The organism is Pararcticibacter amylolyticus, from assembly GCF_003130405.1.
Taxonomy (GTDB): domain Bacteria; phylum Bacteroidota; class Bacteroidia; order Sphingobacteriales; family Sphingobacteriaceae; genus Arcticibacter; species Arcticibacter amylolyticus.
Genome location: NZ_QEAS01000015.1, coordinates 67,420 through 109,888, shown reverse-complemented (window position 1 = coordinate 109,888; position 42,469 = coordinate 67,420). Strand labels below are relative to the sequence as shown.

The following is a 42,469-nucleotide window of genomic DNA, read 5'->3' as shown; positions in this document are numbered from 1 at the left end:
CTCTGCCGTTCTCCTTACTCCTAATCACCAGTTTATATACATCATACAGGGGCTGACAGCCAATTGCTGACAGCTGAAAGCTAAAAAACCTGCCCGAAGGCAGGTTTTTCTTAAAATGCATACATGCTCTCTGCATCCTTACTTTCGAGTGCAGTGCTTCCGTTCAGGAATTGATCCACACGCCGTGCAGCCTCGCGGCCTTCTGATATCGCCCATACCACGAGCGACTGACCACGGCGCATATCGCCGGCAGCAAATACCTTATGTACATTGGTTTGATATGCACCTTCAGCAGCTTTAACATTGCCTCGGGCATCAAACTCTGTCCCCAGTTGTTCAAGAAGACCCTCTCTTTGAGGGTGGACAAATCCCATCGCCAGTAAAACCAGCTGTGCCGGTAATTCGCGTTCAGATCCTTCCACTTCTTTGAACTTTACAGGACGGCCAAACACATCTGTTTCCCACTCTACGTCCACTACTTTCAACGCTCTGAGATTACCTTCGGCGTCACCAAGAAACTCTTTTGTGTTGATGCCCCAGTTTCTTTCACAACCCTCTTCATGGGAAGTGCTGGTTTTTAACAGCATTGGGTAAGTAGGCCATGGCATACTTTCGGTCCTGGATGCGGGAGGTTTTGGCATGAGCTCAAACTGTGTTACTGATTTTGCTCCGTGACGGTTTGATGTACCTACACAGTCTGACCCTGTATCACCTCCACCTATCACAATCACATCTTTATCTGTGGCCCAGATTGGCTCTTCTTTAAATTCAATATTACTTACACGCTTATTCTGCTGCTTCAGAAACTCCATTGCAAAATAAACACCTTTCAGCTCTCTTCCGGGAGCAGGAAGATTTCTCGGAATTGTTGATCCTCCGGCTAAAACCACTGCATCAAAATTACGGAGGATCTCATCAGCATGGATATCCTTGCCTACTTCGGTATTGCATTTGAACTGAATACCTTCTTCTTCCATCAATGTTACACGGCGTTCTATTACCCACTTTTCAAGTTTGAAATCAGGGATACCGAATCTCAGCAAGCCTCCGGGTTTGTCATCACGTTCAAAAACTGTTACCAGGTGGCCTGCTTTGTTAAGCTGAGCCGCAGCTGCCAGACCTGCAGGTCCTGAGCCGATTACTGCTACCGTTTTCCCGGAGCGGATCAGCGGAGCTTTGGCATTCACCAGTCCTTTTGAAAAGGCTATTTCAATAATATGCTTTTCGATTTCCTCAATAGTTACAGGGGGTTTATTAATCCCCAGGACACACGCCGCCTCACATGGAGCCGGGCAAATGCGTCCGGTAAACTCCGGAAAATTGTTAGTAGAGGTCAGGATACTGTAAGCCTCTTCCCAGTTCTCCTTATAAACCGCATCATTAAATTCAGGGATGACATTTCCCAGCGGGCAGCCCGAATGGCAGAACGGAATTCCGCAATTCATACAGCGGGCTGCCTGGTGATTCAGTTTGTCTTCAGTAAAACATCCTGTAAATTCTTTATAATCATTAATACGTTCCTGGGGAGCTCTTTTTGGAGGTAACTCCCGGCCGTATTCTTTAAAGCCTGTCACTTTTCCCATTTTCTAATTAGCTGGTTGATATTGTGCGTGTTGTAATACTTTTTTATACTCTTTAGGGAATACCTTGATAAACCTGCGGCATTCTTCGCTCCAGTTACTCAAGAGATACAAAGCAAGGTGGCTTTGCGTTAGCTGAAGATGTTTCTTCAGTAACGTAATGATCTGCTCCTCATCTTCACCTGTAAGCGGATCAAGGTCGATCATTTCAGGATTGCAGTTATCTGCAAAGTTTCCGTCCACATCGTATACCCAGGCGATACCGCCGCTCATTCCCGCTGCAAAATTTCTTCCTGTACGGCCCAGAATGAGAGCCCTTCCGCCTGTCATATACTCACATCCGTGATCTCCTACCCCTTCTACTACAGCAGTGGCGCCGGAGTTGCGGACAGCAAAACGTTCACCCGCTTGTCCTCTTACAAACAGCTCACCTGAGGTGGCTCCGTAAAGGGCTACGTTTCCTATAATGATATTCTCTTCTGGTACCAGGGTACTCTCAGCAGACGGGTAAATTGCCAGCCTTGCCCCGGAAAGTCCCTTACCAACATAGTCATTAGCCTCGCCTTCCAGTTCAAAAGAAAGCCCTTTGGCACTGAATGCTCCAAAGCTCTGCCCGGCAGATCCGGTGAACTTAAAATTGATCGTATTATCAGGCAGTCCAGCAGCCTGGTACCTTTTCGAAACCTCGTTAGAGAGAACAGTGCCGATGGTCCTGTCCGTATTCCTCACCGTAAACGTTCCGAATACAGGGGTTTTACTTTCCAGCGCCTGCTGAGCATGCTCCAGCAATTTCCAATCGAGGATATTATCCATTCCATGATCCTGAGCTTCACTGTTGTACAGTGTCTGTTTCGAAGAATTAGTGACAGGATGAAGAATAGCTGAAAGATCAAGAGTACTTGCTTTCCAATGCTTGTTACCTTCTCTTACCTTGAGGAATTGTGAGCGTCCTACCATTTCGTTTATGGTCCGGAATCCGAGGTCGGCCATAATCTCACGGAGTTCTTCTGCAATAAAGCGGAACAGATTTACAATGTGTTCAGGTTTTCCGCTGAACAGCTTACGTAAGTCGGGATCCTGCGTAGCTACGCCGACAGGGCAGGTATTCAAGTGGCATTTACGCATCATAATACAACCTCCGGCGACGAGAGCAGCGGTAGCAACACCCCACTCTTCAGCACCGAGCAAAGCTGCGATCGCAATGTCACGCCCTGTCTTTAACTGGCCGTCTGTCTGCAAGACCACACGGCTTCTTAATTTATTTCTCACCAGCGTCTGGTGCGCTTCAGCAAGGCCAAGTTCCCATGGCAAACCAGCGTGTTTTATTGAACTGATAGGAGACGCTCCAGTTCCACCATCGTATCCGGCAACCAGGATCACATCGGCGTGAGCCTTGGCAACACCTGCTGCAATAGTTCCAACACCAGCTTTCGACACCAGTTTCACATTGATTCGCGCATGACGGTTGGCGTTCTTCAGGTCGAATATCAGCTGCGCCAGATCTTCAATCGAATAAATATCGTGGTGAGGAGGAGGAGATATAAGCCCAACTCCCGGAGTAGAGTGACGCACCTTTGCAATCCATTCATCTACTTTATGTCCAGGCAACTGTCCGCCTTCACCTGGTTTAGCTCCCTGCGCCATCTTAATCTGCAATTCGTCGGCATTTGTCAGGTAGTAAGAAGTGACACCAAAACGGCCTGAAGCAACCTGCTTGATAGAGGAACGCATAGAATCGCCGTTCGGAAGCGGAGTATAACGCATTTCATCTTCCCCACCTTCTCCTGTATTGCTTCTGCCACCTATACGGTTCATCGCAATGGCAAGAGTGCTGTGCGCTTCATGTGAAATAGAGCCAAAAGACATAGCCCCGGTAGCAAAACGCTTCATGATCGCCTCAATCGGCTCCACTTCCTCCAGTGGTACCGGCTCCCGGTGATGAGCAAAGTCAAACAGCCCCCGGAGCGTATACATCTTCTCAGACTGATCATTGATCAGCTTCGCATATTGTTTATAAACCGAATAGTCACCGGTACGGGTGGAATGCTGAAGCAGATGCACAGTCTGCGGATTAAAGAGGTGAGCTTCGCCGCGTCTCTTCCATTGGTATATTCCTCCTTCCGGTAATAGCTGGAACTCTGATTTCGAATGGATAAAGCCCTGATTGTGCTTGAACAGGCTTTCCCGGGCTATTTCATTCAGCCCAAGCCCTCCGATACGCGTGACTGCACCTGTAAAATATTTATCAACGACTTCTTTATTAATGCCGAGGATCTCGAAGATCTGGGCACCATGATAAGATTGCAGCGTCGAAATCCCCATTTTAGAGAAGATCTTCAGCAATCCGTCGCATATAGCTTTTATATAATTTTTTGACAGGTAATTGAAGTCAAGAGAACTTTCCAGCTTACCTTCCTCCTTCAGGGTACGGATAGTTCCTAATGCCAGATATGGGTTAATAGCCGTAGCCCCGAATGACAACAGACATGCAAAGTGATGCACTTCCCAAACGTCTCCTGCTTCTACTACCAGACCTACCTGGCCACGGAAACCTTTCTTGATCAGATGGTGGTGAACAGCCGACACTGCAAGCAGTGAAGGGATCGGCGCATGCTCGGAATCTACCGCCCTGTCCGACAGGATCAACACCTCAAATCCATCTTCTACGGCATCTTCCGCATAGCGGCAAAGCCTTGCTATCCCTTTTTCAAGAGAGCCGGGCTGACCGTCGGCCTTAAAATATGTATAAAGAGTTTTGGCATGAAACAAGCCGGTATCGATACTCCTTAACTTCTCTAATTCGTAATTACTCAATATCGGATGACGCAAAGCCACACAGTGACAATGCATCTTATCTTCATCAAAAAGATTCCCGTTATTTCCGATGAAAGTGGACAGGCTCATCACCATTCTCTCACGGATCGGGTCGATCGGCGGATTGGTCACCTGCGCAAAGAATTGCTTAAAGTAGCTTGAAATATGCTGCGGGCGGTCGGATAATACAGCCAGTGGCACATCGGTCCCCATTGATCCTATTGGCTCTTTTCCATCAACAGCCATCGGCTTAATAATGGTTTCGATATCTTCACGTGTATAGCCAAACACCTGCTGGTATTTCAGTACAGATTCTTTTGACAGATTGGTAAAAGCTATCCTGGGTTCAGGAAGCTCTTCCATCCGGATCTTATAGTTTTCCAGCCACTCACCGTAAGGTTGTGCAGAAGCTACTTTATGTTTAATCTCCTGATCGGTAATAATTTCACCCTCTTCGAGATCAACGAGGAACATTTTACCAGGCTGAAGACGGCCTTTCTTTACAATGATCTTTTCGGGAACAGGCAACGCACCGGCTTCAGAGGCAACAATCACTCTCTGATCGTTGGTGACCGCAAATCTTAACGGACGGAGGCCATTTCTGTCGAGCAAAGCTCCGATCTGCCTGCCATCTGTAAATGTAAGCGCCGCAGGGCCGTCCCATGGCTCCATTAATGTTGCATGAAATTCATAGAAAGCTTTTTTCAATGAATCCATTTGTTCATTGCCGTCCCATGCTTCAGGCACCAGCATCATCATGACGTGGGGAAGTGAACGGCCAGTATGTACAAGCACTTCAACCACGTTATCCAGGCATGCCGAATCTGACTGATTGGCATCGATCACCGGAAGGATAATATCCATTTCTTCTTTAGAGAAGAAAGAAGAAGCATACGACCTTAGACCTGAATAAAACCAGTTGAGATTGCCGGTAAGAGTGTTAATCTCACCGTTATGCGCCATAAATCTGAAAGGCTGCGCAAGCTTCCATGAAGGAAATGTATTAGTAGAGAAGCGGCTGTGAACCATCCCGAACCCGGAGGTGAGGCGCGCATCTGCCAGATCAGAATAGTAAGTCCTCAGCTGGTAGGTAGTTAATTGCCCTTTATAAACAATAACTTTACACGAAAGGGATGCTATATAAAAGTCGCTTCCCTGGTTAACAGTTTCAGAGACAGCCTTGCTTATAAGTCGTCTCAGTACATATAACTTGCGTTCGAATTCTTCTGTGTTGGTAATGCCGGAAGGTCTTTCTATAAACACCTGCTCAACTGATGGTTCAACGGCGAGAGCTGTCTCCCCCACTACCGAAGGGTCTACCGGAAGTTTCCTGAAACCCAGCACAGACAAACCAAGTTTTTCAGCAGAATTAACAATAACAGTCCGGCAGGATTCCTTAATAGCAATCTCTTTAGGAAAGAAGATCATACCGACACCGTAGTGGCCTGGTTCCCCAATGTGAATATCAAGAGAAATACACTCTTCAATAAAGAATTCATGAGGAATCTGCAATAAAATACCTGCACCATCGCCCGTTTCCGGATCGCACCCACATGCGCCCCTGTGCTCCATATTTTCCAGAATGGTTAAAGCATCTGAGACGATCTGGTGCGACTTGTGGCCTTCGATATGGGTAATAAAACCTACCCCACAAGAGTCATGTTCGAACTCAGGGCGATACAATCCCTGCTGGTCATTTTCGATTTGTTTCATCAGATTTATAAATGCAAATTACTAAGTTAAGGATTAACCCTTAAAATTAGGACAATTCAATAATTTTTGTTTATTCTTTAATTCTGCAATAGCAAATATAATTTATTTTACCAATTTACTAAAGCTAAATCTAAAATTTTATTAAAATACTAATTCACTCTTTCGCCAAAACAATTTCGCAGATTCTTTGCAGTGAAATCAATCAACAAGGTACTTAATAAATATAAAAATTCAAATTCTTTTCACCGTTTATGTTATTTTGCTATCTTTGCCCCGGGTTAGTCTTCTACGACCAGCTCCTCTTGAACTCCCCCAGGGTGGGAACGCAGCAAGGGTAGAGAGTCGTAGCGGTGCGATAGAAGGTGCTAGCCCATTTTTTTTCTTCTTTTTCATTTCCAATCCATTTTATTCTTTTTCTTAAGCCGAACGACCAGTGCCATAACGGTGCTATTTATTATTACGTGTTACTTTTACACTAAATATTAAATAAACTATCAGTAACAGTTTAGTATATTAGCACCATATTTTTCAACCGGCGTTGAACAACACATAAATAAAATTGACATGAAATTTTTTATCGACACTGCTAACCTTGCACAGATTAAAGAAGCCCATGAAATGGGAGTACTTGATGGTGTAACAACCAACCCAAGCCTGATGGCGAAGGAGGGAATAACTGGCCAGGATAATGTTATCAACCATTATAAAACAATCTGTGGCATTACTGACGGCGATGTAAGCGCAGAAGTAATAGCTACTACTTACGAGGAGATTATTGCAGAGGGTGAAGCTCTTGCGAAACTTCATGAAAGAATTGTAGTAAAGGTCCCAATGATAAAAGATGGTATAAAGGCGATCAAATACTTCACATCAAAGGGGATCAAAACTAACTGTACCCTGGTATTTTCTGCCGGACAGGCTTTGCTCGCTGCCAAAGCTGGCGCCACTTATGTGTCTCCTTTCATTGGCCGTCTTGATGATGTTTCAACTGATGGCTTAGGCTTAATTGAAGACATCCGGACAATTTATGATAATTACGGATATACCACACAGATCCTTGCCGCGTCCGTCCGTCACCCTATGCATATTGTAGATTGTGCAAAAATAGGTGCCGATGTGATCACAGCACCTCTTTCGGCTATCGCTGCATTGCTGAAGCACCCGCTAACAGACAACGGCCTTGCCCAGTTCCTTGCAGACCACGCAAAAGCTGCGGGCAAATAATATAAAAAGAAGAGTTGCCCGGCGGGCCGGCAACTCTTCTTTTCTCTACATCTCTTTGCTTTTGCCACCTGCTTCTTATATCTGTTCAACATGCAAATGATAGACGTCCTTATTATAGGCGCCGGGCCCATAGGGCTTACCTGTGGAATTGAGGCCGCCAAAGCCGGGCTTTCTTATGTCATAATCGACAAGGGGTGCCTCGTAAACTCCCTTTATAACTATCCGGCCAACATGACATTCTTCTCTACATCAGACAAGCTTGAAATAGGCGGAATACCATTTGTTTCTGTGAATGTAAAACCAACGCGGGCTGAAGCACTTGAATATTACCGGAGGGCAGCATTACATTACCGGCTTAATATCAAGCTTTTCGAACCGGTAATACAGGTGGCAGGGTCCCACGGTAACTTTACGGTCATAACAGGCAAAACAGAATACAGGGCTTCAAACGTAATTGTAGCAACCGGATTTTACGATATACCGGTAAAACTGAACATTCCGGGAGAGGACCTGACAAAAGTGAGTCATTATTACAAAGACCCTCATTATTACGCAATGCAAAAGGTTGCTGTTATCGGAGCCGGAAACTCAGCAGTTGATGCTGCGCTCGAAACGTACCGTAAATCAGCAGAGGTGACGATGATTATTAAAGGTTCCGAAATCGATCCACGGGTAAAATATTGGGTGCGGCCAGATATTGTGAACAGGATAAAAGAAGGAAGTATTAAAGCTTATTTTAACTCCAGTGTTACTGACATCAGGGAAAATGAGATTGATATTGAAAGTCCCGATGGCAATATTACCATCGTAAACGACTTTGTGCTGGCGATGACAGGCTACCGGCCTAACTTCAGCTTTTTGAAAGAAATAGGCATTAATTGCTCCGTAGACGACCGCAAATTGCCGTCTCATGATCCGCTAACCATGGAAACAAATGTTCGCGGTATTTATATGGCCGGGGTTGTGTGCGGCGGGATGGATACCCACACCTACTTTATAGAAAACTCACGAGAACATGCCTTACGGATCGCCCGGCACATTGCAGATCACAGCATTAAACAATAGCATGTTCCAGCTTTACAGGTTTGCTCATTGTCATATTCCTGAATAAAAAGACCGGCTCTCAGAGCAGAGAACCTGCCGGAACGCTGTAATAGCCGCGTTTCAAACCTATAATCATTACCATAAGCCCGGGACACTACTTCTAACACATAACGGTCATTTGTCCGATTCCCTTTCGCTCCGTATCTTTGCATCAATGAATACACGGGATTTGCTGCAGCGCGCTCTGAATTTTGATTTTCTGTCGATTGAAGAAGGTGTATATCTCTTTAAAAACGCTTCCACTCCGGAGCTGATTTATATCGCGAATGAATTACGTAAGATCCAAGTTCCGCATGGGAAAGTGACATGGCAGATAGACAGGAATTTAAATACAACCAACGTCTGCATTGCGAATTGTAAGTTTTGTAATTTCTTTAGACGCCCGGGTCATACTGACAGCTATATTACGGACATCGAAACGTATAAGGTTAAAATAGAAGAAACCTTCAGATACGGAGGAGACCAGTTGCTTTTACAGGGTGGCCACCACCCCGATCTGGGACTTTCGTTTTATACGACACTGTTCAAACAACTGAAAGAACTCTACCCCACCCTCAAACTTCATTCACTCGGACCTCCGGAAATTGCACATGTTGCCAAATTAGAGGGTATGAGCCATACAGAAGTGCTGCAAGCGCTTATGGAGGCCGGCCTGGATTCTCTTCCCGGTGCGGGCGCGGAAATACTCAATGACCGTGTGAGGCGACTGATCTCAAAAGGCAAATGCGGAGGGCAGGAATGGCTTGATGTTATGAGGGCCGCACACAAACTTGGGCTTACCACTTCGGCTACGATGATGTTCGGGCACGTAGAAACCATAGAGGAACGGTTCGAACATCTTGCATGGATCAGGCAGGTTCAATCGGAGAAGCCCGAAGGGGCCAAAGGCTTTATTGCGTTCATCCCCTGGCCTTTCCAGGACGACGGCACTCTCCTTAAGCGTGTAAGAGGCATCAGCAATCAGGTCACAGCAGATGAGTATATCCGGATGATCGCCCTAAGCAGGATTATGCTTCCCAATATCAAAAACATCCAGGCATCCTGGCTGACCGTTGGTAAAAACGTCGCACAGATATGCCTTCATGCTGGTGCAAATGATTTCGGCTCGATTATGATCGAAGAAAATGTTGTCAGCGCTGCGGGCGCCCCCCACCGCTTCACCTCGGCTGGGATCCAGAAAGCTATCCGTGAAGCAGGATTTCAACCGCAGCTTCGTAACCAGCAATATGGATTCAGGGAACTACCGCCGCAGCTGGAGCAGCAACAGATAACTTATTAAGTTGCCGCGGGAAAGTTATAAGGTGAATACAGAAAGCTAAAGGGAATACCCCCTCCAGCGATGGATGCCGGTTGCCAATAGCTTATAGCTAATAACCGATAGCTATAATATCTCCGGATATTTTATTACTTTCACCAAAATTACCATATGCTCCTGAATGCCCTTATTGTCGACGACGAAGAATACAGCAGAAAATCCCTGTATTACCTGATTCAGGAACACTGTCCTGAAGTGAGGGTTGAAGGGATTGCAAAATCAGTTGCTGAAGCGAGAGAGCTGATCAGAGAAACTCATTTTGATCTCACCTTTCTTGATATCGCAATGCCAAAGGAGAGCGGTTTCGAACTGCTTCCGGATCTCCAGGAAAGAGGTATAATGGTGATTTTCACCACTGCGTATGACCAATACGCACTTAAAGCTTTAAAAGCAAGCGCTGTCGATTATCTGCTCAAACCTACAGATATTGAAGAACTGCAACAAGCGGTAAAAAAGGCTCATGACTGGGTAAAATTGAGATCGGAAAGCCAACCGGCGGAACCGGGCTTTGAAGACGAGAGCAAAATTACCCTTTCCCATACAAATGGCTTTGATGTTGTGGATACAAGTGACATTGTTTATATTGAAGCAGACAGCAATTATTCTATATTTCATCTGAGTAACAACGAGAATATCGTCATATCCAAACCCCTGAAAGAATTCGAAGAAATGCTTACAGCCCGGAATTTCCTGAGGATACACAAGTCGGTGATCATAAATTTCAGATATGTAAAGGCATATTCACACAAAAACGGACTTCAGGTTATTTTAAATAACGATATAACCCTTCCTGTATCAAGAAGAAGGTCTAACGAATTTCAGGAACGGGCAAAATCGTATTTTAAGAGCTAGGCAAACTACACAAAGTAAGGATACAGCATGGCACCCGTTAAAAATCAAGGGAAACAGCGAACACCGAAATACCTCTGTATTATTCTGTTCTTCGCAATGCTAACCGGTTATGCTGCCGCACGTGCTGAAACCCTTAATTTTCGTAACTACACTGTAAAGGATGGACTTGCCAACTCGACAGTCTATTACATCTTCCAGGACTCAAAAGGGTTCGTCTGGTTTGCAACTGAAAGCGGGGTTAACAGGTTCGACGGTCATAAATTTGAACTGTTCACGATGGACAACGGGCTTTCAGATAACGAAGTCCTTCAGATAGAGGAAGATTCACAGGGAAGGATCTGGTTTCTAACCCTTAACGGGCGGCTCTGTTTCTTTCATAATAATCGCTTTTCCAACCCATCCAACAACAGTCTCCTGAAGAAAGCGGTTTCTCCCGGCAGTTTCATTTCTTTTTACGAAGATAACGACCATAATTTATGGTTTGGCACTAATCAGAACAGGCTGCTGAGAATAGACAGATCCAACAATGTGAATTTCTATTCGTCGGATAAATATTCATTTTCTAATTGCCGTGCTTTTCATTCGGGAAATCAGAATATACTGGTACTTAACAAGCTCTTCGCTTTTCTCTTTAAAGGTAAAACCTACTCGCCCTTCACCTCCCGGTATCTGCCCGTCTCCCCCAAATCATTCTTTTTTGACAAGGAGAGGCAATCAACGCTCTTTTTATCTCCGGAAGGACTGGTAGAGTATCAGGACAACAGTTTCCGGCTTAAGTCACGGCTAAAAGATCTTAGCCCTTCTTCTGCAGGCAGCATTCTGCTCACAGATCGCCAGTCACTGTGGATTGGTACGATGGGCGAAGGCATTTCCATATACAAACGCCTGGATCAATCTCCGGAGCAACACCTGAAGGGCGAGAATATCACACATCTTACAAAGGATAAAGAAGGAAATATCTGGGTGGGAACAATTGGCAGCGGAGTATACATGCTTCCATTCTATACGGCCAACACTCATCATCTTACGAATAGAGACGGACTCAGCAGTAATGCAATAACAAAAGTGATAAAGGCCGGCCAGCGGCTGGTACTGGGACTCAGGTCGGGAAACCTTGATATCATTAGCCGGGATGGTATCACCCATAAAACTTTCAACGGAACCAATACCTACAACCCTGTAAAGCACCTGTACTACGACAAAAACAGGAACTCAATATGGTACGCTTCAGACAACCGACTACTGGAGCTTCACCCTAAACTAGGCGATATCAACATACTGGATACACATATAGCCTATGCAATTAAGTCGTTTAGCTTCAGCCGGACCGGAGATCTTGCTGTCGCCCATGCTTCGGGGGTATATGTCAGGGGCAAAAACGGGCCTGTACTGCCAGATTCATCTCTGAAGCGCCCATGCTTCCTGCGGCGGGCGTTTGAGGTTTACTATGATTCGCAAAACCGGCTATGGTTTTCCAACATTCTTGGATTACAATACTACAGGGACGGTCGTATCACTGAATTATATAAAAAGTTTCCTGTTCTTAAACAGAGGGTCACAGACATCGGAGAACTCCCTGATAAAACCATCGTCTGCAGTATCTACGGATTCGGGGTAGCTGTCATTCAGAATGATAAACTAACAGCCAGATTCACGACAGCAAACGGGCTTCCCAGCAATATCTGCAAGAAAATTTTCATTGAAAAGAACAAAGCATGGATAGTGACCGGCAAAGGTTTGAGCCTGATTGATTTCAGTAAGAAAAACGTGGTTAATTACACCACAGAGGATGGGCTCATCTCCAATGAAATCAACGATATCTATGCTGAAAATGATACGGCGTACATCGCCACCAACAACGGACTGTCCATATTCACTCCTGTTCGCTACCAGCAAAGGGAACCTCCTCCTCTATACATGAAGGCTATTGAAATCAATAAAAAGCATTTCAGATATACCGGAGATTTCTCTTTATCCCATAAGCAAAACAATATAACGGTCAACTTTGTCGCTTTAGACTATGCTCATCCGGCGGCTGTACATTACAGATACCGTTTGCGCCATAGCTCCCGCTGGAACGAAACACAATCGGGCACTCTGGAATTCGGATCGCTTGAGCCCGGCGACTATCACCTGGAGATCAAAGGAAAAAGCTTAAACACTCCCTGGAGCGAACCAATTAAAATGAACTTCACAATCAGACCTCCGTTCTGGAGAACATGGTGGTTCATCTTAATCACAATAGGAATATCCGTGATTGGCTTATTCTTTGTGATCAAGAATTATTTTAAGGCCAAACAGGCCGAAGAAAAGAAAAGACTAATTACCAAAACGAAAATCATATCGCTCGAACAGCAGGCATTACAAGCGATGATGAATCCTCATTTTATCTTTAATGTAATGAACTCCATTCAGTATTTCATCAACACGAAAGACCGCACGATGGCGAATCAGGCTCTTACCGGCTTTGCGAGATTAATCAGGAAAAACCTTGAAATATGCAACAAAAGCTATATCAGTATTGAAGAAGAGCTAAATTACCTCAACCTCTATCTCTCGCTTGAGAAATTAAGGTTTGGAGATAAGATGAAATATACCGTCAGTGTGGATGAAGAAATAGACCTCCAGTCGACTTATCTTCCCTCTATGCTCCTGCAACCCTATGTTGAAAATGCAATCTGGCATGGCATTATGCCGAAAGATGATGACGGAAATATTCTTATTGAAATACGAAAATCTAACGAATACCTGCGCGTTATCATCACAGATGATGGCATTGGCATTGATAATTCCAGGCTGTTTAAAAAGGGCGACCACATCAGCAGGGGCATGCAGCTTACCATGCAACGGGTTGAACTGATCAACAAGTTTAAGAAGCGCTTGATTAAAATCGAGGTAAAACAATTACTCTCCGGCGGGACAGAAGTGAGTATTTCACTCCCACTTCAACCGTTTACTAACTGAGACCAACCGGACACTCAAAACTTTCTTATATTAATCCACATAAACTTAATATTGCATATATATTCTGAATTTTTAAGGATCAAAAATATTTTTATCTAAGTGTGTGTTTAGCGGCTGGAGCTTCCCAAAAGTTTCACCGCTTTTTTGTTTACAGGCCTTTCCCGGCAATGATTTTTCCATTAGATTTGCCGCCCTAAGTGGAAAATATCAGATTAAATATCGAAGCCCTCATTTTTGCATCAGAGCAAAGCGTATCTGTAAAGGAAATACAGGCGGTCATAATGGCTGTATCGGGAGAGGAATTCAGCGAAGAGGAAATTAAAGAACATGTAACGGCCATTCAGGCCAAGTACGAAGACGGCGGATTTGCGATAGGGCTGCTGGAGATTAACGGAGGATATCAGTTCCTTACCAGAGCTGACTATTATCAGTTAGTACACCAGTTGCAGATACAGCGCTCGAAGAAAAAATTAAGCCAGGCGGCGCTTGAAACACTTGCTATTATTGCCTACAGACAGCCGGTAACAAAGCTTGAAATCGAACAGATAAGGGGCGTAAGCTGCGACTATACTATTCAGAAATTACTCGAAAAGGAGTTGATTGCCATCACCGGTAAATCCGATGGCATCGGCAAGCCACTCTTATATGGCACCAGCTCCTTGTTCATGGATTATTTCGGAATCAGGAACAATTCAGAATTACCTCAGTTGAAAGACTTTACAAATGACGAAAATGAAATTGGCGAAAAGACGGAATAATTTTCAACAGGTCGCTTCAGGCATATCTATTTTCTTTTATTTTTGAAACAACAAAAAATAAAATAACACTGAATATTAATTTCTTATTATTTTTAGAACGCTTAACCGAATACTTTATTTAACAATGAAAACGCCAAAAAAGAAGTCTGGAACGAGTAAGAGCACAGTAAGCGGCGCTAAAAGTTCAAACATTAAGCCTGCGGATTCAAAAACGAAAAGCCGCTTTAATGAAGAAGATGATGATTTTGATGAACCGCTGGAAGATTTTCAGGGGTTTAATGATTTTAATGAGTATGACGAAGACGACGATTATTAGATCTTAAAATAAGTCCTGAAGCATTCAATTAACTGAATGCTTTTTTATTACAATTATCATACAGAGGGGAGTACATTATACAGGATGCCGTCAATTAATATATTACGTGCATCTTTAGTGTTATTTTATGGCGATTACAGAAGTAAGGGGCAAGAAATCTATTAAAGAGTTTTTAGATGTTGCGAGAGAAATATATAGAAACGATACAGTATGGGTTTGCCCGCTTGATAGTGATATAGAAGCTATCTTCGATCCGGAAAAGAACAATTTTCATCATCATGGCATCATAACCAGATGGGTTTCAAAAGATTCTTCGGGAAAATTGACCGGTCGCATTGCAGCCTTCGTTAACTATGAAAAAACAACATCTGCTCAGGCTCCTGTGGGGGGAATTGGTTTCTTTGAATGCATAAACGATCAGGATACCGCAAATGCCCTTTTTGATACTGCAAAAGTATGGCTGCAGTCGCATGGTATGACCGGTATGGATGGTCCCATTAATTTTGGGGAAAATGATGCATTCTGGGGACTCCTGGTGGAAGGATTTACCCATCCTTCTTATGGCATGAATTATCATCCTCCCTATTACAAGTTACTCTTTGGAAACTACGGATTTGCTCCCTTGTATGAACAGATCACGAACCACCTCGATGTCAATAAGCCCTTTCCCGCGCGGTTCACTAAAATTGCAGAATGGGTAATTAAGAAACCGGGCTATACGTTCGAACACCTCCGCGTAAAAGAGATTGATAAGTTTGCCGCAGACTTTATGGAAATCTATAATGACGCCTGGAGTAACTTCGAAAACTTCGCTCCCATAAATAAAACAACCATAACGGAATCTTTCCACAAGATGAAGGCAATAATGGACGAAAACTTAATCTGGTTCTCGTATGTAAACGGCGAACCAGCGTCTTTCGTCATTATCCTTCCCGATGCCAACCAGATCATCAAAAAATTTAACGGAAAACTTGGCTTGGTAGAGAAGCTCAAATTCGTTTACTACAGGTGGAAAGGAGTCTCCAGAATGAGAGCAATTGTAATGGGAACAAAAAAGGCATATCAGAAACACGGTCTTGAATCGGCAATGTTCATCAAACTCAAAGAATATGTCCTTCCCTTAAATCAGTACAAAGAACTGGAACTTTCCTGGGTTGGCGACTTTAATGATAAGATGCTGGCTATACATGAAGCTACCGGAGCCGTATTCGGGAAAAAGCATGTTACTCTGAGGAAGATGTTCAACCAATAAAGAGATGCTCCGGAAAAGGCCCGGCGGCATCTTTAAGCGAGCAGCTTCGAACGTCTGATTTCTTCGAAAAGATCTATAATCTTTTTCTGCAACTGAATCACTTCCGATTCTCTTTCCTGCAATCGCTTGGATATAGTCTCCAGTTCGGTGATATACTTCTCTTGCTGCTCAGTATCGTTATAAGTTAGTAATTGTACTACTGTCATATCAAAAAGCTTAGAGATCTGTTCTAAACGCGAAAGGTTAATATCTGTAATTCCGGTTTCAATCTTTGAGAATGCAGGGATAGAAATATCTAACCTTTTTGCTACATCCTCCTGGCTCCAACCCTTTTGGTGCCGCAAAAGCCTTATCTTTTTGCCTAAAGTTTTCATTCCTTGTTTATCCTCCTTTACCCAGGGCAGTATCTGCCATCACAGTCAGGTCCATCCCACCGAAATTTCCCGAACTCATGAGAAGCAAATTTTTCCCTTTATAATTAATAGAACTCAAAAATTTGACCAATATTTCATTATTGTTGAAAAAATTTAACTGGCTGTTACCAAATGCTTCTTTAACTTCATGTTCGCCATAAGCATTCATCTTTTTTTGTTCAAAAGTTTCCTTACTGATAAAAACCACAGGCACATCAGCAGGATCCATACTTCCCTTATATTCCTTCAGAAAGTCGCGGTTTAAGCTGCTGAAAGTATGAAGCTCTATCACAGCAACCAGCTCTCTTTCAGGAAATTGCTCTTTAACAGCCTCAATCGTTGCCTTAAGCTTGGAAGGAGAATGAGCAAAATCCTTATATACCACCGTATCCGCATTTTTTCCTAACAGCTCCAGGCGCTTTGAAGCTCCTTTAAAAGATGAAATAGCAGAATAGAACTGCCCGTCGCTGATTCCCAACTTAGAACAAACGCCATGAGCGGCCTCAATATTGTACAGATTATGCTTACCAAACACAAGAATCGGAATATTCTTTTCTCCCACGTGAAGAATGGTAATGCCATCAGAAACTGAATATTCGGTAGCTGAGTATCCTATTTTTGATACACTTGCACCTGATTCCTGTACAATTTTGTTCACAATCCTGTCCTCCTGATTGTAAATGATCGTTCCTCCCGGAATAATCGTCTGAAGAAAAATTTTAAACTGCTCAACGTAGTTGTCAAATGTCGGGAAGACATTAATATGGTCCCATGCAATACCGCTTATTACACCAATGTTTGCCTGGTAAACATGAAACTTCGGCCTTCGGTCGATCGGAGAAGTCAGATACTCGTCTCCTTCTATAATAATGACGCCTGCGTCAGACAGCTTCACCATTGTCTCAAATCCCTCAAGCTGCGCTCCCACCAGATAGTCAAAATCTTGACCGCTTTCCTTCAGCACATGAAGAATCATCGACGTAATAGTGGTCTTGCCATGGCTCCCTCCTACCACTACACGGATTTTGTCCTTCGACTGCTCATATATATATTCAGGATAAGAGTAGATCTTCAGTCCGGCCTCCCGGGCTCTTAAAAGCTCAGGATTGTCATCTCTGGCATGCATACCAAGTATAACAGCTTCTATATCCGCTGTAATATTCTCAGGATACCAGCCCATCTTTTCGGGCAGAATATCATATTTTGCCAGGCGGGACCTGGAAGGCTCATAAATAGCATCATCTGATCCCGAGACATCGTGACCTTTTTGCTTCAGGGCTATCGCCAAATTGTGCATGGCACTTCCACCGATAGCAATAAAATGTATCCGCATTTGAGGTTAAATCAAAAAGAATTTTTTTCCTAATTATTAAACAACCTGTTTCTTTAAAAGTTTCAGTGCAACCCAGTTATCAAGTTTCTTTTGCGATGTATACTCCAGGGAATATTTCGCAGCTTCTTCCAGGAGCAGGGGACAGTCGACCTCGTAAAAACCACTTAAATATAAAGAGCCTCCTGTATCCAGGATTTCAGCATACCTGTAAATCTGCTCCAGGAGGATGTTCCGGTTTATATTGGCAAAAATTATATCTGTCCTTATATCCGGAATAGCTTCAGCTGATCCGCAGAAAACCTGTATTTCCGATGTATGATTCAGCACAGAATTTTCTTTTGTACTTTCATAGCACACCGGATCAAAATCAATCGCTGTTACTCCTGAAGCACCAAGTTTTGCAGCCAGGATCGCAAGAATGCCTGTTCCGCAGCCCATATCAAGAACCGTTTTGCCCCTCAGGTTTTCTTCCAGCATAAATTCCATCATCATAGAAGTTGTCTGATGGTGTCCTGTTCCGAAAGACATCTTTGGGTCAATGACAATCTCATAAGGATATTCAGGATGGGGGGCGTGAAAGGTAGCACGGATATAACACCGGTCGCTGATGACGATCGGTTCAAAATTACTCTCCCATACCTCATTCCAGTTTTTCTGGGGAATAAATGTAAAATGATAACTAAAAGCGAACATCTCTTCAAACGGCTTCAGATGCTGCCGAAGAGTCAGTTCGTCATAGCTTTCCGACGAAATATAAGCATTAAAGCCATCAGCAGTATCTTCAAAGGTATCAAAGCCTGCTTCTGAAACAGCATTCAGAAGCAGGTCCTTGTAAAAATCCTCCTGAGCGTCTACCCTGAAACTAAATTCAAAATAATCCAACTCTATTTATTAAATACTTTTACTATTTCTGTAAAATCGCGGGATTTAAGAGATGCACCTCCAATCAGGCCTCCGTCAATATCCTTCTGAGAGAAAAGTTCAGGAGCATTTCCCGGATTACAGCTTCCTCCGTAAAGGATAGTGGTATTATCTGCAATGGCATCCCCGTAACGGCTTTCTATTTCCTTACGAATAAACGCATGAACTTCCTGAGCCTGCTCTGGTGAAGCAGTAACGCCTGTTCCGATCGCCCAAACAGGTTCATAAGCTAACACCACATTTGCAAAATCCTCTGCTGTAAGATGAAATACACCTTCAGCAAGCTGTGTCTTTATCACATCGAAATGAATGTTGCTGTTACGCTCCTCTAGTGTTTCACCGATACAAAAAATCGGCTTCAAACCATTTTTAAGCACCATATCCGTTTTCTTTGCAAGCAATTCATTGCTTTCAGCAAAGTACTGGCGGCGTTCTGAATGCCCAAGAATAACATATTCGCTGCCGATGGACTTAATCATCGCGGCCGAAATCTCGCCTGTATAAGCACCGGCATCTGCCTGATGACAGTTTTGCGCACCGATGCTGATCTTAGGATGTTGGTTTGCAAGCTGGACAAGACTGTGAAGATGAACAAAGGGCGGACATACAATTACTTCCTGATCTCCTCTTACTTCATCTTTTATCATATTAATGATCTCTGAAAACAGACTTACCCCTGAGGTATAGTCCATATTCATTTTCCAGTTACCGGCTACTATTTTTTTTCTCATCGTTTAATTGTTAAAATTTCTATATTGTTTAGTTAGATCAAAAACTTTCCTGAGAATTTGTTTTTCAGCTTCATCAAATATTCTGTTTCTCCTGGCATATACCCTTTCAATGGTCTCCATCGCCTTGTCAAACCTGTACTCTTCCATTTTTTGCTGCCCGCCCCATGAGAAATCCGGTATAAAGTTAGCAGGAAAACCCGATCCGAAAATATTCGCACTAACTCCTGCTACCGTGCCAGTATTAAACATCGTATTGATTCCGCACTTGGAATGATCGGCCATGATCAGCCCGCAAAACTGCAGGCCTGTATTTCTCATCGAAGCAGAATCATAGTTCCAGAGCTTCACCTCAGCGTAATTATTTTTCAGATTAGAATTATTACTGTCGGCCCCCATATTACACCACTCCCCTATCACTGAATTTCCCAGATAACCTTCATGACCTTTGGAGGAATATCCCATAATAACAGAATTATTAATCTCACCTCCCACCCTGCAATAAGGCCCTATTGTCGCTTTAGGATAAATCTTAGCGCCCATTTTTACCTGCGAATTTTCGCAAAGAGCAAAAGCCCCCCTGATCAGGCACCCTTCCCATACTTCACTGTTTTTTCCAAGATAAACAGGCCCCTGAGAAGTGTTAAAAACACTGCATTCAGCTGACGCTCCTTCTTCTGCAAAAATGTTATCTCCCAATATCGTGTTGGTAGAGCTCAACCTGGCCGAAGTACGTCCGGCAGTGAGGAGTTTAAAATCTCTCGTTATTTCGATATCATTGAGAAGAAAAATATGCTCCGGATAAACGATCCTCGTTATTTCCGGCATGTACGGAATACTTTTCAGACGGCTTAAAGAAGAATTAAATTCCTTCGCGCCGGCACTATTTAAACGGGCTGCAATCAAAATATCTTCCAGGAACAGGGCTTCTCCTTCAGCAAGTTTATCTATTGCTTCAAGAAGAATGTCGTCAGGGCACACAGACCCGTTGACAAACAAATTATCGTTACTGGTACTAAAACTGAATTTTTCCTGAAGGTACGGTGCTGTGAGATAAGCAACATCACTTTTCAGGTACTTTGCCCACTTCTCGGCAATAGTAAGAATTCCGATTCTCAGAGCAGCTACAGGGCGTGTGAATGTTAAAGGCAACAAGCTGTCACGCGCTGAATCATCAAACAGGATAATGGTCATTTGGGGCAAAAATAAAAAAAGTCCCGGCTGTTCACCGGGACTTTCACAATATTTATATATTTTTTATTACTTCTTAGCGTAACGGCTACGGAACTTATCTATACGTCCAGCAGTGTCAACTAACTTCATCTTGCCTGTATAGAACGGATGTGAAGTGTGAGAAATTTCGAGTTTTACAAGTGGGTATTCATTACCATCTTCCCATTTAATGGATTCTTTGGTGTCAATACAAGACTTGGTAATGAAAGAATAGTCGTTAGACATATCCTTAAAAACAACTAATCTATAATTCTTTGGATGCAAATCAGCCTTCATGATCTAAAACTTTTCAAAGGCGCAAATATGAGAGTAATTTTTGAAAATTCAAAATCATTTTAAAAACTATCGTATTACTGGCTGCAAGAGATAACCGCAATTCCCCTTCATTGTGAGTTGGGCAAGCAAAAATGAGCAGGATCACATTTTAGTCATATTTACCGAAAAACCTTTCCTGGGCTCAAGCCCGGCTAAGCGCTGCATACAGTTTTACGTATCTTTGTACAGCAGCAAAGATTCTTGTGAATAAAGATATGAATCTCCCGGTTTATTTAGACAACAATGCAACAACGCCGGTTGATCCGGAAGTGCTTGGGGCTATGTTACCTTATTTCACACAAAAATTCGGGAATGCTGCAAGCAAGAATCATTTGTATGGCTGGATTGCAGAGGAGGCAGCCGGTATGGCAAGAGAAAAGGTTGCAGAGCTGATCGGTGCAACAGCCACCGAAATCGTGTTTACTTCCGGGGCCACGGAATCAATAAACCTGGCAATAAAAGGTGTATTTGAAACATACCGTACAAAGGGGAACCATATTATTACATGCGTGACTGAACACAAGGCTGTTCTCGACACATGCAAGCACCTCGAAAGTCAGGGGGCCCGGATCAGCTATCTGCCGGTAATGCAGGATGGACTCATTGATCCGCAGGAACTAAAAAGCGTCATCACCCCGGAAACCATACTTGTCGCCATCATGTACGCCAATAACGAGACTGGCGTCATCCAGCCGGTTAAGCAACTTGCGGCCATCACCCATGAAGCCGGAGCGATATTTTTCACTGATGCCACCCAGGCCGCCGGCAAAATCCCGGTAAACGTACAGCGTGAAGGAATTGATCTGCTCGCCCTTTCTGCTCACAAGATGTATGGACCCAAGGGAGCCGGAGCCCTGTATGTACGAAGAAAAAATCCAAGAGTCAGGATCACGGCACAGATAGATGGCGGGGGGCATGAAAGACAAATGCGCTCCGGCACCCTCAACATCCCCGGAATAGTGGGATTGGGCAAAGCTTCCGAACTTTGCATCAGGAATATGAACCTGGAATCCGGGCGGCTTTCAGCCCTCAGAGATAAACTGGAAAACGCAATTCTAGGTACAGGGGGAGCTTATATTAATGGCAGCACGAAATCCCGGCTGCCCCACGTCAGCAACATCGCATTCCGGAACGCAGAGGGACAGCATCTCCTGATGGCGATGAAAAACCTGGCGGTATCTTCAGGCTCTGCCTGTACATCTGCATCTCCCGAACCATCCCACGTATTAAAAAGCATGGGACTTCCCGATTATCTGGCACACTCTTCGATAAGATTTAGCCTGGGCAGATTTACAACGGAAGAAGAAATTAATTTTGCTGCAGAGCAGGCTGTACTGGCAATAGATCAGGCTCGTGCTCAATTCCCGGCTGAACATAATTCGGCCAAAACGGCAGTTTAAAAATATAGTAGAAAAGAAATCGTTATTTTATTCTGAAAAGTAAACACTATGATAACAATAACAGACAGGGCTCAAAATAAAATTAATACCCTGATCAGCGAAAACAGCTACGACAACTCTTATTTTCTGCGGGTATCAGTAGAGAGCGGCGGATGCTCAGGGCTATCATACAAACTCGATTTTGATAATCAGGAAAAACCAGGCGATCAGTTTTTTGAAGACAAAGGAATACGCATAGCCCTCGACATAAAATCATTCTTATACCTGGCCGGTACCGAACTAGACTTCACAGATGGCATTAACGGCAAGGGGTTCAATTTTAATAACCCCAATGCAAGCCGCACCTGCGCCTGTGGTGAAAGCTTCTCGGTATAACCAGCCTATTAGAAATTATTCAGAGAACAGCTTATCCTGACCGCTGAATAATTTCTCTATGCAACTATTGCAGCCCCGTTTTCGGGGCTTTCAATCTCATTTCTAATTTATCATATATCACTTCTTATTGATATCTTTGCAAAAAAAGGGGCCGTAGCCCCTTTTTTTGTGGTATAGATTATGTATATTGTTGTTCAAACAAATAACCGATAAATGAATTTGAAGAACGAATTCAACACAGTTCCTAAATTACTACGTAACGTCGTTAAGAACATTCATCCGGAAACAAAAACCTTCCTGTTACATAAACAGGGAAATGAATGGAAAGAGATCAGCTATAAAGAAACCCTGGATAATGCTGATGCCATTTCAAGTTATCTCCTTGATATGGGGATCAGGAAAGGAGACCGTCTGGGATTCATTATAGAAAATTCTCCCCAGTATATTTTTTACGACCAGGGACTTCAGCAAATAGGCGGAGTGAACGTATCTGTTTACCCCACACTTGCAGAACACGAAATTGAATATATTTTAAATGATGCAGAAGTAAGAACCATCCTGGTCGGCACCCCTTTTCTTCTCAGGAAGATATTAAAAATCGCCAACAACTGTCCATCACTCGAACGGATAATCCCGGCTTTCGAGGGTTACGAAAAGCATCTTGACAATCAGCCGCTCAACGCCGGGATCATCGGATTTTCAGCTCTTTTAGAAGAAGGCAGAAAGAGTCTTCCTTCTCACAGGAATGAAATCAATGCCTGCAGAGAAGCCGTACTGTCGTCTGATCTCTCAGCTCTTATCTATACTTCTGGTACTACCGGTATTCCCAAGGGCGTGATGCTCACTCACGCCAATTTCACCGACAATGTATGGGCCTCCCTGGAGCAGATCACGATAGTAAACACAGAGGAGCTTTTTTTATCCTTCCTTCCTCTTTCACATGTTTTCGAGCGCACTGCAACTTACCATATTTGCTGTGCAAAAGGGTGTAAGATTGCGTTCTCCCAGAGCCTCGAACTGCTGGCAAAGAACATGGAAGAAATTAAACCAACTGTGATGAGCTGCGTTCCCCGCCTTCTCGAACGGATTCACGATAAGGCAGTGAAAAGCGCAACACAAGCCGGGGGAGCTAAAGCCAGAGTATTTAACTGGGCAGTAGCAACGGGAAAAAAATACCGGGAAATAAAAGAGGCAGGAAAAAATCCGGGACTGTTCCTCTCCCTGCAACGCAAACTAGCAGACAAGCTGGTGTTCAGCAAAGTAAAAGAAAAAACCGGCGGCAGATTAAAATTCCTTCTCTCCGGCGGCGCAGCCCTCCCTCAAAATGTAGGAGAATTTTTCGGCAACCTGGGTATCAAAGTACTGGAAGGATTCGGTCTTACCGAAACATCTCCGGTTATGGCTGTTACAGAATACGATCGCCAGGTATACGGTACAGTAGGAAGGATTATTCCGCGAATTGAAGTAGGCATCCAGGACCCGGATACCCGAAAGATATATACCATACAAACCCACGATACATTCCACCCGGAATTTGAATCCCCTGAAGGGGAAATCATCGTCAGGGGTCACTGCGTGATGAAGGGATACTGGAACAAACCTGAAGAAACAGCAATGGTAATTGACCAGGAGGGTTGGTTCCACACGGGCGATATCGGTCTGTTCCATAAAGGAAACCTTAAAATTACTGATCGTATCAAAAATATCCTGGTGAATTCTTACGGCAAGAATATTTATCCTACCCCTGTTGAAAATACTTACCTAAAGAGTCAGAAGATCGAACAGATCTTTCTGATAGGTGATAAACGGGAGTATATCACCGCGATTATAGTCCCTTCCAAAGATAGTCTGCAGCATCAGTTCGGGCTTACCGAAGAGTTTTTTCAAAGACCGGATATGTTTATTGAGGATGAAGAGATTGTAAACTGGATCGCACAAGATGTCCGCACTCTTTCAAACGAGCTTGCCAAATTTGAACGGATAAAGAATTTCAAGATCAAACGAAACCCTTTCTCCATTGAAGCCGGTGAGATCACTCCCTCCCTTAAAGCAAAACGTAAAGTGATTGAAAAAAAATACGCAGAAGATATTAATAAGCTTTACCAGGAAGAAGTGGCGGGAGATTAGACTTCCCGTATCAATTTCTATATTTGCAAAAATTTACATAACACGCGATGAGTATAGGATTATCCGAACAGGAAATATTGCGCCGGGAAGCTTTACAGCAGCTGAGACAGCTGGGTATTGACCCCTATCCGGCCGAATCATACGAGGTGAACGTCACCGCCCGGGATATACACGAAAACTACGAAAGAGATAAAACTTCCTATAAGAGTATCAGCATCGCCGGCCGGATCATGGGCCGCAGGATCATGGGAAGCGCTTCCTTTATAGAACTCCAGGATTCCACAGGCAGGATACAACTTTACCTTAAAAGGGACGATATCTGCCCCAATGAGGACAAGACATTATATAACACTGTTTTTAAGAAATTACTTGATATAGGTGATTTTATTGGGGTTAAAGGCTTTGTCTTCACTACCCAGACAGGCGAAATATCCATCCATGTTTCAGAACTCACCATACTTGCGAAATCCCTCAAACCGCTTCCGGTAGTAAAGAGAGACGAACAGGGTAATATCTATGATGGGTTTACCGATCCTGAGTTAAGGTACCGTCAGCGTTATGTCGACCTTACTGTAAATCCCGGTCTGAAGCAGATTTTCATCAACCGTTCCAAGGTCATCAAAACCATGAGAAGTTATTTCGACTCTCAGGGATGGATGGAGGTAGAAACACCAATTCTTCAGGCGGTTCACGGCGGAGCGGCAGCAAGGCCATTCAAGACACACCACAATACCCTCGACATGCCGCTTTACCTCCGTATCGCTAACGAGCTCTATTTAAAGCGTCTTATCGTGGCAGGGTTCGACGGAGTGTATGAGTTCGGAAAAATGTTCAGGAACGAAGGGATGGACAGAACCCATAACCCCGAGTTTACATCCATGGAGATCTATGTAGCTTATAAGGACTATATATGGATGATGTCTATGGTAGAGGAATGCCTGGAAGAGATCGCAAAGGCTATTCACGGAACTTCCGTAGTTCCCGTTGGCCAGCACCAGATAGACTTCGCGGGACCTTATGAAAAGTTGACTATGTTTCAGTCTATCGAGAAATATACGGGTATCGATGTCTCTCAGATGGACGAAACCATGCTGCGCCAGGTATGCCGCGACCTTAGTATCGAAGTAGACAAGACCATGGGTAAAGGAAAACTTATCGATGAGATCTTTGGCGCAAAGGTGGAGGCCAATTTAATACAACCTACGTTCATTACTGATTATCCTATCGAGATGACTCCTCTTGCCAAAAAGCACCGCAGTGCAGAAGGATTAGTAGAGCGGTTCGAGATATTCGTAAATGGAAAGGAAATCGGGAATGCCTATTCTGAGCTGAATGACCCGATCGACCAAAGAGCCCGTTTCGAAGATCAACTTCTGCTCGCAAACCGGGGAGATGAAGAGGCAATGGCAATGGACGAAGATTTTCTTCGTTCCCTGGAATACGGGATGCCCCCTACCTCTGGGCTCGGCATCGGGATCGACCGCCTGGTAATGCTTATGACCAATCAGAGCACCATCCAGGAAGTCCTGTTCTTCCCGCAAATGCGCCCCGAGAAAAAGCTGAAAGTAGCGTCTGTAGATGACTTTGTGGCGATCGGAGTTCCGACAGAGTGGGTACCAGTACTGCTAAAGATGGGCTTCAACACGATTGAAGAACTGAAAGCTGCCAATCCGAATAAAGTATTTAACGATCTGGGTGGCATGCGCAAAAAACTAAAGCTGGATATTTCCATTCCTTCAAAAGAAGCGGTAATGGAATGGTTCGAATAAAAAACGTTTAACAAAAGCTTAAAGGCCTGTAAACACTGAGTTTACAGGCCTTTCTTATGTTTGTTGAAAAATGGAATTTTTATGAACTTGTCCAGTATTGAAATTACAGAGAACGAATACCTGATCAAACTCAGTAAAGAAGACTTCGATCTTTCATTTATTAATCAGTTGCTGAAACGCATTCAGGCTGAGAAGTTTTTCACCCGGAACCATGCCTCATCCGAAGAAGAAGACATTATCAGCAAGGTATCAAAAGCAGAAAGAAGTTCCTATTTCGATCATCTTGATGATAAATAGGAACTGAGGTTAATCATTTACCTCGGCCTGAATCCTCTGGTCTGTACAACCGTCTTATCCAGCTGACTCATCTGTCCCTGCATCATCTTGATCTGCTCGGCCAGCAACTTATTTTTATCTGCCTTCTTAGCCTCCTGAAGATACATGGTGGCTTCTCTTTTATTACGCTTTGCCATCGCAATACCCGCAAGGCTTAACTTTGCAAGAGCGATATTATGATCCATCGTCATACCGAGGGAAAGCGCCTTTTTGAAATATTTCTCAGACTGCATAGGAGCCCGGCGTGATTCGATAAGGCCGATCAGGAGGTTGTAATAGCCGTGCTGAGCCTTTAAAAGTTCGCGCTCATAATTCTTAATGCTTTTCAACCAGCTCTCAGCCTTTTCCATATTCTCCTTACGCAGGTAATACTGCGCAATGAGCATCCTTTCATTAAAGAAAAATGTCACAGACACAACAAGAGCTAAAAGCAGCACCAGGATACCCCATCCCCAGTGCCCAAACACCATCATCGCAATTGAAGATCCCAGTAAAGCAAAAGCTATTATTAACCTAAAAAAATTCGGCATATATTTTTTTCTTTGTTGTTTTGTTAAGTGGATGCAAATATCCGCTTATTTAACCGCTTAAACAAAAAATATACAACTATGTCTGTTCAGATTGAAGAATCCTGGAAAGAAGTTCTCGAAGGAGAATTCGAAAAAGAATATATGCACAACCTGAAGGCTTTTCTTCAGAAAGAAAAACAGGAGGGGAAAGTAGTTTTCCCTCCCGGGAACATGATCTTCAATGCCTTTAATCATACACCTTTCGGCAAAGTTAAGGTAGTCATCCTGGGCCAGGATCCCTATCACGGACAAGGGCAGGCTCACGGCCTGTCATTTTCCGTTCAGAAAGGAGTGACCATCCCTCCTTCTCTCAGGAGCATCTATAAAGAATTAAAAAACGATATAGAAACTTTTACGATCCCCTCACATGGCGAACTGACCAAATGGGCTGACGAAGGAGTCCTCATGCTCAATGCCACCCTCACCGTCCGCAAAGGAGAGCCCGCTTCGCACCACAACAAGGGTTGGGAAAGATTCACCGACGAAGCAATCCGTCAGCTCTCCGAAAAAAGAAAAGGTCTTGTCTTTCTCCTCTGGGGAAAAAATGCCCAGGCAAAAATCCCTCTCATCGACGACTCAAAGCATTTTGTTCTCAAAGCCGCGCACCCGTCTCCTTACTCGGCAGACCACGGGTTCTTCGGGTGCCGCCATTTTTCCAAAACAAATAAACTGCTGAAAGATCAGGGACTGGAAGAGATAGACTGGCAGATCGTGTAAAGAGTTATGAATTATGGGTGATGAGTTATGGGTAACCCATCACCCATAACTCATCACCCATAATTCTCTTTAGTAGTCCAGCGGCAACACCGGCTCCCTTTTGCTGGTAGACAGAATCATCATCGTCTGAAACGTCTTCACCACCCTTATCCTGCTGATCTTATCCATAATCAGCTTTTCGTAAGCCTTAATATCCTTTACATAGATCTTAAGAACGAAGTCGCAGCCACCGGTAACATGGTGACATTCGATGATTTCACGAATTTTCTTTACTTCGTCAACAAAAGTCTGAATCGTGTTGTTCTGATGAAAATCAAGCTGAATCTGGATAAATGTTTTAATCCCCAGACCCAATTCTTCTTCGTCTACCCTCGCATGATAACTCTTGATAATCCCGAGATTTTCAAGCTTTCGTACCCGTTCCAATGTCGGAGCCGGGGAGAGGCCGATTTCTGTTGAAAGCTGCAGATTTGTAATACGGCCATTCTGCTGCAGCGTTTTGAGAATTTGAAGATCAATTTTGTCTGGTTGGTATGGCATAATTTAGAATTATTCTGCCAATTTAAAACAATTTGAAATAATATTTTATTTTTAGATTAATCTAATTTTAATATTAGATTTGCAAAACAAGAAGTAAAGCTTTATGGGAGAATCTTTAGGAGAAGTCCATTCAACTGTCACGACATCCGGCAAAAAAGGATGGCGCAAATTATTAGCTTTTATCGGACCTGCTTATCTTGTCAGTGTGGGATACATGGACCCCGGAAACTGGGCCACGGATATCGCCGGGGGCAGTCAGTTCGGATACAAGCTTATCTGGGTACTTCTCATGTCTAACCTCATCGCTCTCCTTCTGCAATCTTTATCAGCACGGCTGGGAATCGTCAAAGGGCTCGATCTAGCACAGGCATCCAGGAATACTTACGCCTCCTGGGCAAACTATCCGCTTTTTGCTCTGGCTCAGATAGCAATTATCGCGTGCGACCTGGCAGAAATAATCGGGATGGCGATCGGATTACAACTACTCTTTGGACTTCCTCTTATCTGGGGTATTTCCATCACTATCCTCGACACATTTCTCCTGTTATTCTTATTAAACAAAGGAATGCGGTCGATGGAAAGTTTCATTGTATCCATGGTGTTTATTGTCGGCCTGTCTTTTCTGGCGGAGATGTTTATTGTCGAGCCTTCGCTGCCGGAAGTAATAAAGGGGTTTGAGCCTTCAGTTCTCAGCGGAGACGCACTTTATATCGCTATAGGAATTATCGGTGCAACGGTTATGCCGCACAACCTCTACCTTCATTCCTCCCTGGTACAGACACGGAAGATAGAACGCACGCCGGAAGGAATACGGGAATCCCTCAAATTCAACCTGATCGACACCACAGTAGCGCTAAATCTCGCGTTTCTGGTCAATGCGTCTATTCTCATCCTGGCAGCAACAGCATTCTTTAAGAACGGCTATCACGAAGTAGCCCAAATACAGGATGCTCACAAACTACTCGACAATATATTTGGCTCACTGGCCCCTGCCCTTTTCGCCATTGCCTTAATTGCAGCGGGGCAGAGTTCAACCGTCACCGGCACCCTGGCCGGACAGATCATTATGGAAGGGCATCTGAATCTTAAGATCCAGCCCTGGCTGCGCCGGCTGCTCACACGCCTTCTCGCCATCATACCCGCTTTCTTTACAATCCTCTATTTCGGGGAAGAAGCTCTTGGCGAATTGCTGGTACTGAGCCAGGTTGTCCTCAGTCTGCAACTCGGGTTTGCGGTCATTCCCCTCATCCATTTCACATCAGACAAGAATCAAATGGGCGAGTTTGCCATCAAACCCTGGGTAAAAATACTGGCATGGCTGAGTGCCCTGGTTATTGTTGTCCTCAATATGAAACTAGTTTTCGAAGAGGTGCTCAACTGGTTCAATACCTCAGGAAGCCATTGGTGGATTTATGTATTTATACTGCCGGTAGTGCTGGGCATCCTGCTCCTCCTTATCTATGTTTCGCTACACCCGGTGATCAACAAAGTAAGAACAGAAAAATACAATGCACTGTATGGACAGGCAACGGATATTTCAGCACCCGAAGGAGTTATTTATTCCCATATTGGTGTCCCGGTAGATTTCTCTGGCCGCGACAGGAACACAATCAGGAATGCCCTGATCCAGGGAGGGAAGAACGCCCATTATTACCTCATCCATGTAGTGGACAGCGCGGGAGCTACCTATCATGGTGAAAAAGTGATGGATTTTGAGACCCAGAGTGACTTTCAAAATTTAAAGAAGTATCAGTCAAACCTGGAAGACCTGGGCTATAAAGCTTCTGTTTTGATCGACTACGGAAACAGGGCCAGTGCCATCGCGCGCCTGGCAAAGGCCAACAATATGGACCTGCTTGTAATGGCAGCACACGGCCATAGAGGAATTAAAGACATTATCTTTGGCAGCACCCTCGATACTGTCAGGCACAAGGTGAAGATCCCGGTACTGATTGTCCGCTAGCGGGCTGCCAGGAAAGACTTTAATTGCCTATTGCTGATCTCCCTGCTAATATCAATATATCCGGGGTAATTTATCTTCTTTTCGCCCAGATCAAAAGCTGGCTTGATCTTCAGCGTAACCACAGCAATTTGTTCAGTTTGCTGGGAAAGGAAATCAGCTATCGCCTTCTGGTTCCGGCTGTTGGAAAGTACCGGGTAGAGATCTGTATCTATTTTTACAGGAACCAACGTTGTACCTCCTTCAGGCTTTACAACAAGCGGTTTATCGAAATATCCTTCGGCAAGCTGAACGTCTTTGATCATAATCTTATATTCAAACGCACTTATACCAGCTTCTTCCTGTCCGGGATTCAGCACCTGTATCAGTATCCGGGCCTTAAACGGGATCTTCCTTTGCAGCATCGCCAGTACCAGCGAAGGATTCGCAAGCAATCCTGCCTCTCCCCGGCTGATGAGTTTCGGCACATCGTTCCCGGCAAGGTAGACACTATCGGCCGACTGAAAGCCGAAAGAACACTGCTCAAGTGCTTTCAGCCGGTCTACCTGGCTTCCTATACCACAAGACATCAAAAGAGCTGACAACAGAAATATTCCGGCAATAATGTTCCTCATAGCAACAGCGATCAGATTAAGTTAAATAAGCGAGTCAATGGGTTTTCTTGAAGTCCCCTCGTTTCTTAACGTCTTAAACTCCGAAGGGGTTTGCCCCGTTACCCTTTTAAATTGAGATGACAGGTGCTGAACACTGCTGTATCCAAGCCTGTACGCTATTTCACTCAGATTAAGCTCATCATAAAATAACAACTCCTTAGCCTTTTCTACTTTCTGACGGATGATATACTGCTCCAGCGTGATCCCTTCCACAGACGAAAACAATTTGCTCAGGTAGCCATAGTCATGATGCAATTCACCGGAGATAATTTCCGACCAGTTCACTTTCAGATCGAGGTTCTCAGAATGATGTATCTTTTGGATAACAACTCCCTTTACAGCCTCTATCATCTTCGTTTTCGAATCGTCCAGAAGGTCGAAGCCCAGTTCATGGAGCCTCGCACTCACCAGCGCACGCATTCCCCCATCCAGGATCTCCTCCTCCAGTCCCGCGTGTCCCAGTTCCACTTTAACCGGATGGAGCCCCAGTTTTGTCAACTCGTTCTCTACAACAAGGATACAGCGGGCACACACCATATTTTTGATAAAAAGATCTGCCATGAATGCAAACTTATTGAAAATAATCCACGGGCGGCCAACCCGGGCTTGTCTAAAATATTTTATTACAATCAGCAAATAGATGCCCCTTATCCATCAGCAAAATCACCGTCCCTCAGTTCCGGGCATTATTCTGTGCTAACAGCTCAGAAAAACTCATAACATGCAGATTTTCTTTTATTCATGAGTTGTCAAATCAAAATATTATTGTACTTTGGCTGCTTATAATTAAGCATGTTTCGGGTAAGTTTCCTTATCATTTTCTTTTTAGTTGTAACAGCAAATTTTGCTTTTTCAGATACATTTACAGTAACCAGCAATGGAGATTCGGGTCCCGGTACTTTTCGCCAGGCTCTGCTTGACGCCGAAGCCAACGGAAGCGCTGTATCCGATAAGATCATCTTCAATTTACCAGGGAGTACAATTAACGACAGAACGATACGGCTAAGGAGTCAGCTGCCTAACGTAAGCTCCAGGCTCATCATCGATGGAAGCAGCCAGCCATCAAGCACTTTCGGTGTTTCAGGTGCAAAAGTCATCATCGAACGGGAATACACCAATGTCTACTATCACGGCCTGGTCATTGGTGCAAAAACATACAATGAAGCCGTTAACGATATCGAGATATATGGGCTTTACATCCGGAACTTTGCGGATATCACCTCCCTTTCTAATGTCAACACCTCACAGGGTTCCGGCATTATCGTAGATTATAACGCTAAAAATGTAAAAATAGGAGCTCCCGGCAAAGGAAATGTCATTTGCGGAAATGTAAATGGCATACAGGTTAACAGCTCAAGCTACTGGAATGGTACTTCCAATATTATTTCATCCGGGACTATCACCATCCAGTCAAACCTGATAGGGCTCCTCGATAACGGCACGACAGGCAACACCAACCAGACGGGTATCAATATTCAGGTTTATGACCGGACAGTAAATATTGGCGGAGACAACAGTAACGAAGAAAATGTCATCGCTGCTAACGGAACCGACATACTCATTGACCGAAGTTCGTATTACTATTCCGCCACAAGGGTTCCCGTCAATATTATAAACAATAAAATCGGAACGGATTATTCCGGAACAAAAGACTTTAAAACCCTCCCTATATTTTCACAAACCGCCAATATAGACATGTATGGGATCAGGGCGAATGCCGCCATGACTGATCTTAACATTCTTAAAAATGTAATTTCGGGGCATCTCTCATGTGGTATATCTGTTGCAAATGCCAGTTTTTTGATAACAGGGAATTACATTGGTACAGACAAGAACGGCACGGCAGACCTTGGCAATACCACCGGCATCCGGATTGAAAGCGGAGCTCAGGGAAATATAGGCCGTTCCGCAACCGGAGACAAGAACTTTATCGGCTATAACAGATATGGCATAGACGTCCTGTCGGACAAACCTGTCGTCATTTCGCGCAACAGCATTTTTTGCAACAAACAATTTGGAATTGGCAAGGCTACCAACGCACCGCAAACGTACATACAGGTTTTAAAAAAGCGGGCAAATTACATTTCAGGGAAAGCAACGCCCAATGCGGAAGTCGAGTTGTTTTATTCAGATAACTGCCCCGGAAGCTGCCAGGGAAAAACGTACTTCTTCACCACAAGTGCAGATAATAACGGCAACTGGGAATACACCGGTAATCTCACCGGGCATGTCGTTGCCACGGCCAGTATGCCGACTTACGTTACCTCGATGTTTTCAACAGCTGGACTGCGCAATAATGAAGCTGCCGTGGAACCGGTAACCTGTAAGGGAGCGGGGAGCATTACGATCTCAGAACCGCGGGAAGGCATTGATTTCAAATGGTTCCGGCTCGAGTCAAACAACACTTCTGTTTTCATAGGGAATTCACAGTCCGTACGCAACCTCGACGTCGGTACCTATGAAGTGCAGATAAATGACGGATGCACCACCGTTTCTCACACCTTCTACATCACCGACCAAATCCTTACCACCCCGGTGATCACTGAACCGATACCACAATGCGGCGAAACGACGTTTCTGTTCCGGGCAACCACCAAGCGCGGCAAGGGCACAATCGTTTACAGGTGGAAAAATGCAAACGGCCAGACAGTTGGCTTTGGTGAGAATATTTATCTGCCTGAAGGAAAATACACAGTTGAAGTAACGGACGATGCAGGATGTGCGCCCATTTCATCTACTCCAACCAGCCAGATTAACCGCCGTCCCACTCCGAAGTTTAATATCAGCAACAGGCACACCAAAGCCGCAGCCTGCGGTCATGCTAACGGCGCCATTACAGATGTTGAAGTAACAGATATTACCGGGACTGCGCAATATGCATGGTATACATTCGACATTACGACAAGAAAAAAAGACGTTTTAGTTGGAAATACAAAAGACCTGATCGACGTCAGCGGAGGCTGGTACGCTCTCGAAGTGACCGACCAGGGCTCGTGCTCTCCTGTTCTCAGCCAGGAAATGTACATCAGCATATACAATTCGGTCGAGATCACAAGCGGCAACGCCATGCCGGCAACCTGTGGAAAGCCCAACGGTTCCATCCAGGGCATAACGATCAAGGAGGGCGACTCATGGGCTTTATACAACAATAATAGCGGAGCTCTTGTCAGGCAGGGAGTTTATTCAGGTACAGCTTTTCCGATTGAAGGCCTGGCTGTCGGCAATTATAGCCTCACCGCAAAAAACAGTACAACAGGGTGTACAAGTTCCCCTGCCCCTTTCAACATCTCTGATGCACCGCAACCGGTCTACTCATTCACTCATAATGAAGATCCTGCAAAGTGCGGACAGGTTAATGGCTCTATCACTCTGACGTTCAGCCGAAACTCTCCCCGCCCTTTAAGATTTGAATGGATGGATGAAAGCGGTCATCTTTTAAATGGCGCGAGCGATAAATTGGAAAATCTGAATGAAGGTAATTACCAGTACATTGCTTACGATGTAAATGAATGTCCGCAGCTATTCACATTTGCAATATCCCGAATCCCCTTACTGCAGATCAATGAGTCAAAAGTTAAAAGATCGAATGACTACTGTGAATTAAACAGAGGGTCAATTACCGGTATAGAACCGGTGGGCGGGCTTCCCGGATACACGTATGTCTGGCAAAACTCAGATGGAGACCAGGTGGGAGCAGGAAAAGACATGGTAAACGTAGGTGCAGGCACTTATAAACTTACGCTGACCGATAATACCACATGCGGACTGGCTGTCAGCAGAGAGTACATCATAGAGAACGAAACAAGAGAAATGGCCGATCCAAAAGTCGGCGATACGCGCGTTTGCTACACAACGGAAATCCTGATTCAGGTGGAAAACGTTGAAGAGGGCAACTACCAGCTATATCAGGACCTGTCAGATCCCACTCCTATCCTCGAAAGCACCAAGGGAACTTTCATCTTCAAAGTTGCCAAAACAGCAGACTACTATATCGTTCGCCGTCTCGGCGCCTGCTCCAGCAGCTTTGCAAAGTTCCATGTGGAAGTTACGAACGACAATCTTGTAATAGCGAACATCATGACTCCCAACGGAGACAATATAAACGACATCTGGTCGCTAAAGGGGCTCCCTGATTACCCGGATATTCGTATACAGCTCTACAGCCGCGAAGGACAGCTGGTATATGAGTGTATCGGTCCGTATATCAAACCATTCACAGGCCATTTTCGCGGGGCAGAGCTACCTGCAGGCGCATACTATTATCGTATTGATTTACGCGGAGACTGTAAACCCCTCAGCGGAAGTCTCACACTGCTTAGATGATCGCAACATAAAGAATCAGAGGCGGCAGCTAAGCCAATTACTGATATCCGGCAGGTATTTTCCTGATAGCTGATTGCAAATAGCCGGCAGCTAATTACTGGCAGGCGGCTTTTATGCCTAAAATTGTCTCTGTGAACAGTTTACCTTATACCGGTTATTTAACAGAAGCCCGATAACGATTTCATGCGAACCGGTGTTCACCTTCCTGAGAGGCGATGTACTGAAATCATAAGAATAACTGAGGTTTAGCAGGTAACCAACGTTAAACCCCGCCATTAAAGAATAGGAATCATTATTCCTGTACCCGCTACCTGCCCATAACTTATCTTTGTAAGCCAGTTTCAAATTAGCATCTATCGCTGCCGGAGAATTCAAAGCATAGCTGAGCAAGCCGGAAGGAACAATTGCCAGATCCTCACCAAGAAAGAATTTATAACCCACAGTTCCATAAAATGATGGCTGCTGGTATTGCCCTACGGTGGCCTGTCCGTCGGTAATACGTTCATGCCGGCCGATCAGTTGTTTAGCTGACAACCCTAGGAAAACCCGGGGCGTATACATCCATATACCGAATCCTACATCCGGGCGTATCCTGTTATTATAGTCGGCAGATAACAGTGCATCTCCCGGTATATTATCGGCTATTACGTTACTGATATCAATATTGATGGAAGAGAACCCCGCAGATACACCTACAGACATATTTAATATTTCACTAAGTCCAAGGTGATAGGCATAGGTTGCGTTTACGATAGATTGCCGGATCATCCCTGCTTTATCCGTCAGTGCATAAAAGCCTACTCCATGATGCGGTTCAGCCGACATAAAGCTATTTACATATTGCCTGCTCAGTGGGTTTTCTCCCACTGCAGGAAACGAGTTAACAGAACTCCGGATAAAAGCCTCCCCTATAGGGGCATGCAGCGATACGTAATACGTTCTTGGAGCATCTTTCATACCCTGCCACTGATTGCGGTATCCCATCTTTACGTCTGTATAATTATCGATCCCCGAGATTGCCGGATTAAGAAGATAATTATTAAAGATATACTGCGATGTTCGGGGCCTGCCCTGGCCATACGAAAACAAGCTGACCGCAACAAACACTATAAGGCCCAGGGAAAATTTCATTGGATATTTTTAACTGTAAACACGGTATCAATTATAACACAAATTCCGGGTATATTAAAAATATTTTTCAAACACAAACCAACATGCTTCGGCTGTTAAAACCTGATACACAATCACATCAATTCCAGGCACCTCACACCACGGAAGTTTCCCCCTTCCGGTCTCTGTCTGGCCTCATCAAATGTGCCTTCCAAATCTTTTAACACTTTTTAACATAAAAAAGCTTCTCATGTCTGGCTAAAACCCCGTCCTCTTTTTAAGTTTGCCTTTGCGAAATATAAAGCTTTATGGAAGAAGTAACCAACACCCATTCGTCGTACACAACAGATATCCGTGCTCTCAACGAAATGATCCAGAGAGAGAGCGCATTTATTGATCTCCTGATGATGGAGATGGATAAAGTGATCGTTGGTCAGAAATACATGGTAGAAAGGCTGATGATCGGTCTCCTCGCCGACGGGCATGTGCTGCTTGAGGGAGTGCCCGGCCTCGCTAAAACGCTTGCGATTAACACCCTGGCAAAAGCGGTTCAGGCCGATTTCAGCCGGATACAATTTACTCCCGACCTGCTTCCTGCCGACCTTGTAGGAACCATGATCTATAACCAGAAAAAAGATGAGTTTGTAGTCCGGAAGGGGCCTGTGTTTTCCAACTTCATCCTGGCCGATGAGATCAACCGCGCACCTGCGAAAGTACAGAGTGCCCTCCTCGAAGCCATGCAGGAAAGGCAGGTGACCATAGGCGACAACACGTTTGCTCTTCCCTCTCCGTTTCTGGTGTTAGCCACACAGAACCCCATCGAGCAGGAAGGAACTTATCCGCTTCCGGAAGCGCAAACCGACCGCTTTATGCTAAAGATCGTCATCGGCTACCCAAACAAAGAAGAAGAAAAAAGGATCGTCAGGGCAAATATTGCACCGCAGGGGATGTTAAAGCCCAATCCCATCATCCGGCCCGATGACATTATAAAAGCACGCAAAGTTGTAAAAGAAGTCTACATGGACGAGAAGATCGAACAATATATCATCGACATCGTCTTCGCCACCCGCTTCCCCGATCAGTATAAACTGGCAGATTACAAAAATCTGATCACCTATGGTGCTTCTCCGCGTGCCAGCATAAGTCTTGCACTCGCCGCCAAGGCTTTTGCCTTCATAAAACGCAGAGGCTATGTCATTCCCGAAGACGTGCGTGCAATCTGTCACGATGTACTCAGACACCGGATTGGCCTTAGCTACGAAGCAGAAGCAGAAAACGTCACCACCGAAGATATCATCACCGGGATCCTCAATGCGGTGGAAGTACCCTGAAAAAGTTCAAAGGATAAAGTTTAAAGGTGAAGGTTCCTGTTAAGTTTTAAATGCAGGAGCTGATAGCCGGTTGCTGACAGCCGGAAGCCAATTTGCTAATTGCTAACTATGCCTCAAGACACCAAAGACCTCCTCAGTAAGGTCAGAAAAATAGAGATCAAAACCCGCGGACTGAGTACCAATCTGTTGTCCGGCGAATACCAGTCTGCTTTTAAGGGCAGGGGGATGGCATTCAGTGAAGTCAGGGAATACCAGGTTGGAGATGAGATCAGGACGATCGACTGGAATGTCACGGCCCGTTTTAACCACCCCTTCGTAAAGGTATTCAACGAAGAACGGGAACTCTCCGTCATGCTGCTGATGGATGTGAGCGGCTCGGGCAACTTCGGGACCATCAATCAGCTCAAGCAAAATCTCGCCACCGAGCTATGTGCTGTGCTCGCCTTTTCTGCCATTCAAAACAATGACAAGGTAGGCGTGATATTTTTCAGCGACAAGATCGAGAAATTTATTCCTCCGAAGAAGGGACGAAGCCATATCCTGATGATCATTCGTGAGCTACTGGCATTCCAACCTGAAAATCAGGGAACAAATGTCGCTCAGGCGCTGAAGTACTTTACAAGCGTCATCCGCAAAAGATGTACGGCATTTGTTATCTCCGACTTTCTGAGTCCTTCCTTCGAACAAGAACTCAGGATTGCTAATAAGAAACATGATATAGTTGCACTGAGACTCTACGATAAACACGAGGAAGAATTCCCTGATCTCGGGCTGATCCCCGTACAGGACGCCGAAACAGGCCAGATCCAGTGGATCAATACCAGTGACAAAGAAGTCCAGAGCACTTTCAGGGCAGAGGCACTCCGAAGAAATGAGGAGCTCAGGAACCAGTTCCGTCGCTCAGGTGTCGATTTCACCAGTATCGGCACACACGAACAATATATCAAACCACTGGTAACACTTTTTAAACAAAGGGGGGCTCGCAGATAATGGTAAAATACCTTTTTTACAGCAAACTGTATTTAATCCTGCTTTTCACCATCGGAAGCTTTTCCGCTGATGCGCAAACCAGTACGCGGGTAAATGCACGCCTTGATCAGGTGTCCATGCCGCTCGGCGATCAAACCACTCTTCATCTCAGCATCACGTTCCCGGCTAAAGACAGTGTCAGGCTTCCTGTCCTGAAAGATTCCATCGGGAAAGTCCAGATCGTCAGTATGAAGGCTGATACGTCTTTTGCCAAAGACGACATCAGCACAGAGACGATCGCTCAGCATATCACCGTAACATCTTTTGAACCCGGCACCTATACCATTCCTGCATTCACCTTCCATACCAAAGCAGGCGAATTCAACACGAAAGAACTTACACTTCAGGTGCTGCCTGTACAGGTAGATACCTCGAAAGCATTTTATGATATCAAGCAGCCGCTATCTTTGAAGTACACGTTCCTGGACTGGCTTCGCGATAACTGGTATTGGGTGGCGCTGCCTCTCTTTCTCATCATTCTCATCTTTTTCCTCTACCGGTATTTCAAAAACCGGCCACGGAAACAGGTACAACAGGAGGAAGTAAAAGTTCCTGTACTTCCTGAACATGAACTTGCATTAAACAAACTTGAAGACCTGAGAAATAAGAAACTATGGCAGCAGGACCAGGTAAAACTATACCATAGCGAATTAACCGATATAGTAAGAGAATATCTCGAAAAGAGGTTTCGGATAAAAGCAATGGAACAAACCAGCGAAGAAATATTCAGGAGCCTCCGGCATTCCGGACTGGAGGATACCGACCGTGACAAGCTCCGTCAGATCCTGACCCTGGCCGACCTTGTGAAGTTCGCTAAGGAAAAACCTCTTCCGGCGGAGAATGAAAGCAGCATGGACACTGCCATCATGTTTGTAACCAGCACTCAAAAGAAGGCCTCTGAGCCCGAAAATAAAGAAGGAGACAGAAAGAATGGACTTTCTTAAGAATATCGAATTTGCCACCCCCGGATTCTTCTGGCTCCTGCTCAGTATCCCCTTGCTGGCAGCCTGGTATATCTGGAAAGAAAAGGAGTTCCAGGGCAGCCTCCGCGTACCTGCTCTGAAAAGCTTCTCTTCGCCCGTAAAGAAGCTAAAGCCCGGGTTAAGGCATAGCCTGGTTGTTTTAAGGCTGCTGGCACTGGCAGCTCTCATAATAGCACTGGCAAGGCCTCAAACGTCTTTAAGCTGGCAGAATACTACCACGGAAGGAATAGATATAATTATAGCCTCCGACATTTCCGGAAGCATGCTGGCCGAAGATTTTAAGCCTAATCGCCTGGAAGCGGGAAAAAACATCGCCATAGATTTTATAAAAGACCGACCAGGCGACCGTATCGGGCTGGTCGTATTCAGTGGAGAAAGTTTTACCCAGTGTCCTCTCACCATTGATCACGATGTTCTCATCAATATGTTCAGCGGAATAAAGTTCGGAATGATAGAAGACGGAACAGCTATAGGAATGGGTTTGGCAACTGCGGTAAACCGCCTGAAAGACAGCGAAGCAAAAAGTAAAGTAGTCATCCTTTTAACCGACGGTTCCAACAATGCGGGCTCCATACCGCCTTTAACAGCAGCCGAAATTGCCAAACATTTCAATGTCCGGGTATATACCGTTGGCGTAGGCACAAACGGATATGCCCCTTACCCTGTCCCCTCGCCCTACGGTGGTGTCACCTACCAGAAGATGCAGGTGCAGATCGATGAAGCAACACTCAGCAAGATTGCCTCGGTCACTGGCGGCAAATATTTCAGGGCAACTAACAACGAAAAACTGAAAGCAATCTACGAACAGATCGACCGGTTGGAGAAAGCGAAGATCGACGTCACTCAGTACCGTAAAAAGACGGAGGTGTTCTGGCCTTTCGCCCTGATCACAGCTGTTCTCCTTCTGCTCGAATTCATTTTAAGAAATACTGTATTTAAAGGAGCTTTGACATAATGTTACGATTCGAACATATAGAATTTCTCTGGGCACTCATGCTGGTGCCTCTTTTCATTTTCCTGTTTTTCAGGGCCAGCCGGTGGAAAAAAAAGGCGCTGGCAGCCTTTGGCGAACGCAAAGTGCTCAGGCAGGTAATGCCGGAAGTCTCATCATCCAAACCAAGGATCAAATTTATACTGTTCATCTGCGCGTATATCCTGCTGGTAACCGGCCTCGCCAATCCACAGATCGGGACCAAAATGGAAGAAGTAAAACGCAAAGGCGCCGACCTGATGATCCTGCTCGATGTATCCAACAGCATGCTGGCACAGGATCTGGCCCCCAACCGGCTTGAAAATGCCAAAAGAGCCATTTCACAGCTGATAGACAACCTCCACGACGATCGTATAGGCATCATCGTATTTGCCGGACAGGCCTACGTACAGCTCCCGGTCACGACCGACTACTCGGCAGCCAAGCTGTTTCTCAATACCATCAACACCAGTATGGTGCCTACTCAGGGAACCGCAATCGGCGCAGCCATCGGGATGGGAATGAAATCATTCGATTTCAAAGACGGAATGGGCAAAGCCATGATCATCATGACCGACGGAGAGAATCATGAAGATGATGCAGTTTCCGCAGCAGCTTCAGCAAAAGAAAAGGATGTAACCGTCCATGTCATTGGTCTTGGCTCTGCAGAAGGGGCACCAGTGCCGCTTTACAAAAATGGAAAGGTAGCCGGCTTTCATACCGACAGCACCGGCCACACTGTTATCAGTAAGCTCAATGAGGATATGTGCCGTCAGATAGCCTCCGCGGGAGGCGGCGCCTATGTCAGGGCCACCAACAGCAACAGCGGAATGAACATCATCATGGACGAAACCTCTAAGATCCAGCGCCGGGAATACGGTACAAAATCGTTTAAGGACTTCGAAGACCGCTTTCAGATCATGCTCACATTAGCGTTCCTTTTACTGGTTGTCGACTTCCTCATTCATCACCGTAAAAACAGAAGAATCAGCAGGTTAAAACTATTTGAAGTAAAAAAGCCATGAAGAAATTGATCTTAGTTTCCTACCTGGTATTGCAGGCTTCCTTTCTTTTCGCACAGAAAGAAAAAAAATATGTCGTAAAGGGGAACGAACTATACAAACAGCAAAAATATAAAGAAGCAGAAGCCAGCTACCGGCAATCAGTCCTGGCAAAAGGCCATTCTGTAGAAGGGAATTTCAACCTCGGGGATGCCTTTTACAAGCAGAAAAAATTCACCGAAGCAGGCGGACAGTTCGAAAAGATAGCCGCGGCCTCCAAAGATAAGAACGTCGCCGCCCAGGCCTATCATAACCTCGGAAACACCCTTCTTTCCTCAAAGAAAATCCAGGAGAGCATTGAGGCGTATAAAAAAGCTCTTCTTAATAATCCCAAAGATGATCAAACCCGCTACAACCTGGCATATGCACAACAGCTTTTGA

Annotated in this window: 35 protein-coding genes and 1 other RNA gene; 23 read left to right on the top strand and 13 right to left on the bottom strand. The window is 44.7% G+C overall.

The genetic code is table 11. From position 1 onward, the window contains the following. Positions 1–110: 110 nt before the first annotated feature. A complete protein-coding gene (locus DDR33_RS17740) occupies positions 111–1,583 on the bottom strand; it encodes a glutamate synthase subunit beta (RefSeq protein ID WP_109417145.1) in 1,473 nt (490 codons plus the stop codon). Positions 1,584–1,586: 3 nt separating this feature from the next. Next, positions 1,587–6,107 carry a glutamate synthase large subunit gene (gene gltB, locus DDR33_RS17735; protein ID WP_109417144.1) on the bottom strand — a complete coding sequence of 1,507 codons (4,521 nt, stop codon included), beginning with the start codon at positions 6,105–6,107 and terminating at the stop codon, positions 1,587–1,589. Positions 6,108–6,382: 275 nt separating this feature from the next. On the opposite strand from gltB, the gene ffs reads away from it, so the two are divergent. The 9 genes from ffs (at position 6,383) to DDR33_RS17690 (ending at position 15,892) form a co-directional block, all read left to right on the top strand. Next, an RNA gene (ffs, locus tag DDR33_RS17730) (signal recognition particle sRNA small type) lies at positions 6,383–6,481 on the top strand. Positions 6,482–6,671: 190 nt separating this feature from the next. After that, a complete protein-coding gene (fsa, locus tag DDR33_RS17725; protein ID WP_109417143.1) occupies positions 6,672–7,331 on the top strand; it encodes a fructose-6-phosphate aldolase in 660 nt (219 codons plus the stop codon). Between the two features lie 96 nt (positions 7,332–7,427). After that, a complete protein-coding gene (locus DDR33_RS17720) occupies positions 7,428–8,396 on the top strand; it encodes a YpdA family putative bacillithiol disulfide reductase (protein ID WP_394341122.1) in 969 nt (322 codons plus the stop codon). 193 nt (positions 8,397–8,589) lie between these two features. Beyond that, positions 8,590–9,714 carry a cyclic dehypoxanthinyl futalosine synthase gene (mqnC, locus tag DDR33_RS17715; protein WP_109417141.1) on the top strand — a complete coding sequence of 375 codons (1,125 nt, stop codon included), beginning with the start codon at positions 8,590–8,592 and terminating at the stop codon, positions 9,712–9,714. 147 nt (positions 9,715–9,861) lie between these two features. Continuing rightward, positions 9,862–10,602, top strand: coding sequence for a LytR/AlgR family response regulator transcription factor (locus DDR33_RS17710; protein WP_109417140.1), 741 nt, complete (start codon positions 9,862–9,864; stop codon positions 10,600–10,602). Positions 10,603–10,698: 96 nt separating this feature from the next. Beyond that, entirely contained in the window at positions 10,699–13,566 is a 2,868-nt protein-coding gene (locus DDR33_RS17705; protein WP_158280792.1) for a ligand-binding sensor domain-containing protein, read from the top strand. Positions 13,567–13,763: 197 nt separating this feature from the next. Beyond that, positions 13,764–14,324, top strand: a complete 561-nt coding sequence (scpB, locus tag DDR33_RS17700) for an SMC-Scp complex subunit ScpB (protein ID WP_109417138.1) — start codon at positions 13,764–13,766, stop codon at positions 14,322–14,324. Positions 14,325–14,448: 124 nt separating this feature from the next. Next, positions 14,449–14,640, top strand: coding sequence for a hypothetical protein (locus DDR33_RS17695; RefSeq protein WP_109417137.1), 192 nt, complete (start codon positions 14,449–14,451; stop codon positions 14,638–14,640). Between the two features lie 127 nt (positions 14,641–14,767). After that, on the top strand, positions 14,768–15,892 hold the full coding sequence (locus DDR33_RS17690) for an N-acetyltransferase (RefSeq protein ID WP_109417136.1): 1,125 nt from the start codon (positions 14,768–14,770) through the stop codon (positions 15,890–15,892). 32 nt (positions 15,893–15,924) lie between these two features. On the opposite strand, the gene DDR33_RS17685 is transcribed toward DDR33_RS17690, so the two are convergent. The 6 genes from DDR33_RS17685 to DDR33_RS17660 form a co-directional block, all read right to left on the bottom strand. Beyond that, positions 15,925–16,266 (bottom strand): helix-turn-helix domain-containing protein, encoded by a 342-nt coding sequence (locus DDR33_RS17685; protein ID WP_109417135.1) that lies wholly within the window; start codon positions 16,264–16,266, stop codon positions 15,925–15,927. A 7-nt stretch (positions 16,267–16,273) separates the two neighbouring features. Beyond that, positions 16,274–17,638, bottom strand: a complete 1,365-nt coding sequence (locus DDR33_RS17680; RefSeq protein WP_109417134.1) for a UDP-N-acetylmuramate--L-alanine ligase — start codon at positions 17,636–17,638, stop codon at positions 16,274–16,276. Positions 17,639–17,674: 36 nt separating this feature from the next. Then, complete coding sequence (prmA, locus tag DDR33_RS17675; protein WP_109417133.1) at positions 17,675–18,520, bottom strand: 50S ribosomal protein L11 methyltransferase; 846 nt, start codon at positions 18,518–18,520, stop codon at positions 17,675–17,677. 2 nt (positions 18,521–18,522) lie between these two features. Next, positions 18,523–19,290, bottom strand: coding sequence for a triose-phosphate isomerase (gene tpiA / locus DDR33_RS17670; protein ID WP_109417132.1), 768 nt, complete (start codon positions 19,288–19,290; stop codon positions 18,523–18,525). A gap of 3 nt (positions 19,291–19,293) precedes the next feature. Next, positions 19,294–20,481 (bottom strand): GlmU family protein, encoded by a 1,188-nt coding sequence (locus tag DDR33_RS17665; protein ID WP_109417131.1) that lies wholly within the window; start codon positions 20,479–20,481, stop codon positions 19,294–19,296. A gap of 66 nt (positions 20,482–20,547) precedes the next feature. Further along, complete coding sequence (locus DDR33_RS17660) at positions 20,548–20,796, bottom strand: type B 50S ribosomal protein L31 (protein WP_109417130.1); 249 nt, start codon at positions 20,794–20,796, stop codon at positions 20,548–20,550. 254 nt (positions 20,797–21,050) lie between these two features. Between DDR33_RS17660 and DDR33_RS17655 the strand changes: the two genes are divergently transcribed. The 5 genes from DDR33_RS17655 to DDR33_RS17635 all read left to right on the top strand — a co-directional run bounded on the left by DDR33_RS17655 (position 21,051) and on the right by DDR33_RS17635 (position 26,803). Beyond that, positions 21,051–22,235 carry a cysteine desulfurase family protein gene (locus tag DDR33_RS17655; protein ID WP_109417129.1) on the top strand — a complete coding sequence of 395 codons (1,185 nt, stop codon included), beginning with the start codon at positions 21,051–21,053 and terminating at the stop codon, positions 22,233–22,235. A gap of 48 nt (positions 22,236–22,283) precedes the next feature. Next, positions 22,284–22,610 carry a HesB/IscA family protein gene (locus DDR33_RS17650; protein WP_109417128.1) on the top strand — a complete coding sequence of 109 codons (327 nt, stop codon included), beginning with the start codon at positions 22,284–22,286 and terminating at the stop codon, positions 22,608–22,610. A gap of 213 nt (positions 22,611–22,823) precedes the next feature. Beyond that, entirely contained in the window at positions 22,824–24,737 is a 1,914-nt protein-coding gene (locus DDR33_RS17645) for an AMP-dependent synthetase/ligase (RefSeq protein WP_109417127.1), read from the top strand. Positions 24,738–24,784: 47 nt separating this feature from the next. Continuing rightward, entirely contained in the window at positions 24,785–26,506 is a 1,722-nt protein-coding gene (gene lysS, locus DDR33_RS17640; RefSeq protein ID WP_109417126.1) for a lysine--tRNA ligase, read from the top strand. 81 nt (positions 26,507–26,587) lie between these two features. Beyond that, positions 26,588–26,803, top strand: coding sequence for a hypothetical protein (locus DDR33_RS17635; RefSeq protein ID WP_109417125.1), 216 nt, complete (start codon positions 26,588–26,590; stop codon positions 26,801–26,803). 17 nt (positions 26,804–26,820) lie between these two features. Here DDR33_RS17635 and DDR33_RS17630 read toward each other — a convergent pair whose 3' ends face one another. After that, complete coding sequence (locus DDR33_RS17630; protein ID WP_109417124.1) at positions 26,821–27,372, bottom strand: hypothetical protein; 552 nt, start codon at positions 27,370–27,372, stop codon at positions 26,821–26,823. 78 nt (positions 27,373–27,450) lie between these two features. Here DDR33_RS17630 and ung point away from each other — a divergent pair, with 78 nt between their 5' ends. Next, positions 27,451–28,128: a uracil-DNA glycosylase gene (ung, locus tag DDR33_RS17625; protein WP_109417180.1), complete on the top strand. Its 678-nt coding sequence runs from the start codon at positions 27,451–27,453 to the stop codon at positions 28,126–28,128. A gap of 69 nt (positions 28,129–28,197) precedes the next feature. Here ung and DDR33_RS17620 read toward each other — a convergent pair whose 3' ends face one another. Further along, positions 28,198–28,668: an Lrp/AsnC family transcriptional regulator gene (locus DDR33_RS17620; protein ID WP_109417123.1), complete on the bottom strand. Its 471-nt coding sequence runs from the start codon at positions 28,666–28,668 to the stop codon at positions 28,198–28,200. A gap of 103 nt (positions 28,669–28,771) precedes the next feature. Between DDR33_RS17620 and DDR33_RS17615 the strand changes: the two genes are divergently transcribed. Further along, positions 28,772–30,631, top strand: a complete 1,860-nt coding sequence (locus DDR33_RS17615; protein WP_109417122.1) for an Nramp family divalent metal transporter — start codon at positions 28,772–28,774, stop codon at positions 30,629–30,631. Here DDR33_RS17615 and DDR33_RS17610 read toward each other — a convergent pair. Together DDR33_RS17610 and DDR33_RS17605 are read right to left on the bottom strand one after the other, a co-directional pair. After that, the gene (locus tag DDR33_RS17610; protein WP_109417121.1) at positions 30,628–31,242 is read right to left on the bottom strand and encodes a hypothetical protein; all 615 of its coding nucleotides are present in this window, start codon (positions 31,240–31,242) and stop codon (positions 30,628–30,630) included. The two genes, DDR33_RS17615 and DDR33_RS17610, sit on opposite strands and share 4 nt — an antisense overlap. Before the next feature lie 21 nt (positions 31,243–31,263). Next, a complete protein-coding gene (locus DDR33_RS17605) occupies positions 31,264–31,842 on the bottom strand; it encodes a helix-turn-helix transcriptional regulator (RefSeq protein WP_109417179.1) in 579 nt (192 codons plus the stop codon). A 231-nt stretch (positions 31,843–32,073) separates the two neighbouring features. On the opposite strand from DDR33_RS17605, the gene DDR33_RS17600 reads away from it, so the two are divergent. Then, positions 32,074–35,604: a gliding motility-associated C-terminal domain-containing protein gene (locus tag DDR33_RS17600; protein WP_109417120.1), complete on the top strand. Its 3,531-nt coding sequence runs from the start codon at positions 32,074–32,076 to the stop codon at positions 35,602–35,604. A gap of 117 nt (positions 35,605–35,721) precedes the next feature. On the opposite strand, the gene DDR33_RS17595 is transcribed toward DDR33_RS17600, so the two are convergent. Continuing rightward, a complete protein-coding gene (locus tag DDR33_RS17595; protein WP_109417119.1) occupies positions 35,722–36,735 on the bottom strand; it encodes a PorP/SprF family type IX secretion system membrane protein in 1,014 nt (337 codons plus the stop codon). Between the two features lie 287 nt (positions 36,736–37,022). Between DDR33_RS17595 and DDR33_RS17590 the strand changes: the two genes are divergently transcribed. The 6 genes from DDR33_RS17590 to DDR33_RS26740 form a co-directional block, all read left to right on the top strand. After that, positions 37,023–38,045, top strand: coding sequence for an AAA family ATPase (locus DDR33_RS17590; protein WP_109417118.1), 1,023 nt, complete (start codon positions 37,023–37,025; stop codon positions 38,043–38,045). A 108-nt stretch (positions 38,046–38,153) separates the two neighbouring features. Further along, positions 38,154–39,035 carry a DUF58 domain-containing protein gene (locus DDR33_RS17585; protein ID WP_109417117.1) on the top strand — a complete coding sequence of 294 codons (882 nt, stop codon included), beginning with the start codon at positions 38,154–38,156 and terminating at the stop codon, positions 39,033–39,035. Continuing rightward, positions 39,035–40,018 (top strand): hypothetical protein, encoded by a 984-nt coding sequence (locus tag DDR33_RS17580; protein WP_109417116.1) that lies wholly within the window; start codon positions 39,035–39,037, stop codon positions 40,016–40,018. Before DDR33_RS17585 ends, DDR33_RS17580 begins: the two co-directional genes overlap by 1 nt. Beyond that, the gene (locus DDR33_RS17575; RefSeq protein ID WP_202913776.1) at positions 40,005–41,012 is read left to right on the top strand and encodes a vWA domain-containing protein; all 1,008 of its coding nucleotides are present in this window, start codon (positions 40,005–40,007) and stop codon (positions 41,010–41,012) included. The genes DDR33_RS17580 and DDR33_RS17575 overlap by 14 nt, the downstream gene beginning before the upstream one ends. Further along, positions 41,012–42,052 (top strand): vWA domain-containing protein, encoded by a 1,041-nt coding sequence (locus tag DDR33_RS17570; RefSeq protein ID WP_109417115.1) that lies wholly within the window; start codon positions 41,012–41,014, stop codon positions 42,050–42,052. Before DDR33_RS17575 ends, DDR33_RS17570 begins: the two co-directional genes overlap by 1 nt. After that, a partial coding sequence (locus DDR33_RS26740; RefSeq protein WP_238387849.1) for a tetratricopeptide repeat protein occupies positions 42,049–42,469 on the top strand: 421 nt, incomplete at its 3' end. The genes DDR33_RS17570 and DDR33_RS26740, both read left to right, overlap by 4 nt.

Coding starts and splice junctions, on each gene's coding strand:
- DDR33_RS17740 (WP_109417145.1), bottom strand. CDS start 1,583: ATGGGAAAAGTGACAGGCTTTAAAGAATACGGCCGGGAGTTACCTCCA.
- gltB (WP_109417144.1), bottom strand. CDS start 6,107: ATGAAACAAATCGAAAATGACCAGCAGGGATTGTATCGCCCTGAGTTC.
- fsa (WP_109417143.1), top strand. CDS start 6,672: ATGAAATTTTTTATCGACACTGCTAACCTTGCACAGATTAAAGAAGCC.
- DDR33_RS17720 (WP_394341122.1), top strand. CDS start 7,428: ATGATAGACGTCCTTATTATAGGCGCCGGGCCCATAGGGCTTACCTGT.
- mqnC (WP_109417141.1), top strand. CDS start 8,590: ATGAATACACGGGATTTGCTGCAGCGCGCTCTGAATTTTGATTTTCTG.
- DDR33_RS17710 (WP_109417140.1), top strand. CDS start 9,862: ATGCTCCTGAATGCCCTTATTGTCGACGACGAAGAATACAGCAGAAAA.
- DDR33_RS17705 (WP_158280792.1), top strand. CDS start 10,699: ATGCTAACCGGTTATGCTGCCGCACGTGCTGAAACCCTTAATTTTCGT.
- DDR33_RS17695 (WP_109417137.1), top strand. CDS start 14,449: ATGAAAACGCCAAAAAAGAAGTCTGGAACGAGTAAGAGCACAGTAAGC.
- DDR33_RS17690 (WP_109417136.1), top strand. CDS start 14,768: ATGGCGATTACAGAAGTAAGGGGCAAGAAATCTATTAAAGAGTTTTTA.
- DDR33_RS17685 (WP_109417135.1), bottom strand. CDS start 16,266: ATGAAAACTTTAGGCAAAAAGATAAGGCTTTTGCGGCACCAAAAGGGT.
- DDR33_RS17680 (WP_109417134.1), bottom strand. CDS start 17,638: ATGCGGATACATTTTATTGCTATCGGTGGAAGTGCCATGCACAATTTG.
- tpiA (WP_109417132.1), bottom strand. CDS start 19,290: ATGAGAAAAAAAATAGTAGCCGGTAACTGGAAAATGAATATGGACTAT.
- DDR33_RS17665 (WP_109417131.1), bottom strand. CDS start 20,481: ATGACCATTATCCTGTTTGATGATTCAGCGCGTGACAGCTTGTTGCCT.
- DDR33_RS17660 (WP_109417130.1), bottom strand. CDS start 20,796: ATGAAGGCTGATTTGCATCCAAAGAATTATAGATTAGTTGTTTTTAAG.
- DDR33_RS17655 (WP_109417129.1), top strand. CDS start 21,051: ATGAATCTCCCGGTTTATTTAGACAACAATGCAACAACGCCGGTTGAT.
- DDR33_RS17650 (WP_109417128.1), top strand. CDS start 22,284: ATGATAACAATAACAGACAGGGCTCAAAATAAAATTAATACCCTGATC.
- DDR33_RS17645 (WP_109417127.1), top strand. CDS start 22,824: ATGAATTTGAAGAACGAATTCAACACAGTTCCTAAATTACTACGTAAC.
- lysS (WP_109417126.1), top strand. CDS start 24,785: ATGAGTATAGGATTATCCGAACAGGAAATATTGCGCCGGGAAGCTTTA.
- DDR33_RS17635 (WP_109417125.1), top strand. CDS start 26,588: ATGAACTTGTCCAGTATTGAAATTACAGAGAACGAATACCTGATCAAA.
- DDR33_RS17630 (WP_109417124.1), bottom strand. CDS start 27,372: ATGCCGAATTTTTTTAGGTTAATAATAGCTTTTGCTTTACTGGGATCT.
- ung (WP_109417180.1), top strand. CDS start 27,451: ATGTCTGTTCAGATTGAAGAATCCTGGAAAGAAGTTCTCGAAGGAGAA.
- DDR33_RS17620 (WP_109417123.1), bottom strand. CDS start 28,668: ATGCCATACCAACCAGACAAAATTGATCTTCAAATTCTCAAAACGCTG.
- DDR33_RS17615 (WP_109417122.1), top strand. CDS start 28,772: ATGGGAGAATCTTTAGGAGAAGTCCATTCAACTGTCACGACATCCGGC.
- DDR33_RS17610 (WP_109417121.1), bottom strand. CDS start 31,242: ATGAGGAACATTATTGCCGGAATATTTCTGTTGTCAGCTCTTTTGATG.
- DDR33_RS17605 (WP_109417179.1), bottom strand. CDS start 31,842: ATGGCAGATCTTTTTATCAAAAATATGGTGTGTGCCCGCTGTATCCTT.
- DDR33_RS17600 (WP_109417120.1), top strand. CDS start 32,074: ATGTTTCGGGTAAGTTTCCTTATCATTTTCTTTTTAGTTGTAACAGCA.
- DDR33_RS17595 (WP_109417119.1), bottom strand. CDS start 36,735: ATGAAATTTTCCCTGGGCCTTATAGTGTTTGTTGCGGTCAGCTTGTTT.
- DDR33_RS17590 (WP_109417118.1), top strand. CDS start 37,023: ATGGAAGAAGTAACCAACACCCATTCGTCGTACACAACAGATATCCGT.
- DDR33_RS17585 (WP_109417117.1), top strand. CDS start 38,154: ATGCCTCAAGACACCAAAGACCTCCTCAGTAAGGTCAGAAAAATAGAG.
- DDR33_RS17580 (WP_109417116.1), top strand. CDS start 39,035: ATGGTAAAATACCTTTTTTACAGCAAACTGTATTTAATCCTGCTTTTC.
- DDR33_RS17575 (WP_202913776.1), top strand. CDS start 40,005: ATGGACTTTCTTAAGAATATCGAATTTGCCACCCCCGGATTCTTCTGG.
- DDR33_RS17570 (WP_109417115.1), top strand. CDS start 41,012: ATGTTACGATTCGAACATATAGAATTTCTCTGGGCACTCATGCTGGTG.